This window comes from Paenilisteria portnoyi, from assembly GCF_014322795.1.
In the GTDB taxonomy this organism is placed as follows: Bacteria; Bacillota; Bacilli; order Lactobacillales; family Listeriaceae; genus Listeria_A; species Listeria_A portnoyi.
The window spans coordinates 1-57,671 of sequence record NZ_JAASTT010000011.1; the positions used below are offsets into that span (position 1 = coordinate 1).

Sequence of the window (57,671 nt, forward strand, 5' to 3'; positions counted from 1 at the left end):
CGCCCTGCGATTCTTACCTAGAAACATCACTGTCTCTATTGGTTTTATCTTTGTTTCTGTTCAGTTTTCAAAGGTCATTCAGAAGCACTAAACTCATTTAGCAGCAACTCTTATATCTTACACTTCCTAGCGATGTTTGTCAAGAACTTTTTTCAAAAAAATATTTTTGACTCTTAGTTGCTTTTATCTATTTGCTGGAACGATTACTAATATATCACGTTTTCGAGACCTTGGCAAGCATATTTGACAAAAAAAGTTCACATTTTAAAAAAAAATTTTCAAAAGCTCTTTTTATAGTGGAAAATCGCGTTTTTGAAAGCTCTCAAAAACGCGATTTCTCTGCTTAATCTCTTGATTTCATCGTCGGGAATAATAGGACGTCTCTAATAGATGGTGCGTTGGTTAATAGCATGACTAATCTGTCCATACCTATGCCTAGTCCTCCGGTTGGTGGGAGACCGTATTCTAACGCTTCTAGGAATTCTTCATCCATACTATGCGCTTCATCATTGCCATGCTCGCGTTCTGATACCTGAGCCTCAAAGCGTTGACGCTGATCAATTGGGTCATTAAGTTCTGAGAAGGCGTTACCGTGCTCGCGCCCTACTATGAATACTTCGAAGCGATCCGTAAACCTTGCATCATCTTTATTTGTTTTGGCTAATGGGGATATTTCTATTGGATGTCCATAGATGAATGTTGGCTGAATAAGTTTTTCTTCGACGAATACTTCAAAAAACTCGTTAAGAATGTGGCCGTATGTCATGTGTTTTGTGATCGGTACGTTGTGTTCTTTAGCTAGGGCTTGGGCTTCTTCTGTTGTTTGAACGTTCCAGAAGTCTACACCTGTATATTGCTTTACCGCATCTACCATATGCAGACGTGTCCAATTTGGTGTTAGGTCAATTTGTTCTTCACCGTATGTGATGATCGTCGTACCATGTAGTTTTTGGCATACTGTTGAGATTAGACCTTCTACTAACTCCATGATATCTTCAAAATTCTCGAAGGCTGCGTAAGTTTCTAGCATGGTGAACTCTGGATTATGCCTAGTGGATACGCCTTCGTTACGGAATACGCGTCCGATTTCATATACTTTATCCATTCCACCTACTATAAGGCGTTTTAGATGCAGTTCTAGAGCAATACGGAGATATAGTTGCATATCTAGCGCGTTGTGGTGCGTTATGAACGGCTTTGCGGCTGCTCCTCCTGCAATGGTATGCAGAACTGGAGTTTCGACTTCTAGGTAGCCAATGTTGTCTAGGTAGTTACGTGTGTATTGCATGATTTTGCTGCGCATCACGAAACGTTGTTGGCTTTCAGAGTTGGTTATTAAGTCGAGGTAGCGTTGACGGTAGCGCTGTTCTACGTCTTTTAAGCCGTGAAATTTATCTGGTAATGGGCGCAATGATTTGCTTAACATCGTGAATTCCGTTGCTTTTACGGATAGTTCGCCTGTATTAGTTAGGAAAATCGTTCCTTTAACACCTACAATGTCGCCTAAATCTGCTAGTTTGAAAATATCATAGGTTTCTTCTCCAACGCCATCTTTGCGAATGTAAATTTGAACTTGATGGAAACGATCTTGAATATGTGTGAAACCTACTTTTCCTTTTACACGTTTGGTCATGATACGTCCAGCAACGGTAACTTCTATCGCTGCTTCTTCTAATTCTTCTTTCGTTTTGCCTTCATATTGGCTTACGATTTCTTCAGGGCTGATCGTACGGACGAATTTTGCGCCGAATGGATCTACGCCTTCTGCTCGTAATGTATCTAGTTTTTCACGACGAACGATTAGCTGGTCGTTTAATTCTTCATGGTTCTCGTTGGACATATTTGACACTCCTATTCTTTTCAAGTTATACAGATAGTTTCATTATACGCTCAATTGGGTTGACTTTTCTAGTTTTATTTAAAAAAAGTTGCCTCAGGACGTGATGAGACAACTTTGGTTTGAAAAATTAGACTGGAATCTCTAGTCATAATGCGTTTTTATTGTTTCGCTAAATTCTTTTCTTCATATTGCGTGACGAACCCTCTTAAAATTGCTTCCATTTGGATATATTCTTCGGCTTGGTTTGCGGCAACCTTTGCTCGAGTGCTTCCGCGCGCGCCTTTTAAGTAGTATGCTGCATGCTGACGGAATTCGCGGACGGCAATTTTTTCACCTTTTATCGCAATGAGACGGCGTAAATGAAGTAAGGCTGTTTCGATTTTTTCGCGTGGTTCTGGTTCCGGGAGTAGTTCGCCGGTTTCTAGATAGTGGACTGTTCGATAAATCATCCATGGGTTGCCAAGTGCAGCACGGCCAATCATCACCCCATCTGCACCCGTTTGATCAAGGATAGCTTTGGCATCTTCTGGTGTTTGAACGTCTCCATTTGCCATGAATGGGATAGAAATGTTCTTTTTGACTTCGGCTAGGATGTTCCAATCTGCTTCGCCTTCGTACATTTGAACGCGGGTTCGGCCGTGCATCGCGATGGCACTAACCCCTGCACGTTCAGCGGCTTGGGCATTTTCGACAGCAAACACGTGCTCATCGTCCCAACCAATACGCATTTTCACGGTGACTGGTTTGTCAACGGCATCTACTACCGCGGCCACCATATCGTATACTTTATCGGGATTTAGAAGCCATTTTGCGCCTGCTTCACATTTGATGATTTTGTTGACTGGACAGCCCATGTTGATGTCGATGATGTCCGCGGTCGTATTTTCTGATACAAATTTCGCAGCTTCTACTAATGTATTTTTTTCACCGCCGGATATTTGTAGGCTTAGTGGCTTTTCTTTTTCGTCGATGTAGAGCATGTCGAGTGTTTTGGCGTTACGCTGCGCGATCCCCTTGTCGCTTATCATCTCACAGCAGACGAGTCCTGCGCCGAATTCTTTGACCGTTAGACGGAACGCGGAATTCGAGATTCCTGCCATCGGTGCGACGACGACTCTATTTTTAATGGGCACATTCCCAATTTTCCACATAAAAATGTTCCTTCTTTCTTGAAATAGAATAACCGCTGGGATACGCGATCCATGATGTCAGCGGTTTGTTTTCTCCTTTTGAAACAATAGTGTTATCGTAACATATCTAGTGAAAAGCGCAAGTGTCTATTTTACCAGTCTAATTGGATGTCTGTTTTGTGGATTCCTTGATCGGCTAATACCTCTTCTTGCAAAAGGGGTTCTGCGATGGCTGGCGCGATTTCTTGTAGCGGAATCATGACAAAGGCGCGTTCTGTCATTCTTGGATGTGGTAATTCAAGGGTTTCCGTTTGTTGCGTGACGCCATCATATAGAAGTAAGTCGATATCAATGAGGCGCGGGCCCCAACGAATAAGGCGCACACGGCCTAGTTCGGACTCGATTGCTAAGCCTTTTTGTAAAAGGGATTCTGGATCCAGTGTTGTTTGGATGGTTACAGCGATGTTCAGGAACGATTCTTGGTCTTCGAAGCCAACTGGGTCGGTTTCGTATACACCGGAAACGCTCTCGATGATTATCCCAGACTCGGCTTGTAACGCTTTTAGGGCATTTTCCAGATTTTCTTGGCGATTTCCGATATTTGTGCCAATCGATAAATAAGCTTTAGGCAATTTCCCCACTCCTCGTACGCGTTATTTCAACCGCTACAGAGTGATAGTGTCCCGGAATTGGCGGGTTCGGCTTGATGACTTTGACGGTGATTTCTTTTAATAGAGGATATCCTGCTAAAACTTTTGTCGCTATCGTTTCTGCGAGTGCCTCGATTAGTTGGAATCGCTGGTTTTCTGTGATTTCTTTTACGGTTTCGTATACTTCTGCATAACTGACAGTGTCGCTTACTTCATCACTTTTTCCCGCTTTTTCAGTAGATAAACCCAGTGTGAGCGAGACGATGAACGTTTGACCTAACGTATTTTCTTCGGGCATAACGCCGTGATATCCGTAAAAAGCTAGTTCGTTTAAATAAATTTTATCCATTTTAAAAGTTCCTCCTTAATTGTTTGGCGCCTCGATATTACCAAGAATCGCGTCGGTCATTGTAATCATGCGCGCAATCGGTTTCACATCGTGCACTCGGAAAATCGTACAGCCTTTGACTTGCCCGTAAACCACTGTTGCACCAGTCCCTTCCATGCGTTCCTCTACAGGTAGGTCGAGAACTAAGCCAATGGTCGATTTGCGGCTCGTTCCTAGTAAAACCTCATGACCTAAAGCAACTATTTCATCGATTCTTCGCAAAACTTCGAGATTTTGTGCTGGCGTTTTGACAAAACCAAAGCCAGGATCTAGCAGGATATGATGCGTTGGAACACCTGCTTGTTTCGCAATATCAATGCTCTCTTGTAAATCTTGTTTCACATTTTCAAAGTAATTATCGTAATCGCGATTCGTTCGGTTATGCATCAGGATGATCGGCGTCCCGAATGCAGCGGCTACTCTGACTATTTCAGGATCTCTTTTCGCGCCCCATTGGTCGTTAATTATATCTGCACCTGCTTCGATTGCAGCGATCGCTACTTCTGACTTCCACGTATCAATTGAGATCCAAACGTCCGACAACGCCTCACGTACAGCTTTGATTGCTGGGATAACACGCTCTATTTCTTCATCAATCGGAATTTCACGGTAACCAGGTCTCGTTGATTCACCACCGATATCGATAATTGCAGCACCGTCCTGTACCATTTGAACTGCTTTGTCTTTCACTTGTTGTTTCGTTATGTAATTCCCACCATCCGAAAACGAATCCGGCGTGACATTCAAGATTCCCATAATCATAGTAGGATGCGTCGTTTGCCATAGCTTACTCAACATAATCACCTCTTTTTTATATTAGTATAGCATGAATACCCACGTTTCGAGGCCACATTGCCTTTAGAACGCAACAAAAAACCAGCGCGGAAAAGGGAGTAACCACGCTGGTCAAAAAGGGAGTGTTAAGCTTTCATTTTAAAAAGGGAAAAAATGAAACTTAATTTTGCTTGTTGTTAGCTTATAAACATATAATACCCGACTAAAGCAAAATTTTAGTGAGGGTTGCGTTAGAATTTGATGAGAAATGACGAAAAGCGGAAACAGCCCGTTTGCCTCGACAGAATTTGTTAGGGGACGCAGTAAAAGTCCTCTTCTGACTGTTGCGGAGGCCACGAAAAATTCGAGGAACCAGTAAAAAGGAAGGCAGCTTCATTTCATTCAACTGCATATTGAGGTTCTAAAAAAGTAAAAAAAAAACGCTTTTCAAGAACCACAACAAAGCTAGATCTGGAAACGATAATACGTCAGAAAACGGAGCGTTCCCGCATGCATGATTGCCCTACTTGGAACCTCCAAGCTTCGAGGGGCCGCGCCTGCTTCGCACGGATTACATGTATATTGTTGCCCAGCTTTATCCAGAGATACGAAGCAGAATCCTATTAATCAATCCACGCTCACAGAATCCTCAGATACCCCACCATCACTATTCACCGAAACCACAACAAACCGCTTCCCTTCTCCCCTTTTGGCCTCAACACTCTTCCTTTCATTAGCTGCCACACTTGCTATCTTCACTTTCTTCTTATCTTCTACTTGATAGACTCGGTAACCTACCACATCCGGCGCTCGATTTGCGTACCATGTAATGGAATCGCCTGACCGCTTCACATTGGTTGGCGCTTTCGGAACTTCTTTTTTTATTGCGCTGTCGTTTGCAAGTTTCGCCGTCACCACTAGTCGGTCGATATGCGTCCGGCGCTCATAGTCGAACGTTCCTGTGCACGTAATCAAATTCAATACGCGACTTGTCGACGAGCCAAATATTTGATTGATCGGTGCTTTTTCAGCTAGATAGCTTTTCTTGCTTTGAACAGTGAATGTTAGTTTTCTACCCGATTTATCTGTTAGCAAAATTTCATCGCCGGCTTGGAGCTCTTTCAGATAGAAAAATACAGCAGCTCCTTTTTTGCTATCTACATGGCCTGCAATAACTGAGTTCCCTAGACTTCCAGGTTTATAGCCTGGATTATACCAACCAGTTTCGATGGTATTGTTTGGCACTTCCATCTGGCCATTGGTTGTTTTTCCAACTTGTATCACTGGCGCATCGACCTGAATTGCTGGAATTTTAATCCGAACTGGGATAATTCCTGTTTGCTCTTTTTGTTTGGCTGTTCGGAGGGTTTCGATTTCCCGTTGTTGCTTGGCGTAGATTGGGAATTCAGCAATTCTGCTTATGATTTTTCCTTTCGCGGGCTGTTGGTCGTGTTTCACCTGAATTGCTGGAGGTTCTTCCGTCGCAAATGGATGCATCGCGAAGGTTAAAACTATAATCGCAACGATCGCAGTGATACTCGTTAGAAAAATTTTCATTGGTTTCACCTCATTTTATTGGCGGTGTTGTTTCTTTTGTTGACGAAAAATGATAAATCCAGCTCCTGCTAAGATGATAGCGCTGAGGCTGATCCAAATAGCTAGGTTATTATTGGCTTGATTGCCATCTCCCATCCCTGTATTAGGCATACTTGTGGGCATTGTATCGCTGAATTTGTCTGGAAATTGGGTAACGATTGCACCACCAAGGTTTTCGCCTATACCTGACATCAACTTATAACCTTCTCGGTAGGATGCATATGAACCAGCATAGTCACCAGAAACATATTTATCGAATGTGTCTGTTACTGTTGTTTCGTGTTGGGTTACTGCTGCGACGGCATCTTTGGCTGGAAGATTTCCGTCTGTTGCTGTTGCTAGAAAATTACCGAAATCGTTGGCAAATGTGTTGGTGAGTCTTGTTTTATCTTTTTGCTCGTTATCGGTATTTTTTGCTGCGGTCGCTGCGGCTAGGTCCGCTTGGGCATTGATATGGTTTGTAGTCCACAGTTTTTCGAATTGATTGCCTGCATCTGCGCCGTAAATCGATGTGAATGCGGCTTTAAATGCGGCTGTGTTCTGATCCTGTGCCCAGTTTACGTAATCGTAGTCTGGATCGCCGTCATAGCCTTTTTCCATGCTTAAAGTTGCTAGCGCGAAATGTTCGCTTCCGAGCATCGTCAGAGTTGAGCGTAAGTCAGCTGCGGCTGTATCTGGTTTTGTGTTATCGAATTTATCTGGATTTTGCGCTACAATTGCTCCTGAAATCGCTTTTCCAGCACCAAAAATTTGTTCGAAACCTGCTAAGTATGTTTTATAGGCGCCTTCGTAATCTTTTGCGACGTATTGATCGAATACCTGTTGAACGTCTGCCTCATGTTCGGCAAGTGCTTGTTTGGCGCCTGCTTCTGGTAATTTACCGCCTGTTGCTGTCGATAGGAAGGCCGCCATATCATTTACGAATTTATCTACTTCTTTTGTTGCTGCGTCTTGTGCGGCTTTATCGCCGTCTTTTACTGCTTGTGCGTAATCGTCTGTTGCTGCGTTATGTGGTGCGAAAATCGCTTCGAACTGTTTGCCGCCTTCTTCACCGTAAATGGATGCAATTGCGGGTTCCATGTCTTTCGCATTTTGATCTAATGCTTTGGCTGCTTCTGGTGCCGCTTTATTGCCATCATATGTTTTAATCATCGTGTCCACTGCTAATGCGTAGTGTTCCGATAGTAAGTAATCGAATGTCGCTCTCAAATCAGATGCAGGTGTTTTGACTGTTGGTGCTGTTTCTGCCGCATATGCCCCCGTCGCTGGCGAAACTATTAATACCAAACCTAATACTGGCGCTAACCATTTTTTCATTTTCATTTTTCCCACTCCTTTTGATTTGTTTTACATACAGCTTACGAATGGGATTTGGAAATGGATCACTTTTTTTAAAATTATTTTATTTTCTGATCTAAAAAGGTTTTTCATTCGTTAGTTTCTATAGAAGGACTTTTTTCCAAAGAATGTGCTATTCTAGTATTACCTTGGAGAAAAGGGGGATGAAAATGTCTGAAAATGATGCTGCCTTATATGAATGTATTGGACAGGGTGATAAATCGGCGCTTGAGAAACTCTATGATCAGTATCACAAATTAGTGTTTTCTTTTGCGTACCGAATGACGGGGAATAAAGAGTTGGCGGAGGAAGTTGTGCAGGAGGTTTTCATGAAGCTATGGGTAAAACCGGGTTTGTATGATCCTTCGAAGGGGAAATTCGCATCGTGGTTGTTGACGGTGACGCGAAATCTTAGCATCGACCTCATGCGTAAACAGAAAGAAGTGCCTTATGAATTGCAAGAGGAGCGGGAAAAATTAGCGGATGATGAGCCGACTCCAGATGAAATATTGGAATGGAAGGAGAAAAAAGATATTTTGAAGCAAGCTATCGGGCATTTGAAGGCAAATCAGCAGGAAATGATTCACTTGTTTTATTTTAACGGCTATTCGCAGCAGAAAATTGCGGACCATTTTGGGATACCGCTCGGGACTGTGAAGGGACGGCTGAGGTTGGCGCTGCAACATTTGCGAAGTGCGCTGGATGCTAATGGGGAGAGGAGGGATTTGGATGAGCGAGCGTGATTATAGTGCGCAGGTTTTGGATTATATTAATGGGGATTTGAGCGCGGATGAGCGTGTGGCTTTTGAGGCGGCGATGGAGCGGTTGCCGGAGCTTAAGGCGGAAGTTCAGGAGCTTGAGGCTTTGATGGTTGACTTGCCTTACTTGTCTGAATCCGTCACTCCTCCTGAGGGCATGAAGGATCGGGTTTTAGGGAATGTTTTTGCGCAAGGTCAGGAGACAGTGGATGAGACGCCGGACGTTGTGAAGATTGCGAATGTGGTGCCTAAGCGGAAACGGCGTTGGGTGATTCCGAGCTTGGTCGCCGCTTTGATTATTTCGCTGGCTGGGAATTTCTACGTTATTGCGACGCGGGATCAGGATACGAAACAGGCGACGGAGGACACGGATATTACGAAAACTTCGAAACCGCTTCAGGCTTCGGATAATGTGACGGCGAGCGCGACGGCTTCCTTAATTCAGAAGGGTTCGCAAAATACGTTGGTGATTCAGGCTCAGGATTTGAGTCGTTTGAATGGCGCTGAGTGTTATCAAGTCTGGTTATTGCTCGATGGGAAACCAACGCGGGCTGGGACTTTTATAGCGAATGATGATGGACATGGGGGCGTGATTCATTCCATACCGAAAAATGCGAAGTACGATACTGTCGCAATCACGATTGAACCTGATAATGATAGTGAAACTCCGAAAGGACCGATTATTTTGAGTACTAGTTTATAGTTAGACAAAAAGACGCTACGGCGTCTTTTTTGTTTGTTTAAAATGAAGTTAAGGTTTTATCAAGTTCTCTAATTCTTATTCCTTACTGATCGTTCTGAGTTTGGTGCCCAAGAGCCTCTGATGGTTTACATGCTCGCTTTACTCTCATGCATATTGCGGCTCTAAATCGGCAGGGACTGCCTCATATGAACCGCAACAAAAACCAACGTGTTGATGGCACGTTGGTTCTTTCTTTCCATCACGAGGAAGTAATGGAAATTGACTTATTTGTTGTGGTCTTACAAGTACTATAATATCGTACCCTCGCGAAATTTTACTGTGTTTCTTGTTAGAAGTCTATGAGATTTATTCGAAATTGTATAAAGCTGTGCTCAGATAACGTTCCCCATTACTCGCAACAATGGCTAATACTTTTTTGCCTGCGCCTAATTCTTTAGCCAAGTTTAGTGCTGCAAAAATGGTCGCGCCTGAGGATATACCTACTAGGATACCTTCTTTTTTAGCAACTTCGCGGGCGGTTTCTAGGGCATCTTCACTTGAAACTTTGAGAATACCATCATATACTTTTGTGTCTAGTGTATCCGGAATAAAGCCAGCCCCGATTCCTTGGATTTTATGCGGGGACGGTGAATCACCTGAAAGTACTGCGGATTCTTCTGGTTCTAGCGCGTATATTTTAATGTCTGGATAGTTTTTCTTAAGTACGTGCCCTGCGCCTGATACTGTTCCGCCTGTTCCTACTCCTGCGATAAATGCGTCTAGCCCGTCTTTACCGAACGCTTCGACAATTTCTGGACCTGTTGTGCGCTCGTGAACGGCTGGATTGGCTGGGTTATGGAATTGTTGTGGTACAAAATAGCCGTGCGCTTTCGCAAGTTCATCTGCTTTGGCAATAGCGCCCTTCATACCATCTGGGCCAGGGGTTAAAACTAGCTCCGCGCCATATGCTTGCAGTAATTTACGACGCTCTAAACTCATCGTTTCTGGCATAACAAAAATCGCGCGGTATCCTTTCGCCGCTGCAACCATCGCAAGTCCGATTCCTGTATTTCCACTTGTTGGTTCAATGATTGTATCGCCTTGTTTCAACGCGCCGGACTCTTCTGCATCTTCAATCATCGCATTGGCAATACGGTCTTTCACACTGCCGCCTGGATTTTGGAATTCTAATTTCACATATACGTCCGCACTTCCCGCTTCTGGTAAACGATTCAATTTCACGATAGGCGTTTTTCCGATTAAGTCTGTAATTGAGTTTGCAATTGTCATTTTCTCAACACTCCTTCTCTATTCTCTCCTCTACTTTAATCAATTCCGACCTACTTTGTCAAATTTAAAAGGCAACCCCTGATAGGCTGCCTCATCTGATACTTATTTCGCTTCTTCGTAAAATGCTTCTAGTTCCGATTCTTCAAAGTGATATTTATTACGGCAAAAATGACATTCTGCTTCTGCGCCGTGATCTTCTTCAATCATTTGGCGAATTTCACTTTTTCCCAATGATACAATCGCGTTACCGAAACGGTCTTTGGAGCAGTTACATTCGAATGTGACCGGCATTTTTTCAAGGATTTGTAGGTTTTCTTCGCCACCTGCAAGTCTAGCCAAAATTTGTTCTGGCGTTTCTCCTGCTTCGATTAAACGAGAAATCGTTGGGCAATTTTTCAGGTTTTTTTCGATTTCGTCAATGATGGCGTCGTCCGCACCTGGCAGTAGTTGAAGCATGAATCCTCCGGCGGCCTCGATGGTATCATCTGGATTCACGAGTACGCCAACGCCAAGTGAGGAATTAATTTGCTCAGATGTGGCTAGGTAGTAAGTGTAGTCCTCGCCAATTTCACCAGAAACGATCGGAACCTGACCTGTAAAATTAGAGCGGAAACCGATATCTTTAACTACAGCTAGCATGCCTTCTGTTCCCACACCGCGACGAACATCTAATTTACCGAACTCGTTTAACTCACTGAAATGAACGTGCGGATTTGTTACGTAGCCGCGAATCTGACCTTGCGTGTTGCTATCTGTGATGATTGGACCAATTGGACCGTTTCCTTCAATTTTGACGGTTACTTTTTGATCCTCTTTTTGCATAGCGCCTAGGAATAGAGTGGCTGTCATAGATCTGCCAAGGGCCGCGGATGAGATGGACCACGTATCATGACGGCGCTGCGCCTCACTCACCGCTTCTGTTGTTCTTGCAGCGTAAGCACGGACATTGCCGCCATACGCTAGTGCTTTTACTAAATAATCACTCACTGTCATTAACTCCTTTATCGTTTGATTGATTTCGTTCATATAAAATTCGCAACCCTTTGAGTGTTAAAAATGGGTCTACGATATCCGTTATATCTGATTTTCCACTGATAAGCCTTGCGAGCCCTCCTGTTGCAACGATGACTGGCTCGGTATTCGTCTGTTCTTTCATTGCTTTAACAATACCTTCAAATTGACCGATGAAGCCGTAGTATATACCTGCTTGCATCGATGTGACGGTACTTTTGCCAATGACTTTAGGTGCTTCGGTGATGTCTACACGTGGAAGTTTGGCCGCGCGATTGTAAAGGGCTTCCGTCGAAATCATGATGCCTGGTGCAATGGCCCCACCGTAATAGCGCGATTTTTCGTCAATGTAGCAAAATGTTGTCGCCGTTCCAAAATCCACGATAATAGCGGGGGTTCCGTATTCTTCAATCGTTGCGACGGCGTTAACAATTCGGTCCGCACCGACTTCGCGCGGGTTATCGATTTGTAGGTTCAGACCAGTTTTAATACCCGGATCGACAACAAGCGGCCTAATTTCGAAATATTTATAACACATCGCTTCCATGGAATGCATAATTGGTGGAACGACCGATGAAATGATGATGCCCTCGATTGCCTTAGAAGAAATGCCACCGTATTGGAAAAAATCTAAGACCATCATGCCGAGTTCGTCCGATGTCCGGTGACGATCCGTTGTCATTCGCCAATGCTTGCGTAACTCTTTGCCTTCATAAACACCAATTGTGATGTTCGTATTCCCAACATCGATAACTAAAATCATACCCGTCACCATCCTTTTTTGTGATTTTTCTAGAGTATCATAACACGGATTCTGTGAAAAGCCGAGTAATTTGTCTTATTTTGACCAATTCGTAAGCGCCTCAACAAAAAGACCAGCACACAACTCACATGTACTGGTCCGCATTCTTACTTATTCACCTTTTTTATCATCATTCGGTGTTTTCTCAGCATCAGGTGCTTCTTCAGTCACGACTTCTTTCGGCGCTTCTGTTTCTGCTTCCTTCTCTGCTTTTTCTTCTTTATCTGCATAATCCCAAATCTTATCGTCTTTCGCTTCTTCAACAAGTTCTTTCTTCTCTTCTTCATAAGATTTTGGTTCGATATCATCTTTTTCAGAAGGGAATTCGGACATTTGTTCGTCTGCGTCCATTTCGGATGGTAAAACGCCATCGTCATATAGGGAACGGATTTGACGTGCATCTAATGTTTCAACTTCAAGCAATGTTTCCGCAATAAGCGTATGTTGCTCTCTGTGTTCTTCAATAATTGTCTTCGCACGGTCGTAACAGAAACGGATTAGGCTCTGTACTTCGGTATCAATTTCGTAGGCAATTTTATCGGAATAGTTCTTGCTATTTCCAAAATCACGACCCATGAATACTTGATCGCCACCTCCTGATGAGAATTGAAGTGGGCCAATCTTGTCGCTCATACCCCATTCCGTTACCATCCGGCGCGCGATTTGTGTCGCACGTTCGAAGTCATTACTTGCGCCTGTTGTTACTTCTCCAAATTCAATTTCTTCAGCTACGCGTCCACCTAGTAAACCAGTGATTCGGTCCATTAACTCGGCTTTCGTCATTAGGAAGCGATCTTCTTTTGGTAACATAACAGCATATCCGCCTGCTTGTCCACGTGGAACAATCGTTACTTTGTGGACTACTTCGGCTTCATCGAGCACCATTCCAACGATTACGTGACCACTTTCATGATACGCAACGGTACGGCGTTCTTTGATCGAAATAACACGGTTTTTCTTGGCCGGGCCGGCGATAACACGATCGCTTGCTTCGTCCAAATCTTTCATATCGATTTGTTTCTTATCAGAACGGGCAGCAACGAGTGCTGCTTCATTCAGTAAGTTTTCTAAATCGGCACCTGAGAATCCTGGTGTACGTTGCGCAATTGCTTTTAAGTCAACACTTTTCGCAAGTGGCTTGTTACGAGCATGTACGCGAAGTACTGCTTCACGGCCTTTAACATCGGGACGATCAACCATGATTTGACGGTCAAAACGGCCTGGACGTAGTAACGCTGGGTCAAGTACGTCGGCACGGTTAGTTGCAGCGATGATAATGATTCCTTCGTTACCGCCGAAACCATCCATTTCTACAAGCAATTGGTTCAATGTTTGCTCGCGTTCGTCATGTCCGCCGCCCATTCCTGCGCCACGTTGACGACCTACTGCATCAATTTCATCGATAAAGATAATACATGGAGCGTTTTTCTTCGCATTTTCGAAAAGGTCACGGACACGGCTTGCACCGACACCGACGAACATCTCAACGAAGTCCGAACCACTGATTGAGAAGAACGGTACGCCTGCTTCACCGGCTACTGCACGGGCAAGTAATGTTTTACCTGTACCTGGAGGACCTACAAGCAGGACCCCTTTAGGAATTCGTGCGCCAAGTTCGGCAAATTTGCGTGGGTCTTTCAGGAAATCTACAACTTCCACTAATTCTTGTTTCTCTTCATCTGCACCAGCTACGTCAGTGAAGCGGACTTTATTCTTGTCGTCATTATAAAGTTTGGCCTTACTTTTACCAAAGTTCATAACTCGACCGCCACCGCCGCCACCTTGAGCTTGACTCATTAGGAAGAAGAACAGGATAAAGATGATAACAAAAGGAATGATAGAAGTGAAGAACGTAATCCAGCCACTATTTTGCTTTGCTGGAACAACATCTACTTTCACATCATTTTCTTTAGCTACTTTCGTGATTTGCGCTGTTAGTTCATCATTGGCAATAGCATACGTCGTAAATTTCGTTGTTGATTGGTCTTTCCCAACTTTGCTGTCCGTTTTCTCAGCTTTCTTCAGCTCCCCATTGATCACATACACACTGCGATCCGGTTGCATAGAGAATGATTTGATTTGATCGTCACCCATTTTCGTGATGAACTCATCATAGCTGATTTCTTTTGCAGACTCACTATTGTTATTAAAAGTGGCTACGATTCCTATGATGACAAGGAAAATGATAACGTAAAATATGGCGTTTCTAAAAAAGCGATTCATTCCTTACCTCCTCCCACGTAAGAGCATGGATTAAGTCTTTACAGTTAGGTTGTTTTGCATTCCCTTTTTGGCTGTAAAAACGGATCCGCCTTGTACTTCTCTCACGAAGACTTTCTATTAAAAAGCATGGTTTATTATTATTCCTCAAATAGGCATATTGAGCTAAAAACTAAGACTAATGATAGCATAACGATCTGCAATTTCCCAATGATTTGCATGCTTCTTCACACGTTTTTTTATCACAGGAAAAATTTAGCGCGGAATAGCTACCTTTGTGCCTTGTTTTCTATATGGTAACAAATTTAATTCATTTTGTGAACTAAATCAATCTGCATAAATTTCTGGTTTCAAAACACCAATGTACGGTAAGTTACGATATTTCTCTGCGAAGTCAAGACCATAGCCAACGACGAATTCATTTGGAACAACAAAACCAACATAATCCGCGTCAATATCTACATTGCGTCCTTCTGGTTTATCAAGTAGCGTTACTAGTTTTACAGATTTAGCTTTGCGGTATTTTAGAAGATCAACTAAATAGCTAAGCGTGCGTCCACTGTCAATAATATCTTCCAGAATTAGTACGTCTCGCCCTTCCACTGATGTGTTCAAATCTTTGATGATTTTTACTTCGCCAGTTGAAACTGTGCCGTTGCCGTAACTCGATACATCCATGAAATCCATTTCTAGATATGTATCTACTCTTTTTAGTAAATCGGTCATGAAAGGCGTCGCACCTTTTAAGACACCAATGACTAGCGGGAAGCGACCGTCGTACTCTGCTGTCAGTTCTTTGCCCAGCTCAGCAATTTTCTCCTGGATTTCATTTTCGCTAATCAACACTTTCTGAATATCGTTGTGCATACTTTTGTTTCCTCCTAAATTACGATGATATCTTATAATATACTGCTTTGTTTCACGGTTTGGCTTCGTTTGGTGGACCGACGCCTGAACGCCCGGAATCCATAAAATTTCACCTGAATAATCTGTCACAATTGGCCACGTATCACGTTCGTGCTTCGGGATTTTGGCATCAATGAAGATAGATTTGAGCTTGCGTGTACCGCCTGTCGTTTTCATCCGATCACCGTTCATACGACCTCGGATAATCAGTGGCAACTGGATCGCATCCTGATTCACAATCATACCATCTAATCCAGCTGTTTGCACAACTGAGCTTTTGGTCTTGATGCGAATTTCTGCGCCATCTGCTAGTGTCACGCGATCACCGTCATATAACTGATGATAAAAATCCTGCACTTTTTTGCCGGACTCACCATAAAAGAAGTCCAGCTGGTCGTACGCGCGCCTCACAATCAGACTATTTGGCAAGTGGATGACGCCTGACGGATTTGCTTCCCGATTCAGTCGCAAAATCTGGTCCACATGTCCTGCCGAAATAAGCGACATCGTGTCTTTATACAGATATTTTAATAATAAATGAATTGTACGACGTTGTAAAGGTTGGGGCAGTTTACGCCACTCATTTAATGAAAGTTTCACGTCCGTTTCGCTATATTCAGTCATGCTTCGTAAAGCCTGTTCTGCCAACTCGTTCAAAAACAGGAAATCCTCGGTAGTCTCCTCCGAAAAACGCCGAAATTGTTCATCGACATTCGTATTTTCTTGTTTTAAAAAGGGTAGTAAAGCTTTGCGGTAACGGTTGCGTGTATAAGTATCTTCCTGATTGGTCGCATCCTCTAAATAAGGAACGTCCTGCGTCTCACATAGATTCACAATCTCACTCTTCGTGAGCGGTAAGAACGGCCGAATTACCATCCCCGTCGCAAAATCGCGTTTTGGCTGCATCCCGAGCCACCCCAAATCGGAACTCCCACGAACAAGCCGCATCAAAATTGTCTCCATCTGATCATCCGCATGGTGCGCTAGAACTAGCTTCTGACAATGATACTTGCGCAAAAGCCCTCTAAAAAAAGTATACCGATACTTACGCGCCGTCTCTTCAATCCCTGTCTTCTCTTGCTCGGCTAAGCGTCTAATATCCAGTTGCGTCGATTCGAATCGAATGCCGTAAGTCTCACAAACATCCGCGACAAGCTGCTCCTCATCTACTGATTCTGCGCGCAAACCATGATTGACGTGCGCTACAACAATCGCCTCTTTTGGCACAATTCTAGTTTGAATCAGAAAATGAAGTAACGCCATCGAATCCGCGCCGCCAGAAACAGCAACGAGCAACTGATCGCTTGGCTTGATAAGTTGGTGCTTCGTTATAAACGCCATTACTTTTTCGCGAGCCATCATGTTTCCAACCTCTTTCTTGCATCAAAATCAGGCAAAAAAAGGAGTTGTACCTAAGCCAAGTAAATCAGACTTTAGTTGACTTTGAACAGCTCCTATAAATTCACTATTTATGATTAGCTACGTTTCGCGCCACGGCCGCCACGTTTAGACTCCGTTTGACGTTTTAAGGTAGATAAACGGTCTTCGCTATCTTTTAAGAATTTGGACATTTTATCTTCAAAATTCTCTGGACGTACTGGCTCTGCAGCCTTTTTGTTGTATTTCGGTTTACGAGGTCCGCTACTATAACTTCTCTCCGGTCTTTCTGGACGTTCCGGTTGGTCAACTGCTTTACGAATTGATAAACCGATTTTGCCGTCATCGCCGACATTCATTACTTTCACAGTGACTTCATCGCCAACTGTTAAAATGTCATTGATATCCTTCACATAGTTATCTGCAACCTCACTAATGTGAACAAGACCTGTCTTGCCACCTTCTAACTCAACAAACGCCCCAAAATTAGTAATCCCGGTAATCTTCCCTTGTAACTTGTTGCCTACTTCAATCGACATAAAACAATGCTTCCTCCTTAGAATTTCACTCTACCCTTAATTATAGCTAATATAAAAAGAGTGTCAATTACACGAAACTTTTTTTCGCAAATTAATTGGACGACTCTTTCTTTTTATCGTTTTCGTCAGGAATATTAAAAATGATTTCCCCCTTCTCAGAAAGGAAATACTCACTCCTAGCCAGTTTCGCGATGTAGTCATCATCATGTAATTTGTTAATCGTGCTCTTTAGTTCCTTCTGTTCTTGCGCTACTGCGAGTGCTTTCTTATCTAATTCTACTTTCTCTGTTTCCTTGGCGTGCAGCAAACTCACTTGTTGTGAATAGACATACACTAAACCACCGCTGACTACCACAATCACTGCGGCAAGCATTAATAGCCTCCGAAATAGCGCGACTCTTCTGCGTGATCGTTGTTTCTTCATGATGGCTTCGTCTTGTACATAACGATTATTCAGTCTTGTAACAGTACGTTGGTCTTTTTTCACACATCATCCCCCATTTCTTCAGTATTAATTAGCCACTAGCCCCAATTTAAAGACTAGCTGTGATCCGCCTTGAAAAAAATTGGTTCTTGTTTAAAATAATAACAATATTTCAGGCTTTTGTCCATTGGTATCCGTTATTTTGCCGATCTTTTTTAAGCACATTTGTTCTATTTAGTTGCATAATTTATTTTTTTATGCTTTATGGTCTGGATATTTGTCCCTAGTCTAGCTTTTTCTTCTTCTTAAAAAGCATCACAACTATCAAAGCAATACCCACAAGAAAGGCTAGTAGAATACCGAATGCAATCACTGTAAATACGACGTCTCCGCCTGAAAAAACCATCGTTTCATCTCCTTTGTTTGAAAAAAGACTTGCAATAATAATTATTACAAGTCCTCGCTACGGTATTACTTTTTCACTGTTTTTTTGAATTCGAATTTTTCCATCCAACCTTTTTTGCGTTTCAGGTTGACGTACCCGATGATTGCAAATACTAAAGCTCCGAGGAAATCGACGAACAGGTCTTCCATCGTATCTGACACCGCTGCGGTTCCAGCAAGCTTCGTGCCGTCTTCTAGCATTGTTTTTTGCATGTTCATGCCTAGCCATTTATCGGATGAGAACTCATAAAATTCCCAGATAACACCTAATGTCACGGCGAAACATACGGCGAACAGGGCTACAAAAGCGGGGCTTAAATTCATCGGTGTGCGTTCATCCTCATTGAGAAGGGATATAACGGAAAATCCGAGCGCGCCGAGCATCGCACCACTAAATGTGTGCAAAATCGTATCCCAATTAGGAATCAAGTAGTAGAAACTTTGAACTTCTCCAAGGTAAATCGAGCAATACAAGAAAATAATAAAGACAAGATACATATTACCTGGAATTTCAAATTTAAATCTGCGTCCAAGAATCGACGGCAAGAACATCGCGACTAGCCCTAAAATACACTGACTAACCATCAAGGAATAATCGCTTCGTGTTGGCTCCCCTGCTGGCACACCGGTTTCTGGTGTCGTCATTACATTGTAGATTGAAAATACTAATGATATTAACAGTGATGCAAAAATAAATATCGCGATGATTTTTGTCCAATTCCACTTTCTGGTTTTCTTCAAATGAATGTCACTCCCTTTTTCAAAACTATTGTCATTTATTCATTATAATGACTTTTTAACGAAAAAGGAAATTTAAACCGAAACTATTTATAGGTCGATGAGATTCTTCTTAATGGCGTATTTGACAATTTCGGCACGGGAAGTCAGGTCCAGCTTATTCATGATGTTGGACTTATGCGTCTCAACCGTTTTCACAGAGATACATAGCTTATTGGCGATTTCTTTGTTGCCGTAGCCGAGCGCGATCAAAGGTAGGACTTCTTGCTCACGATTGGAGAGTTGGACATAGGAATCACTGACTTCTTCACCGTTACTTTGTTGCAAAAATTGGCGTACGAGCGCGGTCGTTACTTTTGGATAAATGTAGGTTTCACCTTGTCGTAAAGCACGGATAGCATCTAGTAGCTCGTCATCTTTGGCATTTTTCAAAATGTAGCCGGATGCACCCAGTTTTAAAGCGCGGAACAAGTATTCTTCATCGTCATGCATCGTCAAAATAAGGACTTGAGTTGTTGGAAAGTTCTCCTTGATTCTTTTTGTGGTGACTAGACCATTTTCGCCAGGTGGCATGCTCAGGTCCATTAAAACCACGTCTGGTGCGTGTCGCTCTGTTTCGAGATAGGCCTCCAAACCGTCTGCGGCATCCGCTACTACAGTCATGTCTTCTTGGGAGTTGATGACGAAGGAAAGTCCGCTTCTGACTACGGCATGGTCGTCTACAACGAGTACTTTGATCATGTTGTTCTGCCTCCTTTTTGCTCGATTGGTATTCTGACAAGCACCTTTGTTCCTTGATTCGGTTCTGAACGAAGCTCGAATTCCCCATGCAAAAGTTCCACGCGTTCTTTCATGTTTAGCAAGCCTAAACCGCTTCCTTCTGCGGTGAAATGGTCTGGCGAAAAGCCGATGCCTTGGTCGTTAATTTCGAGTACGACCGTTTGCTTTGTTTTGAAAAGATAGACTTCGATTTCATCTACATCGGCGTATTTGGCTGCGTTGGTCAGTGCTTCTTGGGTAACGCGGTACAGCATGGTTTCGATGCTTGCTGAAAAACGCGTGCCATATAATTCGGAAACGAAGACGACATGAACGCCGAACAGCTGCTCGTAACGCTTAAAATAGGCTTTTAGAGCTGCAAAAATACCAAGATCATCAAGGGATGATGGGCGTAGTTCTACAGCCATATTGCGAATGTCCTCAAGCGTTGTCGCGAGCATGGAGTCCATTTCGGCAATGCTTGATTCGTAATCTTCTTTTTTAGTCATATATTTGATTTTGCGAAGTTCAATTAACGTGCTGAAAAGGCCCTGCGCCAAGCCATCGTGAAGCTCGCGGGACAGGCGTTTCCGTTCGTTTTCTTGCGCGTTGATGACATATTCGGTCATTGTTTTTTGCTTCAGCACTTGTTCGGTTTGTTGTTGTTTCGTTAGGTTGCGTAAAAGCAGTACGCTGATTCCAGCAGATTCATCGATGAGCGTGTAGCTCGCACTGAACGGTACGTTCTCGCCGTTTTTGACGTTCAGAAAAATTTGGAAGGCTTCGTTGTCGATTCGTTTTCTCAAAGAACAGCCTAGACATGTGCGCTCTTCGAAAATCGAGGTGTAGCCGTTGCAATAAGTGCAGAAGTCATCCAAATTCACCACATAGCGATTGAGCAACTGATTTGCTGCAGGATTCGATGCGATGATTTCACTTCTATCTCGCAACAAAAAAACAGCGTCGCTCATCTGCTCATAGGCTTTCATGAATAGTTCGGATGTTATTTCCATTTCGCATCATTCCTTTACTGCTAGTAAGCTTTGCTGCATCTTGTCAGCAATTATTTGAAAATCAGTCGGCATCGATGTTTTTATTTGTGTGACTTTACGGTAGCCTCCTAGCATGACTCCGATAACCACACCCTCTGACATGATTGGAACCGCGATAATACTAGCTAAATTCTCGGTGAGTGCAATGGGGTATTCTTGAAGTGGCGCATCTCTATCCTGATTTAGATTTTCAGAAATCATTATCCTTGCGGTTCGCCAAACGATTCCTGCGATGCCTTTACCCACTTGGAGAACAATTTTTTGATAGCGGTTATTACGGTTGCCGGCGACGTATTTCCAGCGTATTTCTTTTTGACCGTCTGCTGCAATCGCCGTGGCAATGCCGACAAAGTCCAACCCGAATTGGAGCCTGATATCGATTAGTTCGCTTGCAATATCTTGTTCTTTCATTGGTATGTCATTCCTCCTTAACTACCCTTCTAGAATAACATGTGGCGGTTCGTTTTGGAATATGTGAAAGGTTTCATTTATTCCCAATCGGACTAATTCTTTTTGAAAAATTCGAGCTGGGGTTCCGTCGTGCAAAATGACGCCATCCCATTGTTGTTCAGATAAGACACGGGTGGTGATGTCGTCAAATCGCGCGTCGCCGATTGGGAGTACGTAAACGTGAGCGCCTTGTTCCGTATAGTCGCATATTTGGTCGAATGTAAGGCCTTTATCCGATGCTAGTAGGTAGCGCTTGCCAAATTGCGGCATTTGTTCGAACCATGAGACTTCGCTGCGTTCTTTGACAACATTTCCGATAATGATCATGGCAGGGTTCGCCATGGTCGTTTGCGCTAATTCAGATTCGATGGTCGCAATGGTTCCTGTAAGTACTTGTTGGCGACCAAGCGTGCCCCATTCGATAATAGCGACGGGAAGTTCAGCGAGCTCTGATTGCTTGGTGATTTTTTCGCAAATACGCGGCAGGTTTTCGATTCCCATGTAAAATGCGAGCGTGCCACCTCGCGCAAGAGTTGTCATATCGATTTCCGTGAGTGCGTTGTTTTTCTGATGACCAGTCGCAAAAGTCACATGTCCGTTGTGGTCGCGATGTGTTAGGGGAATTCCCGCATAGATCGCAGCAGCGGAACTGGACGTGATGCCCGGAATGACTTGGTAGGTAAAGCCTGCATCTGATATAGCCTTCATTTCTTCACCAACACGCCCAAAAATGGCTGGGTCGCCACCTTTGAGTCGAACTACTTTCTTGCCTTGCGCGGCGTTCGCGACGATAGCTGCATTGATTTGATCTTGGCGCATAATATGATGGCGTGGTAGTTTGCCACAGTATAAGAATTCGGCGTCTTTTTTCGCTAAATGGAGCAGAATCGGGTTGACGAGCCTGTCATAAATGATGACATCTGCTGTTTCTAGATGGCGCCGGCCTTTTAATGTCAGGAGTCCTGGATCGCCTGGGCCTGCGCCGATAAGGTAGACGTTTGTCATGGATTCGTTACCAAATAGATTTTGCCGTTTTCGACGCTGGTTTCGTAGGTTTTGACACAACCTTCGTCAGGTGCCGCAACTTGTCCTGTTTCTAGCGATATTTTATAATCGTGAAGTGGGCAGAAAACGTCGGTTCCAGACACCGTGCCTTCTGCTAGCGGTCCATTTTTGTGTGGACAGCGGTTTTCGATAGCTTTCACATTATCGTCTGATAGTCGGAATAACGCGATTTTGGCTCCGTCCATCTGGATTTCACGACCAATGAGCGGCGTCAAATTTTCTAAGTCTGCTACATATTTCTTCTCCATCGCGGTCACACTCTTTCTACGTGGTATAGTTTTTGTTTTTCTTCGTCTTGCAAAACTTGTTTCCATGGGTCGTCACGGCCTGCGAGTGCCTCATCTAACGCGGCTTTTAGTTTCGCTTGTTCGACCGGATCAAGAATGATGTCGCGAACGTGTTCCATACCCATTCGTTCAAGCCATGGCGCAGTTCGTTCCATGTAGACGCCGGTTTCGCGGTAATATTGGACGAAGGCGCTGCAAATATCGAGTACTTCTTGTTCGGTTGCGACGGTTGTTAGGAGTTGTGCTTCTTTGACTTCCGTGCCACCGTTTCCGCCAATGTATATTTGGTAGCCGTTCTCGACGCAAATGATACCGTAGTCTTTGATGCCTGATTCGACGCAGCTTCTTGGGCAACCGGAGACGCCCATTTTGAATTTATGTGGTGTATCGACGAATTCGAATTGACGTTCTAAAGCTTCGCCAAGCGCGAGTGCATCTTGGGTGCCAAAACGGCAGAATTTCGAGCCGACGCATGATTTGACGGTACGCAATGTTTTTCCGTACGCAAAACCAGAGCGCATGTCGAGTTCTTTCCAGATTTTCGGCAAGTCTTCTTTTTTGACGCCGTATAAGCCAATTCGCTGTCCGCCGGTTAATTTTAGTAAGGGAACATCATATTTTTCGGCGACTTTGGCGATTTTGATGAGTTGTTGTGGATCGGTTTGACCTGCGTACATCCGTGGAATGACGGAATAGGTGCCATCATTTTGAATGTTGGCGTGTAGCCGTTCATTGACGTAGCGGCTTTCTGGTTCGTCTGCGTGCGTTTGCGGCCAGATCATGTTGAGGTAGTAATTGAGTGCTGGGCGGCATTTTGAGCAGCCTTCTGGGTTGCGGAATGCTAGGACGTGACGCACTTCTTTTGCTGTCTGAAGCTGTTTAGAGCGGATTTGGATGATAAGTTGATCGCGTGTATAGTCGGTACATCCGCAAATCCCTGCTGGTGCCGCGCTCACGAAATCGTCGCCAAGTGTATGTTCTAGGATGTCGCCGATGATTGGTTTACATTTCCCGCAAGATCCGCCAGCTTTCGTATGCGCGGTCACTTCGCCGATCGTTGTGAGGTTTTTGTCCGTGATGGCGCGCGTAATATCGCCTTTTGTGACGCCATTACAGCCACACACGGATTCGTCATCGGGCATTTCGGCGACGCTCGCACTTTCGGATTCGCCTGATTTGTGGAGCAGCGAAACGAGTGTGAAGTCAGTGAGTTCTTCTTCTTTTTTGAGTAGGTTGTAGAGGCGGTTACCTTCTGTTGTGTCACCGTAAAGTACGACTCCGACTAATTTCCCATCACGCATGAAGATTTTTTTATATTTATTTTCGATACTGTTAAAAATGGTGACGCCTTTGATTTCGGCATTTTCCTTGATATCGCCTGCTGAGAAAAGATCGCAACCGGAGACTTTGAGTTGAGTGAACATCTTGCTGCCGCGGTACCCTTTCGTTTCGATGTCGCATAGGTAGTCTGCGAGAACCTTGCCTTGTTCGTAAAGCGGTGCCACCAAACCATATGCGATGCCATTATGTTCCGCACATTCTCCAACGGCAAAAACGGCCGGATCAGCGGTTGTCATGAAATCATCGACTACGATGCCGCGTCCTGTTGGAAGGTTCGCATGTTGCGCGAGCTCAATTTCAGGCTTGATTCCGATTGCCATGACGACAAGATCGGTTTCGATTTGCGTGCCATCTTTGAATGCCAGACCGGTCACGCGTGACTTTCCTAGAATTTTGGAAGTAGCTTTTTGCATGAGGAATTTCATACCCTGCGCTTCAAGATCTGCTTTTAAAAGTTCGCCTGCTTTAGCGTCGAGTTGGGTTTCCATCAGCCAATCTGCGAGGTGGATAACGGTAACATCCATGCCTTGATCGAGGAGCCCGCGCGCTGCTTCCAAGCCCAGTAGACCACCGCCAATGACGGTAGCTCGTTCGTATTTTTTGGAGATTTCGATCATTTTTTCGGTATCTGCGATGGTGCGGAATCCGAGTACACCTTCAAGATCTGCGCCTGGAATTGGCAGGATGAAAGCTCTTGATCCTGTCGCTAAAATGAGACGATCGTATGTGATATTTCGCTTGGTTGTCGTAACGGTGTTGGTGAGCCTGTCGATTAATAGAGCTTGTTCGCTTGTATGTAGCGTGATGTTGTTGGCTGCGTACCATGTTTCGTCGTTTAGGATAATTTCGGGTGATGTCATTTTATTTTGCAGAATATTGGACAGCATGATGCGATTGTAGTTTGGATGCGGTTCGTCGCCGATGATTGTGATGTCGTATTTTTCTGGATCGCGCTCTAGTATTTCTTCGATTGTGCGTACGCCGGCCATCCCGTTGCCGATCATGAGCAGTTTTTGTTTTGGCATGTGTTTTCCCTCCTGTTAATTGTGAATATATGAACAATTAATTATAAAATTAGATAATTTGATTATACAGGATTAGGTGAATTTGGAGTATAAGGGAAAACACTGAAAAAGCGCTTAAATGCCAGCGCTCTGTCGTATTTTTTGAAGAATTTCTTTCGCTCGGGTTGGGTTGTCTCCGTTTGTCGAAATCGCGATGAGGTGGTCTTCTTGTTTTAGCGTCGCCATATTGAAAAAATCGGATCTGGATTTGTCGGTGCAGTCATTGATTAGTTGGCACGGGGAGGCGTCTTGGATGATTTGGGCGTTTACCACGGGATCATTTGTACAACAGAAAATGAGGAAAGCTTTCCTTAGATGTTGTGCTTGGTAGTTTGCTTGGATTCGGTGGACAGGCATTTGTTGTAAGTCTTCTGTGAATGTTGGTGCGACAACTGTGATGTGAGCGCCGGTTGTGAGTAATCCTCGTGCTTTTCTTGTGGCAATTTTGCCGCCGCCAATGATGGTGACGTTTTTGTCGGTTAATTGCAGGAGAATGGGGTAGCTCATGATGTAGCCTCCTCGATTTTTCGTAAGACCCCAGCCGCGAGATTGGAATCTAATTCGAGGCAACTGGTTTCGCGCCAATTTGGGCTGATTTCATTGATTCCTGTGCGGATTTTATCGACGAGTTGGCCTGTGAAAAGGAAATAAGGCATCCAGTAGACGTTTCCGGTTAACTTCGCAGCGACTTGTTTGTAGTTTGGTTCACCGTGGAGCATGCCTAGCGCTACTTTGTGACCTAGTTGGGCGTTTAGTTTCGCGATGACACCTTGCATTTGAATTCTCGGTTCGTCATAGGATGCACTTCCGTGGGCGATGACTAGAATGGTTGCGTCTGATTCAGGTTTAGCGTCACGGATTCGAGCTGTTGCCGTGGTGATTGTTTCAGGTTCAGCGCCAAATGTGTCAGCGATTCGGAAAATCACGTTCGGGTGCGCTGATTGCAAGTTGGCAACGTGTTCAGGGATGTCTTTGGTAGCGTGCATCGCTGGGAATAGGAGCATAGGCACGACTGTAATCTCGGTTGCGCCCTCCTGAATCATTGCCTCACCGACGAGTTGCATGGTTTCGTCTTCTTTTTCTAGAAAAGCGATTTTTTGGCAGGGTTCAGGTCTTTTTTGAATGATTTTTGCTACGAAAGCACGGAATTCGCGATTTTTTTCTGGCAAGCGGCTTCCATGAGCAACGTACATGATGGCTTTCATTGTTTTTCCTCCTCGATATGTGAAAAAAGCTTGAAACCAGTCGTGCATCTCAAGCTCGGATTTTCATTTATTCTTCGTCTTTACGTTCTTCTTTTAAAATCGTGTACATCTCTGTCGCGACTTCTTTGCGCGCATTTTCTTCTAAACGATCGATGCGTGCTGTCACGGTTTTTTGTCCGAATTTGATAACAAGTTCGTCTTCTACTTTGACATTCGTACCAGGTTTTGCGACAACCCCATTCACGGAAATACGGCCTTTTTCAGCGACTTCTTTTGCAACGGTGCGCCGTTTGATCAGTCGGGAAACTTTTAAAAATTTATCTAAACGCATTGTTACTGCCATCATTCATCCATCCTTTGCTTGTAAAATTTATCTTTATCTTCGCATGATTACAACTAAAAAGCAACTATCTTAGAAGAGTTCTCCCAAACACTACCTCTTGTGGATTTTGTTGGCGAGCCACATCAGCTTCGAGCCAAACGGCATGTAGACGAGGTCGCGGGTGGTGAGTAGTCGGAATTTGATGATGCAGTAGAAGAAAATGGTTCCTCCGATTAGGGCGCCAAATAGGGCTTGGAACGCGCTTCCTATGCGACTTGTGAGTGGGCAGAATGCTTCCCACATGACGGGGACGGCGACCATTGCTGCGAACGCGATGAGTGCCCAGCCAATCATGTTTTTACGGATGAACGGGATTGGGATCTGGCGTTTTAGCAGGATGTAACAGACGAGAAGTGTTGCGCCTAGGCCGATGACGGTGCCCCACGAGGCGCCGTATGTGGCGAAACGCGGTACTAAGATAGCGTTCGCGATGAGTTTGATGATGAGTCCGACGCAGACTGCGACGGCGGGGCCTGCCATATTGCCAAATCCTTGTAGTATGCTGCTCGTGGTGACGATGAGCGAGCTTAGGAACAGAGACAGGATGAAGACTTGGAGTACCCCAGTTCCGGCCGCTGTTTCGAATAGCATCTGGTTTGTTGGACGCATGATTGCGATTAATCCGAGTGTTGCTGCGCCTGAAAGTAAGATGGTGAGCTTGATGATGAGCAGGACGGAGCGTCGTAACTCTTTTGTTTCACCGCGTGCTTTTGAGGACGTAATCATTGGCACGATAGCGAGCGCAAGGCCCATGCACAGTACTAAGCCTAACTGCAAAAGTGGCTGTCCGCGATCGTAGACTCCTTTTAGTTCTTTTGCCGCCGTGTCATCGATTCCTGAATCCACCATCAGACTGTAAACTTGGAAGGAATCTAGCAATTGAAACAAAATCAGCATGGCGCTCGTTGTGCAGACCGCAATACTCTGCGCTAGAAAACGTTTGACGAACTTCACGCTGGCCCATTTTTTTGAAAAGGTAATCTGCTCTGGTTTATGACGCCAGTAAAAATAAAGCAGTATGCCAAGTGCACCAAAACCACCAACAACTGCACCGCTCATTGCAACGGCGCCAGTCATGTAAAGGTTCCAACCAAGCGCGACGGAACCTGTTGCTCCAGCGATAATAATAACAACTCGCACTAATTGTTCAATCGTTTGTGAAACCGCAGTCGGAATCATCTGCTCATGTCCTTGGAAAAAGCCACGGAAAATCGCCAGAAACGGCATTAATAAAAAGGCGAAACTGATGACACGAATGAGAATCGTCAAACGGAGATCACCCATGACACCAGCAATCATCTCAGCTCCAAAGAAAATGATGAGAAAGAAAAATATTCCAACACCTATCATGACCTGTAGCGCCGACTGAAAAATATCTTTCCTTTTAGCCTCATCGTTTTCTTCGGCAATCATTCGGGAAACAATGATTGGAAATCCAGACAAAGCTAGCGTCATCGCGATTCCGTAGATTGGATATACTTGTTGAAATATGTAAAGACCAATATCCCCAACCATGTTCTGGAAAGGGATACGGTATACCGCGCTAAGTATTTTAGAAAGCAGTGACGCAAGGGTTAGCCAAACTGCGCCTTTCATTAAATTCTTAAGTGTTGTTTGAGCCATCTGTATGCCACCGCCTCGTCTATAAATTTAGATAGGAATTTATTCTGCTTTTGATTCTGCGACTTCTTTTTTCGCTTCTGAAAGTTTATCCGTTAATGTTTTCAGTTCGAATAGCCATTCTTGAAGCGGTTTTGCACCAACGTTCACTGTGATTCTAAGTTGCTGACCATCCATGCCAACGCCAATCTGACGACCATATTCACCAATGACTTGCATCACCATATCGCCGCGCATATTCTGCGTACCTTCTTCTGAAAATTGAATCGTAATCTTCGTCGCCTCTTGTTTTATCGACGCAATACCAACTCGCATCGCGTACACTTTCAGCTCCGTAATCGTAAATAAATATTCCACTTGCTCCGGATATTCACCGAACCGATCCATCATGTCCGAACGCAATTCCTCCAAGTCATCCATATCGAGAATCGTCCGGAAACGTTTGTACATCTCGATTTTTTGGCGACCATCCTGAATATAATGCTCCGGAATATACGCATCTACCGTGATATCAATCTCCACTGGCACGATTTTTTCATGACCCTCTTTAGGCTGACGCGCCGCAATCGCTTCTTGCAACATTTGCGAATACAAATCAAAGCCGACCGAGTCAATAAAGCCATGTTGTTGCGACCCTAAAATATTACCCGCGCCACGAATCGACAAATCACGCATCGCAATTTTGAATCCAGAACCAAGCTCCGTAAATTCTTTAATCGCCTGGAGTCTTTTCTCGGCTTCTTCCCGCAAAATTTTATCCTTCTGGTACATGAAATAGGCATAGGCAATCCGATTCCAACGACCAACACGACCGCGCAATTGATACAGCTGTGAAAGTCCCATGTGATCCGCATTTTGCACGAATAACGTATTCACATTCGGGATATCGACACCCGTTTCAATAATCGTCGTTGTCACCAAGACATCGTATTCCCCTTCAAGGAAGCTCAAAATCACAGACTCAAGCTCTGTTTCCGTCATCTGACCGTGCGCCACAGCAACACGCGCGTCAGGAACGAGCATCTTAATCTCATCCGCCTTTTGCAAAATCGAGTCCACCCGGTTATGCAGGAAGAAAACTTGCCCATCACGCGCTAGCTCACGCTCAATCGCTTCCCGAATCAACACATTATTCTGCTCCACCACATAGGTTTGCACTGGAAAACGGTTCGCAGGAGGCGTCTCAATAACCGACAAATCACGCACACCGAGCATCGACATATGCAGCGTCCGCGGAATCGGCGTCGCGGTCAGCGTCAACACATCAATTTTCGACCGGATATGCTTAATCTTCTCCTTATGTGTCACGCCAAACCGTTGCTCCTCATCGATGACAAGGAAGCCTAAATCATGGTATTCCACATCCTTCGAAAGCAGGCGATGCGTCCCGACCACGATATCCACATGACCCGACTTCAACCCTTTTAGCGTCTCATTCTGCTGTTTACGCGTCCGGAATCGGCTCAACAATCCGACCTCAATCGGGAATCCTTGGAACCGCTCCTTCATCGTTTCATAATGCTGCTGCGCCAGAATCGTTGTTGGCACTAGGAACGCTACCTGTTTTCCGTCCATCATCGCCTTAAACGCGGCACGCAACGCGACCTCCGTTTTCCCATAACCAACGTCCCCGACAAGCAAGCGATCCATTGGCCGTTCGCGTTCCATATCCTTCTTGATTTCCATAATTGAACGCAGCTGATCCTCCGTCGCCTGGTATGGAAACGCATCTTCAAATTCACGCATCATTTCGCCGTCAGGACTATAGCCATAACCCCGCTCCGCCTCACGTTCCGCGTACAATTTAATCAAATCATCCGCAATATCCTGCACAGAAGCCTGAACCCGCGTCTTCACACGTTTCCACTCCGCGCCGCCAAGCTTATTCAACTTCGGCGCTTTGCCTTCCGAGCCAACATATTTTTGCACGAGCTCCAGCTGCTCCACCGGGATAAACAACTTATCATCGCCCTGATACATCAACAATAAGTAATCCTTATGCACCCCGTTAATATCCAGCGTTTCCATCCCAACATAGCGCGCAATCCCGTGATTCACGTGAACCACATAATCGCCAACCTTCAGCTCCGAATAACTCTGAATCCGCTCCGCATTCGACAACTTCTGCCTTTTTTTAGGTTTCTGCTGTTTCTTACTATTAAAAAGTTCCGTCTCACTAATAAAAACAACCTTGGCAAGAGGCAACTCAAATCCATTCTGAAAACTACCAAGCACAAATTGCGTCTGGCCAAACTTCGGAACCTCCGACTCGTCTTTTAAAATCACGCTTTCCATTTCATAATCCGCAAGCGTCTGCTTCATTTTCTCCGCACGCTCAATTGTCGGCGCCAAAATCACGACCGCATAATTATTCTTCGACCAACTGTCCATCTCCGTTTTCAGAACATTCATCTGACCGTGGAACTGCTGCATTTGCTTATACACAATGTTCGTCATCTTCGCAATCCGCACACTGCTCGGCGTCTTTTGGAACAACGACAAATAAATCCGCGACAAGCGATCCGTTTCCAAAAGTGCTCGGAAGTTGTGACTCATCTTCGTATCACGAACCGTCTCCAACCGTTCCAACGTCTCCGTTTGCCACTCCGCTTCCTCTTTTTCTAACCGCTCATCCGTCTCCTGAATCCGCGCAAATTCATCAAATAACAAAATCGAGTTTTGCGGCACATAATCCAGTAACGAAGCCGGATCCGGATAGCACATCCCAATATATTTGAAAAACATATCCGGTTTTTGGCCGTCACGAAGCAACTCCAAATCCTCTTCCAAGTTTTCCACCAATTGTTGCTTATCCTTCTCGCCCGCCATCTGTTTCAGCGTCTGCGCTAACTTCTTCTCAATCCGCGTCACCAAATCCGGGAAAAACGCCGGCTCTAGCAAAATCTCCGTCGCAGGCACCAAGCGGAATTCCTCCACCGTCTCAATCGACCGCTGCGAATCCACATCAAAGAAGCGTAACGACTCCACTTCCGTATCGAATAACTCCATCCGAATCGGATGCTCCTCCGTAATCGGGTAAATATCGATAATCCCGCCCCGAATACTAAACTCCCCTGGCGTATTGACCATATCACTTCTCGAATAACCCATCCTTACAAGCTGACTCTGCAACACCTCAGGCTCAATTTCCGCACCTTGAATCAGCGAAATATTATACTTCTCCCAAATCGAAACCGGCGGCAAAATTTTGCGCATTCCAGACACTGGCACAATCACAATTCCCGGTTTTCTAGACAGCAAAAATTGTAGTACCTCCACACGCTGCCCCCGAAGTTCTGGGCTTGAAATACTAAGTTCCGACGAAATCAACTCATCGGCAGGATATAAGTAAAGACGATCACTGTCAACCAACGCCGACAAATCATCATATAGTTTCTGAGCATGATATAAATTATGTGTCACAAAAATAACCGGTCGCTGCGTCCCGCCCTCAATGACACTAGCAAATAACGCACGACTAGAACCCGAAAGCCCCGTTACTAATTGCGATTTCCCCTTTTCATCCAATTCCTTAATAACGCCACGAATATCTTTTTGTTCATAGACAAGCTGCTGCAATCCCTTCACACTAAAAGGCCTCCTTTATTTGAATATTCCATCTAAATTTCTCGCCGAAATAATCCGGCAACTAATCACTAGTTAAATTGATTCATAACCTCTGCAAACCCCTTATTTGACCAGGCTTCCACGGCATCCGCGCTCTTCTTAATCGCGTCGATAATATCCGCTTGCTCCGATTTCGGAAAATCACCAAGCACATAATTAATAATATCGCCGTTCGCAGGCCGATCCACGCCAACACGAATCCGATTAAACTCCTGCGTTTTCAAATGCTGAATCAGTGACTTCATCCCATTATGACCACCCGCGCTACCCTTTTGTCTAAGTCTAATTTTCCCAGTAGGCAAGTCCAAATCATCATACACAATCATCACATCATCGACTGAAATATCATAATAATCCATTAATGGACGCACACATTCCCCTGAAAGATTCATAAAAGTTAACGGTTTCACGAGTAACATTTTCTCGCCATTCACAACGATACTACTCGTCATCCCATTAAATTTCGACTTCTTCCAAGGCGTTTGATATCTAAAACTAAGCTCATCAACGACCATAAAGCCGACATTATGCCTAGTACGCTCATATTTTTTACCCGGATTTCCGAGTCCAACAATCATTTTCATAACGACTCTCCTCAATGAATTAAACCACTTCACTAATGAAATGGTTGTTTACGGCTATATGTTTCGTTTGATTATACCATGATTTGACGCTGTAAGAAAGGGATGTCTTTTGGTAAAAATAAAAAACTGGCAAGAAGATGAATTAACTATCCCTACCAGTTCTGCGTTTTTTTCTACTACCTTAAAACAAGAAAAACCGCTTTTGCGATGGCATCGAATAATCCTCCGCGATAATCACATCATTTTTAAGTACTTTCGCGCCATTTTCTTTTAAGTAATTCACATACCGCGAACCAATTTTCTTCACTAATCGCTGCTCAATCTCCTTATGCAAAAGCGGTCTACGAACCGTATCATGCGCATCTGTCGCCAAAAAATGCACCAGCTGATTCTCCAACAAAACCTCACTCGATTTCTTGGACTTTTTCCCAAACTTCCCGTCTAAGCTCGACCAAGTAAGCTGCGCCAAAGCCCCGTGCGATACAAAATCATATAGCCGTTCTGGGTTTTCCATAATCTCGAAGTTCCGCTCTGGATGCGCAATCACAGGCACGTAGCCCGCCATCTGTAAATCATAAAACAACTGCTCTGTGAACACTGGAATGCTCTGCGTTGGAAACTCAATCAACACATAACGGCTACCTGCAAGCGACGCCAAGTCCCCATTTTTCAAGCCTTCAATAATTTCGCCGTGCAAGCGCACTTCCTGTCCAACGTGCACTTGCAGCTCCATTCCGTTATCCTTAATCGCCTCGTTTAGCTCCACCACATGCTCTGCCACAGAAGGCCGCAGATTAAAATAATCGCCTTTCAAATGATGCGGTGTTGCAATGATATCCGTGAAACCCTCGGCTATTGCTTGTTGTGCCATGGCAAGACTGCCCGTTTCCGTTTTTGGTCCGTCATCCAACTGGTTCAAGATGTGGCAATGTATATCAATCATACTTCTCATTCCTTCTATTGGCTTATTTTTGTAGGCTTACGCTATCTATTTCCGCATATTCCCTGAAGAAGTCTTGCAATATCGCCTTGATTTTATCGACGCCGCCCACTTCATCACTCTCTAAGTTTACTGGCATAACTGGCTCGTGTAAACTCATACGTAACAAGAACCAGCCATTTCCGAATGCGCCGCTCGTGTTGACCCTTACACCCTCTTGGTTTACAGGCTCCAATTCCAAGCCATCCGTTTTAGCCACAAACCCTTTAAAATCTTCCAAAGCAGCCAACCCATACGCCTTAAAATTACTTGCCAAAATCGATAGGCGAATCTCATCATTGCCCGCCGGAACCTTCAAATCGCGCGTTAAATCCGCCAAATCCTTCCCGTCCTTGCGTAATTTTGCATAGCGCATCAAGATTTTCGCAATCAAATACGCGCCATCATCCAAGAAATAATTCTCCTTCAAAGCCGCATGACCACTAACCTCAATCGCAATCTCACTCTGTGTCCCAGCCTCATTCAAGCGAATCGCCTCGTTGATTACGTTACGATATCCGCGTTTAAAACGATGCTGCTTCCCGCCTAGATTCTCAATGAAATCCTGCAAATGCGTCGAAGTTGTCGAGTCCGTCACGATCGTCGTTCCCGGATGCTCCTCCAAAATAATCGCCGAAATCACAGCAATCAGCGGATTCCGATTTAAACTCTCGCCGTCACGATTCACAATCGCCGCCCGATCGACATCCGTATCAAAAATAACGCCCAAATCAGCCTTATTCGCAAGTACAGCTTCCTTCAAGCTCGCCATCGCCTCATTATTATCAGGATTCGGAATATGATTCGGGAAATTCCCATCAGGATCAAGGAATTGGCTACCCGTAATATCCGCGCCTAGTTTTGCCAACACTTCCGTCGCAAAAAAGCCACCCGCACCATTTCCCGCATCCACCACGATATGGCTTCCACCAAGCGGTTTCGCGTAACCCGCCGTGTCATTAATCCCAACGCGAATTTTGCCGACCAAATCCGCCGCATAATGTTGCAATAAAGGTTTGTGCGTCACCGTTCCCGCATCTTTTGACACAACAACCGCGCCCGCATGCTCCACGATATAATCAATATCCTCATGCTCCGCACCGCCGTCACGCGTGAACAATTTCAGCCCATTGTAGAAATAAGGAAGATGGCTCGCCGTAATCATAATTGCCGCATCACATTGGTAATCCTCATATTGCGTCGCCATAAACATCGCCGGCGTCGTCGCCAAACCAACATCCACGACATCGATCCCAGACCGCGTCAAGCTCGCCACAAGCACGTCCTTCACACGATCCGCAGACAAGCGACTATCATGCCCAATCGCTACCGACGGCCGTTCGCCAGTGTTCTTCACATCCCGCAACCAAGCCGCAAAACCAATCGCAATCGCGCTTACATGTTCATCCGTCAATGTCACATCGTGTTTCTCCGTTTCAATCGCAATCCCTCTAATATCCGAGCCATTCTGCAAGTCCTTCAAAGCCATAATCCCATTCCTCCAATTTCTATGTATATTCTCTCGTTCATTGTACCAAAAATCCGCCCCGATAGCGACGCATGTTCCTTCTCAATTTTGTTTTACATCTCAAAGATAAAAGATAGTTAAAAATTTGCAAATAAGCTATACTTATAACATAGAAGTAACAACATGTTGAAAATCCTCAGTTAAGATTTGCAAAAAGGCTATTCATAAACCAGCACTTGTAAATATATCCAGAAAGGACGATTGATTTGGAATCTACAAAGAAAACTTCACTGTACACAGTATGGGAGAACTTCGGATTGAAAAATAATATTTGTCACCCCGATGAAATTTTTTTATTTTTAGAAAAGGCTATTGAAGCCACGAATGGACGTCTGAATGTTGATTTTTATGGTGGAAGCTACGCAGACGAATTATGTTCAGTTAAGCGTAGAGGCGATTTTTTTATTTATATTCGAAAGATTTTGAAGATTACTTTTTGAGGGCTCATGAATTAAACGAATCAGAAAAAATGGATTTCTACATTTGGGGTAATAACACTTATATTTACAAAGTTATGAATATCGATAATTTAGAAATTTTTAAGTATAAAGATGAAGTTTACATTGTAGTAAAGTCTTACTACACTACAAAAAAAGAATTGTACTCAAATCTTTCTAAGACTTTTGATATTTCTAAAAAAACATAACAGAAATTGAAACTGGTCATTATATTGAATTTTTATTTACAGATTCAAATGGACGTAATCACAGCTGTCAACTCGTACCTTTCCCTATTAATTCAATAATGATTCAAGAGAAAAATAATCCTTTAGACGAAAGTTTCTCTAAAGTCATAATGGATATGATTCTAATTAATGACTTCAAAAAGTTATATAATATTTGGTTACTGGAATTAGATCCTTTAGAAGATTATATCAATAGCCGCCAGCTAAAAAATTTAGGCAGTGAAATCCGATTAGAATCTGAAAGATTACTGAAATATTATATCCTCTATAAACATTACGAGATGGATTACAATGAATTCGAGAAAATTTCAAGCGAAATATTATCAAAATATAGCTATCTGACATTGGGTGATTTAAAAAAGAAAATATCAACAATAGATATTCCAAACGATTTCATAGTTATTCTAAACAAATTAGCACATGATAACGGCAAACCTCCGCTAAAAAAGGACCTTAAATTTGCCCTCAAAAATTTCATAAATCTTTTAGAAGAAAATTTTCAAATCTAGAGAATACGAGTTTATATTTTTCAATTTAAATATGATCACATAAGTGGCAACAATCACTTTATCGAATTCAGAAACGGCGAACTCGGCATCATTCCAGGCGCGATGGGCGCAACAAGCTATCTCGTTCGCGGCCTAGGCAATCCCGAAAGCTTCCACTCCTCCTCGCACGGCGCCGGCCGAAACTTCTCCAGAACCCGCGCCAAAAGCAATTTCCCAATGGAGGAAGTATTGCAAGACCTGAATGAACACAACATCGCAATCGGCAAGAAAAACCTCCAAGACGTCGCCGAAGAAAGCCGTTTCGCCTACAAAAATATCGATGAAGTTATGAACAACCAAACCGATCTCGTCGAAACCATTAAAACCCTCTCAACACTTGGCGTCGTTAAAGGCTAGCAAAAAAATACGAAGCACAGAAGCTAAACCATCATCCAGGTTTCATCTTCTACGCTTCGTATTTTAATTCTGCCTCAATACTTTCTCCATCGCTTTCCCCTTCGCCAATTCATCGACTAACTTATCCAAATACCGAATTTGCTGCATCAATGGATCTTCAATTTCCTCCACCCGATACCCGCAAATAACCCCCGTAATCAGCGAAACATTCGGATTCATCGACGGCGCCTCCTCAAAAAATGTTTCAAAATCCACTTTCTGATCCAGCACACGTTCCAAACCCGCCTCATCATAACCCGTCAGCCAAAAAATAACCTCATCGACTTCCGCCTGCGTACGCCCTTTTTTCTCGACTTTTTGTATGTAGAGCGGGTACACACTGCCAAACGACATCCCAAAAATTCTCGGTTTCTTCATCATGTTCTCCTCCTCTAACTTCACGCTACTTTCTATTTTACATAGATAAGGCCCTTTCCTCAATGATTAACGCTTATATCTCCACAACAAAAAGCACCTCACTCAATATTACGAGGGAAGCACTTTTAGGTCTCACTATGCATAAAAAGTCGCTCATTTCTTCTTTTTCGGTTTCTTCTTGAACATCGATTGAAACGCGTTTTTCAGTACGTCGAAGAAACTTAGCGAGGTCACCATGTTGGCTGGATCTACATATACACGAATCGCTCGGAGTACATCTTTCGGTTTTTTAGAAGCAAAGGTAAAGGTTCCGTTGCGCTTTGTTTTAATCGCATAACGCGGAATCCACTTTCCTTTAAGCATAACGGAAACGATCACTTGATCTACTTCTTCCCAAGGAATCTGGATAAACTTACGGACATCACGCGAGTTGAAAAATTCAAAACCTTTGTCGCCAATCATGATTTCACCATAATCGGTAAGCCCTGTAAACGCGGTCGCATCTATTTTAAAGTCTACTTTTGTATTAATCGATTGAACCAACTACATTCGCTCCATTTCTTTTCGCTTGTTTTCCTCATTATACGTTTTTTCTTGCTATATAATCAATAAAAAGAGGCTAGCGACATTGCCAAACCTCTTTTTATCGACTTGAATTTTATAGAAGTCCGATTACGTGACCAACAACACCAACTACGAATAGCCCTAAAATGATGATGATTGGACTGACTTTCTTTCTAAGCAGCCACATACATAGGAATGTTAATAGTAATGCTGCCAGACCTGGAATTAAGCTATCCAAGTTATTTTGTAAAGTCGTTACTTTAATTTCTGAAAGTGCTAAACCTGCTTGTTGTTGCTCTAAGGCTTCCTTGATACCAGCGGCGCCACTTGAAAGTTTATCCCAATCAATAAACGCACCGTTATCTAATTTAACCTCAGAAATGACGGGTTTAAATACGATAGATACCCACCTCTGAACCAGGGCCGCGAGCACGAACATCCCGAGGATAGACGCACCTTTTGTAATATCTTGTAATAGACCACCTGAAAGATCGTCTGTAACTTTAGAACCAGCTTTGTAACCAAATTCTTGTGTATACCACATGAAGCTCCAACGAATAACGTTCCATGCTACGAAGAAAATAATAGGTCCAAGGATATTCCCACTAATTGCAAGTGAAGCCCCAAGTGCACCTAACATTGGACGAATTGTGAACCAGAATACCGGATCCCCGATACCAGCTAGTGGCCCCATCATCCCAACTTTAACCCCTTGAATTGCTACGTCATCAACTGGCGCTCCATTTGCACGTTCTTCTTCCAGTGCAAGCGTTACTCCAAGGATTGGTGATGCAACATATGGATGTGTATTAAAGAACTCTAAGTGACGTTTCATCGCCGCTGAACGATCTTCTTTTGTTTTATATAATTTTTTGATTGCAGGAATCATTGAGAATGCCCAGCCACCATTTTGCATACGTTCATAGTTCCATGAACCTTGAATGAACGTGGAGCGCCATGCTACACTTAGGCGATCTTTTTTTGTTAACTCGATTTTTTCAGCCATTTCATGTATCCTCCTTTTTTAGGTTTTAATAGTCGTTTAGGATGTCGCCAAGCGGATCTTTGGAATTACCGCCTCCGCCACCGTTTGAATTACCGCCACCCATTTTAGAAAGGTTAAGGTAAATAAGAGCTAATGCTACACCTAGAGCACCAATCGCAATAAGCGTTAATTGAGAAAGTGCTGCTACTACGAAACCGATGATGAAAAATGGCCATACTTCTTTTGTTGCCATCATGTTAATAACAAGCGCATAACCTACCGCTACTACCATTCCCCCACCAATTGCCATACCTTCAGTCAACCAAGATGGCATTGCTTCTAGGAAATTTTGAACGCTGTCTGCTGGAATGAATAAAAGTGCTGCTGCTGGAATCGCGATACGAAGTCCTTGCATACAGATTGCACCGATATGCAACCATTCAACCTCTCTGAAACTTCCTTTTTCCGCGGCTCTATCCATTAAATGCACGATAGGAACTGCCAATGTACGAACGATCATAGTTAAGAAAAGACCTGCTACTGCAAGTGGAATCGCAATCGCAATCGCTGAAGGAATACCTGCGACACCTTGTCCACCTAATACTAAAATAATTGCTGATGCTACAGATGCTAAAGCTGCATCTGGTGCTACGGCCGCTCCAATGTTTGCCCAACCAAGTGCGATCATTTGAAGTGTCCCACCAAGGATAATACATGCCGTTAAGTTACCTGTTACTAAACCGATTAATGTACACGCTACTAGTGGCTGATGGAATTGAAATTCATCCAAAATTCCTTCTATACCAGCTAGGAAGGCAATGAAAACTACTAAAATTATTGCTATTACAGACATAACTATACCTCCTATTTTGAATTTGTTACTGAGCTTTTAACTCCGCTTTTGCTTTTTTGATAATGTCGTCCATGTTTGCGCTCGAATCGTTAGGAACTTTACGAACATCAAACTTAATGCCTTTTTCTTTTAGTTTATCGAAAGCTTCTACATCTTCTTGTCCCATTGCAAGTACTTTACTTACAACGACTTTCCCTACAGAGTGAGCCATAGAACCGACATTTACTTGTTCGATTTCTACGCCGCCTTCTACAACGCGGAGAACGTCTTGCGGATTCTCGAATAAAAGAAGTGCTTTTGTATTCCCAAAACGAGTATCTTTTGCAATCTCAATCATTTTATCCACTGGGATAACATTGGCTTTAACGCCCGGTGGTGCTGCTTGTTCGATCAATTTTTTACGTAAGTCATCTTTGGAAACCGCGTCAGATACAACGATTATACGACTTGGGTTTGTTGATTTTGTCCATGCCGTAGCTACTTGACCGTGTAACAATCTGGAGTCAACGCGTGCTAAGACAAATTTAATTTTGCCATCACCAACAACTGTTCCTGGAGCAAGATCCGCTTTCGGTTGTTCAGCAACTGCTGCTTCTTGCGGTTTCGGTTGTAATTCTTCTGGCTTGATACGCACGCCTTCTTGACCTGGTGCCAAGATACTTGTAGCGATTTCTTGCGCAGAATTCATCGAGAAGCGTGAGGCAAAAGCTTCAATTAACATTGGTAAGTTAAGTCCAGCTACAATTGCCCATTTATCTTTATGTTCTTCATACAAACCGTTTGCTTGGTTGAACGGGGTGCCTCCCCAAAGATCAACTAAGAATAGTACTTCATCTTGGCTATCAAATGATGCGATTGCAGCTTCCATCTTGGCTTTGATATCTTCTGGACCTTCGCTTGGCATCAATGTGATTGCTTTAACGTTTTCTTGTTCTCCGAAAATCATCGTTCCGGACTGCAAGATACCTTCAGCAAATTCGCCGTGAGTTGCGAGGATAATTCCTACCATCTTTTTCCCTCCTAAGTATAACTTTGCTTTCTTAACATTTAGAGACGTCTAACGTAAGCTCTAGCTAGTTTGTTTATTATGTCTCTTCCCTAAGCCCGAAATCCCTCTCCCCCTTTCAAGTCGTCAGAGCCTCCATCAAACCCTGCGCACGTTTATAAGCCCAATCCCCTGGCTATTAAAAATTTTGAGAAGCTACAGGTTTAGTATTATCTACCGCGCCTGCCTTGGATATCAATAAATACCCAATATTTGCTTCTTTCAATCCTGTTAGTTTTCATTATCTATTACCGGTTTAATATAAAGCAATTTTCATGCCAACTTTAGTGTATCGTTAAGCAAACGTCTATGTACCAGTAATATAAGCATGATAATAGGCAAAATAACAGTCAGTGTATTATGTATCAATACGCTATTTCGATTTCTAATATAGTATATTATTTCAGGATTGATACTGTAGGACATTATACCATACTCTAGGAAGCCCCTCTACCATAAAGTTACGTTTTTATGCATATTGATCAAAAAAAGGATAGTTTCCGCGAATTAAATTTGTAATAAGAGCATTAATCTCACCTCCAGATATTGCTTTTATTTTGTGACGATGTATACTTACATATATAGGGAGGAAGATAAAAATGATAGAATTAGCTTTAATTTGTGTTTTTATTGGTGTATTAGCGATTTTTGCTAAAAAGAAAAGCTTCAAAAAAGGGATGTCACTATTTTTAGCTATTGGTATGGTTGGGATTATTTTAGCAGGGTGTGGTGCTGCAAGTGACGAATTAACGAAGAAAGATGAACCGACTACGGCGCAGCAAGAAAAAACGAAGCAACTGGCCCTGAAATCCGAAAGCGCTTTTAAATCAGATGAAAATGGAACCGTCACCATCACAGGGGAAACAGCGCCTGACGCGGAATTAACTCTCGTGGCAAGCGGTCAGCCAGATCAAACAGCAACTTCGGATTCTGATGGGAACTTCTCATTTGAGATTACAGCAGTGCCTAATGATGGTACCGCAGTAATTACTACCAACTGGAAGGGCCAAAACAAGTCCAAAGATATTACATATCAGGTCAATCCGACGTATAAAGCAAAACTCGTTAAAATCGAGCAAGAAAAACAAATTGCTGAGGCAAAACGTGTGGAAGCGGAACAAAAAGAACAAGCACGTATCGCGGAAGCTCAGCGTGTAGAAGCTGCTCGAATTGCGGAAGAAAATAAGAAAGCAGAAGAAAAACGTGTGGCTGACCAGGAAGCCGCAGCTGAGAAAGCTCGTATCGCAGCCGAACAAAAAGAACGGGCTGCCGCAGATCAACGACAAGCAGAAGAGCGTAGACAAGCGGAGGAACAACAGCCAGCAGATAATCAAGGCGAAATGGTTTATATCACAGCAACAGGTAAACGCTATCACTTCGATCAAAACTGTCGTGGCCTCAATAATTCTAATGGTGAAACACAAGTTACTTTAGCCGAGGCGCAGTCACGCGGCCTCACAAAATGTAAATTTGAATAAAACGAAACGCTAGTTCAGCACTATTCGTGAACTAGCGTTTTTTTCTATACGTTTAATTTCTCTTTCAAACTTTCTTGTAGTGTTTGTGAGAAATTGATATTTTCTTTTTCTGCTAAGCTGTTGAGCCAAGATGGGATTGTCAGTGTCTTTTTTACCGCTTGGTTGCCATTCTTTATTTTGTAAGCCAAGTAGTCGAAGTCAATTAACGCGATAAATGCGCCTTCTTCCTCTACAGAAACATATCCTGGATTCGACACAGTTGGAAGAGACTCCCCATTCTCCTCCAGATCGTACAAATAAATACCTAATGCGTCCTCCGCCATTTCCGTTGCTGTAGCAATATCCTCGCCCCCAGATAGTACTTCTGGAATATCAGGAAACGAGACCCAGTAACCGCCATCTTCTTCTGGATGATAAATCGCTGGATAATATACTTTTTTCGGAAATTCCATCATACACTCCTCCTCTCATTGTTGGATATCTACTACTTTAATCCTGCTTGTTTCAAAATTGCCTGTTCTAACCCTTTTCCTAGTGTCTTGCTGTGGTATGGTACTGTCGTCGCCCTGCCTGATACGGGATTTTTGAAAAACATGTGTGAGCCTTGCGTCCTGATGTGTTTGAAGCCATTCTTTTTCAATATCCTTGCCATTTTCTTAGGAGTTATCGGCATACTCATACCTCCTTTTCTCTGTATCAACATGATAACACGTATTAACACGTATGTAAAGATGTGGTTAAAAAACAGATCGCTCAACACGACCTGCTCTTAAAATTATTTAGATGTTTGTGCTCTTGTTGCATAATTGAATTGCGGATCTTTTAACTGGAATGCGTAATTATCTGTTTCCACAATGCCAAGCACTTTTTCGCTATCGTAGAGGTCGAGTAAAAAGCCTGCCATTTCTTTGCCTGTATGGTATTTGGCTACAGCGCCTTTATACTCGAATGCTTCTTCGTCACGCGCGCGTTTGGCGAATTCCGTTTCCGTCGCAGCTGGCGCTAGAACTTTAGCTTGCATTTTTGCATTGTTGGCTTTTAGTTCGTGTGATAGGCCTTCTGTAAACGCGCTGACGTAGAATTTGGTTGCGCAGTACGTCACGGCATTCGGGACGATTGTGTATCCGCCACCTGATGATATATTGATTAACTGCGTGCCCTCAACATCGGCATAATCTCGGACGAACAGCGAAGAAAGAATCGTTAGCGCTTCGATATTTAAATGTAGCATCGACTCGATTTTAGATAATTTCTGTTCTCCTACTGAGTCAAAATTACCGAATCCAGCATTATTTATCCACGTTTCTAGCTCTAAATCTTTTAAACTCTCGTATAACCTGTAAACATTTTCTGCAACTGTCAAGTCCGCTATTTTAATCTGTACATCCACATCTGCTCGGATTTTTGCAATTTCTGCTTTTAGTTGCGCCAGTTCCGTTTCACGACGAGCCACAACGACCAAATTTTTTCCTCTCGCAGCAAATGCTAGCGCCGTTTCGTAACCAATTCCTGAACTTGCTCCCGTAATGACTGTATATTTCATCTTCATTCCTCCATTGGCTTTCGCCGGATATTTATGGTATAGTCGCAAGTATAGACCTTATAGTAAACTCTAAGTCAAGCATTTAGGAGGGATTCGATGTATTCTATTGGAGAAACTGCAAAAATGGTCGGGTTGAGTACGTATACATTGCGATATTATGAAAAAGAGAAAATTATCACGCCTCATAGAAATGCGAATGACGAGCGGGAATTTGACGAGCAGCATATCGCTTGGCTCCGATTCGTGATTCGACTAAAGGCTACGCAAATGCCCGTGGCTCAGATTCGAGAATATACGGAATTATTTATAGCAGGTGAACACACGGCGCCCCAGCGAATCGAGCTTCTGCAAAACCACCAAGCTTTTATTCAAGAGCAGTTGCAAAATTTGACGAGTGTGGAAAGTGAATTGCAGTATAAAATTGAGAATTATGAAAAACTGATTGCGACTTCGGTGAAATAAAAAAAGTTTGAGATTCTGTTTTGACGCAGAATTTCAAACTTTTTTTGTATTATTTAGCTAGTGGGTCTTCACCAAAACGGTTAGAACCTCTATCTCCTGCTGTACAGTAGAAGACAAGCATGATAATCCAACCAACAAGCGGGATAAGCGCCATTAGAATGAACCAGCCACTTTTATTTGTATCGTGTAAGCGACGCACGCCTAGGCTAATCATCGGAATTAGAACTATTAAACCTAAAATACCGTCCACATAATAAATAAAGTCACTTGCAAAACTTAAAATACCAAGAATAAAGAACATCAACCAAACTGCTAACCATGCAAACCAATATTCTGAACGGCTTGCTCTCCCACTAAAATTAGCGTAATTTCCCCAAAATGCCTTGAATGCTTCTGAAAATCCCATTTTTTAAAACTCTCCTTTTTAGTAATTTACTTAACATTCATTCTACCATAGTTTGCTTCCTATTTGGGCGAATATTGCTATTTTTTCATCTGGAAGTGCCAACTTACTGTTTGGAAGTCGCCGATAAAATCTCAATTCCATGATCCCAAGCACGATTCTCCGATAGAATCGGGCCAACTAAATCATTTCAAATCGTCGAGTTCGCGGTAAGCTTCCATGTACTTCCCGCTATCCGCAACTTCCGCATGATACAAGGCTTTCAAAGCAAAACTCTTTTCCAAATCATGTTCCTCCATCAACTGTTTCAGCTTCTGTTGCAAGCGCACATCTTCTCGCACTAACTGCTTCATCTGTGATTTAATATATCTCATTTTCTATTCCCTTCATAAATCAAAGTTTCTTAACAAACTCCGATTTCAGTTTCATTGGTCCAAAACCATCAATTTTGCAGTCGATATCGTGATCGCCGTCTACTAAACGAATGTTTTTTACTTTGGTTCCGATTTTGACCACGGATGAACTTCCTTTTACTTTCAAGTCCTTAATCACCGTGATAGAATCGCCATCTGTTAAAACATTACCATTAGAATCGCGGACAACCTTCACGTCATCACTTGCTTCGGCCGCGTCAAGAGACCATTCGTGACCACATTCTGGACAAATAAATAGACCTCTATCTTCGTACGTGTATTCTGAATTACATTCTGGGCATTTTGGCAAATCAGCCATATTTTAGTTCCTCCATTCGATTTAATACTTCTATTATAGTACATTATCGCGAGGAACTCCATGCCGCGGCGATTTCTTTCTTTAACTCATTCAAGGCCATCTGAAAAACGACATCATCTTCCCGCTTCGCCATCGTTAGAATCGTAATCACAATCCGCCCCTGATCAATCGTGTAAATGAGACGCAGACCGTCCGCGCGAAACTTCAACTCACGACATCCCGCAAGCTCTCCGCCCAGCGGTTTTCCAATCGTATCCCCACGTTCCGCCAATCGCTTAATACCTTTTAAAAGCATTTGTTTCACCGAACCATCCATTTTCTTCAGCTGTTTCGCCGCCAAGTTGGTTAATTCAATGTCGTAACTCATTCAAAAAGCTCCGCATCCGGCGTTCCATCATCCTCTATTCCAGATAAATCTAGCGCCACCGTTTCACTCGCCCCATTTCGGATTGCTTGTAGCTCGACTTCTGCCTGTTTATAATATTCCATTTCTTGTGCCTCCAATGCTAAGTTATACATCGCTAAATAATCATCATAACTTAAAATCACCGTGTCAATTTGATTCTTATTCGATACAAAAATGGGATTGTTTCGCGCTTGTTTCTTAATCTTACTAAATTCTTTGTTGACCTCACTCGTACTAACCAGCTGGCTTGGTTTTAATGACGGTTCTACAAACATCATTTGAATCACCCTCCTCATTTAGATTATACCACGATACACTTTGGAATCATATTATTAATTGATTTTATAATTGATTAATACATCTATTCTGCGTAAAAAGACCGCATATTGTCTAATTATGCGGTCTTACTTTTATTTTTTTAATCTTAACCATCCAGCTAATAAGAATGCGCCCATCATGACAAATATAATTGACTCCGTATTATTATCGCCTGTCGCTGGTAGTTGCGTTACCTCTTTATCATTGATGCTTGAGACTGAAATTCTGTCTGCTGTTTCACCTGGGTTTATCTCTGGATTTTTATCTGGAACTGGCTCCACTGGTGGTAATTTTGTTGGTGTTTTCTGATTCTCAAACTGTAGTTGGACGGGTGCAGGTTTATCTTTTGCGTTCGCCTCAATTTGGAATGAAATCAGGGTTTCACTTTTTTCATAGCCAACTGGTGCCTTGGTTTCCACGAAATAGTAACTTCCAGGTGCCAACTTATCGACGCTTATTTCGCCGTTTTCGTCCGAGACCAGACTGTCCGCGATGACCTCATTTTTGTCATTCACTAGTTTGAACTCTGCTCCAGCCAATGGATTCATGCCGCTATCTATTTTTGTTAACGTGACCTCGCCTTGATAGTTGACGAAATCTGCTAACTGAATCGCTTCTGGTTTTCCTAATAAATCAGCATGCACGGTGAAATTAATCGGTGCAGTATTTAAAATGTAGTTTTGCGGCGCTTTTGTCTCGATAAGTCGGTAATCGCCTGGACGCAGGTCAGTCAATTTTATTTTCCCGTCTGCATCAGTTACGATATCCGTCTGCAAAACTTCGCCTGTTTTCTGGTTTAACAAATTGAAATGTGCGTCTGCAAGGGCTTGATGCTCCTCGTTTGTCTTCGTTAGCTCCACTTCACCTTGATAATTCACGATTCGACCAACATCTATCAAATCGGGATTCCCTGGATATTTGTCCAAAATTGTGAAATAAGTTGGATTCGTGTTGATAATATACCCATCTGGTGCTTTTGTCTCCACAATTTTGTAGTATCCTGGCGCTAAATCTCCGTACTCAATTCGGCCGTCAGATGCCGCAACTGGTTCGCCAACTACTTTTCCTTTGATATCGTAAATGGTGAAAACCGCTCCAGCCAATGCTTCTTCATTTGCGCCTTGTTTCACTAATGCCACTTTTCCTTTGAAGTTGGTGAATACGCCTAGATCTACAGAAATCGGCTCGCCCTCTGCTGTTTCAGGGATTTCTAGCTCGATTGGATAGCTATTCAAAATGTATCCCGCCGGTGCTTTTACCTCAACTAATGTGTATTTCCCTGGCGCAATACCCGATCCCGCCACGATTCCATTTTCAGTTGATGTTATCGTTTCAATAACGTTGTCGTCCGCGTCCCTTAGCTCAAAAACCGCTCCTTGTAAAGGTTCGTTGCTGCTATTTTCTTTTAATAATTCAAAACTACCTTGATAATCGGTAAATGTTGTTTGAATTTCTTGTGGTTTGCCGTCCGATGTATCCACAATCGTGAATTCCACTGGCGTCGTGTTTACCAAATAGCCTTGTGGTGCGGTAACTTCGATAAATTTATACGTGCCCGGCGCTAGGTCGGTTACGCTGATTCGCCCTTCCTCATTCGTCTCTAAGTTTTCACGAACAGTCGCGCCATCTTGATCGACAACTTTGAAAATAGCTCCTGCTAGTAAATCACCATTTTCGTCTTTTTTCACAAGCGAAGCGCTACCTTGATAGTTAATAATATTATCTAAAATCTGCGTTTTCGGTTTACCCTCACCTTGACCCGCAATTGTAAAATGAAGCGGATTCGTGTTGATAATATAACCATTTGGTGCCTTCGTTTCGACGATTGTGTACTCTCCTGGAGCAAGTCCATCCGCGTTTACGATGCCATCCGCGTTTGTCGCGAGTGTTCCAATCGTTTCCCCCGCCTCATTTTGCAATGCGAATTCAGCCCCAGCGAGCCCTTTACCACTCTCATCTTTTTTCATGAATTGAATACTACCTTGATAATTCACAAAAGTCGGCACAGTGACATCTGGAATTTGACCAGCGTCATTTTTCGTAACCGTGAACGGAATAGCTTCTGTGTTCATAATAAAGCCTTGCGGTGCCTGCGTTTCGATCAGTCGATAATTCGCTGGCAAAAGACCTTCAATCACTAAACTGCCGTCTGCATCCGTTTGAAACGTTTCATCTGCGCGAATATCTAGCCAATCCTCACCTACCTGCCACTGCAATTTAAACACGGCTCCTGCCAACGCTTGGCCTTGCTCATCGTGTTTGATAAGCGTTACTTTATTTTGGGCGTTTACGATTTTTTCGACGACGTTCGCTGTACTGCTCGACTTGGAAATCGTAATTGCCTTCCCATTTAGCAACTCATCGGAAATTGTGTACCCAGACGGTGCCTTCACTTCTTTCAAAATATACGTGCCATAAGGTAAATTTCCAAATGTGATTTTGCCGTCTTCGTTAATTTTACCTTCACGCATAATCATCCGCTTGCTTTTATCCCAAAGCTGGAACTGAGCGTCGTGAAGAATGTCACCGCTTGGATTCACTTTTTGGAAGGAAATACTGCCTTTCGTTCCAACGCCAGTTCCGCCGCCATCAGAAACGATAACGTCAATCGTACTGCTATCTCCGCCAGTCACTTCCTGATCGTGATTCCCCGTGATTTTAACATTATTTGAAACTTTATCCTCGGCGCCAGTCATAAGAACCATCGTGCGGTACTTAATCACATACGCTTCATTTATCTCCTTCACAAAACTAACTTTCAGCTCTTGCTGGCCAGTCACGTTATCCGTCGTCAATTCAGCCGTATAATCTACGCCTTCAACAAGCCCCACACTCGTATTCGTCGTCAACGTCCCGTCCGCACTCACCGATGTTGAGTGAACGACTAGCGATTCCAAATCAATCGTCTGGTTCGTCGATGGGCGATCAGTCACAATAACATCACTCATTTGCGAAAGACTCGGGTTCACAGTAATCGACCAATTTACAAAACCATCATCATCTTGCATCCCCGATTTCATCGCTAACTTACCACCATATTTCACGGTCACGTCCGCGCTAAGCGTATGATCTGGATACGTGTCATTCGTGAAAACTGCATCGTTTTTATAATTTTCTGTAACAATTTGACCTTTCACACTCGTCTCGAATTCAACGAGATACATCCCAACTTTTCCATCAGGGAAATCAACCGTCAACGTCTCGTTATTGCTTTCCGACGGTTCACTGATCGTAAATCCTGATTTATTAGTGATTTCCTCGCCTTTTGCAACCGAGCCGTCCGGATTTACCGAGTATTTGTAGATTTTTACAGAGTCCTTCACAAACCGCTGATTTCCAAGAATCGGATCGACAATTTTAGCATTACTCAAGTTCGTTCCTTCATAGTTAACGCCAATTGACCACGTAATCACTTTCGTTTTGGCGTTGTACGTCCCTTCTTTAAAACCATTATATTTCGAAGGCTTATTTGGATTGAAAATGACCTCATCACCGCTGCTATGCGAGTTATCATATTGATCTAACCACGTAGACTTGGCTGTATTTTTAAAATTCATATCCGGATTACTCGACCAAACTTGGCTCATATCAAACGCTGTATCATACGAAATTCGGAACTGATTCTCCGTTTCGGTTTTATACTTGCCTAAAAATTCAATCGTGAATATATTCGTCCCCTCATCGTACACCAATTCATAATCCGTGCCTTCGACTAGATTACGTTTGCCGTCCACATCTCGTACTTTTAATGTCGCCACGTCAATCTTCAATCCTGGGCTCAGCGTATCCGTCAATTTCCAGTTTTTCATGATGTAATTGTTTTCATTCACATCGATTACCCAAGACGCAATTCCCGTTTCGTAATTCACAGCGCTAAGTTGCTTCTTCAAATTCTGCTGATACACCGTGCCTGATGAGCCGCTACTCTGCCCCGAATCGATATTTACACGATTAGAAATATCCAAGTTGCCATCGACAGTTCCCGTAACGCCAGTTTTGTATTGTATTTTCACAGCACTATCCACGTCATGCAGGAAATGAACCTCAAAGCCAGCCGCTGTTTTAACAAGCTCATAATCCACACCTTCTACCAACTGCGCGCCTTGAATTTCTGTCCCACTCGCATCAAAAGTCATCGCGTAAAGTTTGGCAGAACCGTCCACAAGCACCATTCTGTCCGAGCCGAACGTATCTTTAATAACCGCATCCGCTTTATCAATATGTTTTGCGCCGTAATTATATTTGACCGTCCATTCAAATGTTTGATTTTTTGGGTCATAATTCGTCGCATCCTTCGTAAGTATTTTGCCATACTCTGCGTCCACCGTCGCCGATGTCGATAAGCCCTCCGAATTTTCATCACTCGTTAGCACGGCGTTATTCGTAAATTTAACCGCCCCGCCTTCAAATGGCTTTACATCATCGTTTATCGACGTTTGATACACCAAGCGATACGCCCCATTAATTGGATTCGTAAACTGTACATTCCCAGCCTGATCCACCGTATATCCAGTCGTCACAAGCTTTTCGCTACCCGAAATCACTTTCCCGTGCAAATCAATCGCCACTTCATAAACCTGCACCGATTCATAGGTCAAACCAGCCGGCAAATTCTCCGTAACCTTCGCATTTTCAAGCCTATCGAGCCCTTTATTGATCTCCACATTCCAAATCACATTATCCGGATTCTGCTTCTTATCAAAATGCCCATTCTTATCAATCATCGCGCCTTCCGTCGGCTTGATGTTCACTTCCGTACTTGGCAAATTCTCCTCATCCGGAACTTGAATAATCAAATTACCCGAACCATCAATTTGATTTTCGTTAAAACCAGCCGTAAAATGAAGCGTCCCATGTACCTCCGAACTTCCCTTCACTTCATCGGTAAACACAATCTTCACCGTACCATCCTTGCCCACTATCGCCGACGCATATTCATCCAAAGGCAGTGTCATATTTTTCTGTATTTTAATGTTATCAGGCAGTTTAAACGAATAATAATCCCCCGCATTCACCAAAGCTGAGACTTCATCAGGTAGTTTCCAATCAAACGCAAAATGAATCGTATCATTCACAGTTGGCTCCGTCATAACATTTCCGTTCTTATCCGTATACGTCACAACCATATCCGACAGAATCGACTGCTCTTTCGGTCCATAACCGAGCGAACTCAAAATGTCCTTCACATCTTTCGGTGCATCACTCTCTTTAATTGTATGCGCTCCGGGTTCTTCTCCCACCCTAGGAGAAATCACTCGCTTCCCATCCGAAAAAGTCACAATACCATCTTGAGATTCCCCATTTACATGAAAATTAAAAACAGTATCCGTTTTAGCCGGAATTAAAAAATTAATTGTATTATTTTTTACACTATAACTAGTCCATACCTCATGATTATCATCAAAAATAGAAGTATCATCTAGTGCTTTCAGTTGCATATCCCCAGAAACTGTAATTGTCCCCGTCATCTCATTTTCTGTTTGATTCACCACACGGCCACTAAGCCCATAAACATCTACACCATCTGTTCCCTTTTTCGCACTCACGTCCAATAATTGAACGACATCTTCCTCTTTTGTATCATCCGTTGTTTGTGCAGTAACCAATTGCGGTAAAATCATTTGTAGTACCAAAAGAAGAGCAGCGAAAAGGCTAAAAAACCTCTTCATCAATTATTCTCCTCCTACTCTCCAAAGTAACTCATCCTGAAAATTGACATGTCAAACCAATAACATGAACAAAAAGGAAATATTACTTATTAACAATAGCCTCAGTCTACACGTAAACTTCTTTAAAAACTAGAGCTAAATCGAAAAATGATAGTATAGTAACATTAATTACACATAGATAACTAGATTTTATTTTTAGACACATTTTCGCCACATTAGACGCCTTTCTATGTCGAAAATATTTCAAAAGTATAATTTATTGCTATTGACGTTCTTGAAAAAGGGGTATTTAGACCCAGTTTAAAATACAACATCTTTTATTTAGAAATCATTTTTTCCGATTAATTTCGCGTCACACTTAACAAATCCTCCTAATACATTTATAATGAAACAGAGTAAACGAAACTCCTAATCAGAAAGAGAGTGGTAATATGGGCCGTAAATGGGCAAATATTAAAGAAAAGAAAGCATCAAAAGACGCAAATAATAGTCGTATCTACGCAAAATTCGGGGTTGAAATCTATGTAGCCGCAAAACAAGGCGATCCAGATCCCCATTCCAATCAAAAACTGCGCTTCGTTATTGAACGCGCCAAAACATACAACGTTCCTAAACACATCATCGACCGCGCCATCGAAAAAGCAAAAGGAACAGGCGATGAAAACTACTCCGAGCTACGTTACGAAGGCTTTGGTCCAAACGGTTCGATGGTCATTGTAGATGCCTTAACAAACAACGTAAACCGCACAGCATCTGATGTCCGTGCCGCTTACAGTAAAAATGGCGGAAACATGGGCGTGAGTGGTTCTGTTGCTTATATGTTTGATAATGCCGCGATTTTTGGAATTCCAGATAAAGACGCAGATGAATTATTGGAGTCATTGATGGAAGCCGATATCGATGTCCGTGACGTGGTCGATGAAGACGGTCAAGCGATTGTTTACGCTGAACCCGAAGATTTCCATAGCGTGCAAGAAGCGCTGAAAGCCACTGGAATTGAAGAATTTACGGTTGCTGAAATCGAAATGATCGCGCAAAATGAAGTAACGCTCGAAGAAGAAGATTTGGTGAAATTCGAGAAGATGCTAGATGCGTTGGAAGATTTAGAAGACGTGCAGAAGGTATATCATAATGTGGATTTGGGAGAGTAATCTCTGAAATTGTAATAAACGCTATGTCTCATATCCGAGACATAGCGTTTATCCTTCACAAAAACAACTCTTTTCGAGTTGTTTTTGCGTAGGATATAATGTAGAATAGAGTCTAACAAGTAAATGTTATGAGTAGTTGGCTAAATCCTAGTGCGATTGCGGGGTGATGCCTATGATTGTTTGTACCTTCATTCGATTCGAAATGAGTGGAGGTGATAAAGTGGACGTTGGTACGGCAATAGAGTTGATGCTATTTTTTGTTGGGGCTGTTCGAATTGTAAATGAGTTACAGCTCCAATATAAGCGCGAACAAAGTGAGCTGTTAGTCCTTCGTGTACAGCCTTGTTAACCTACATGAAAAATGATCGAAAAAAATGAACTACTCTTTAGCGTGAAAGGCTGAATAGTTCATCAGTTTAAAAAATGGCCAATCATTTCTAATATGACCTTGTTAGGGAGCTATGTTCGCACCATAGCTTTCTTTTCAATTTCATTATACCAATTCACCATTCTTTTTGCAACACTAAAACATATTCCATTCAAATTGAATCTCTCTATCCCTCCTGCAATTCCAGTCCCTTACGATCAATCTGAATCCAATACTCCACAATCTTTCTATTTTCTACTAAATAAACCACGCTGGCAATCTCAATAATCTGCTTACCCTTCTGATTCTCTCCAATTTGCCGCCACCTCGCATACACCTTCGCCCCATCAGCCAGCAACTCTTGAACCTCCAACGAAAAATCACCGTACTCATCCAACATTTCCTGCACATGATCCGAGTAATCTTGCGGTGAACGCGTTACACTATATTCCTTCTCAGCCTGAACTTGGTGTGCAATGACCGTCTCTGCCATAAACTCCGATGCACGCTCAATTTCTTTCCCAGACCGCACAATCTTGAAAAATTCGCTTACAATCTCTTTTTCACTTTTTATCATGTCGAAATTCCTCTCTCAGATTGGATTTTGTATCGATTATAGCATATACTTTCGAATAGGCGTTTAGAATTTGGCTTGGGGGAAATAGACTAATTAAACGAGGGGGTTCGAAAATGGAGAAAACAGATAGACGAAAAACGTTGGCACTGGTTTCTATCATGCTGGGTGCTTTTATATCATTGCTCGATACAACGATTGTCAATGTTGCGCTACCTGACATCACGACCGCGCTTCATGCAACGAGTGAATCGATTGAGTGGATTATTTCGGGATATGCATTGGCGTTTGGGGTCGTCCTTATTTTAGCTGGACGGCTAGGCGATCGCTTCGGTCGGAAAAATATTTATATCTTTGGGATTTTGCTATTTTTAATTATGAGTATCACGGCTGGGTTCGCGCAAACTGAAGAAAGCTTGATTATTTCCCGGGTAATACAGGGGCTTGCGGCGGGATTATTCTTTCCACAAATCAATGCCGTTATTATGGATATGTATCACGGCAAACAACTCGGAAAAATCTTCGGGATACTTGGCTCGGTAATAGGTGTCGCAACGGCTATTGGGCCACTTGCAGGCGGATTGTTGATCGAGTTATTTGGCCCCGATAACGGTTGGCGCGCGGTGTTTTTCGTCAATGTACCGATTGTTTTGGTGACGCTGATTCTGGCGATGCTTTACTTGCCGAAACATCAAGCGCCGAAAGAGAAGGTGCGATTCGATATTCCTGGTGTGCTGGGATTGACGCTTGCTTTGATGTTACTGCTATATCCTGTTATTTCACGAGGTTCTAATGGGTTCCGGGCGGTTGATTACATGTGGATGGCGTCCTCGATACCATTCTTCTTGTTATTATATTGGTGGAGTGTACGGCAGGCAAAACGCGGAAATCAGCCTTTAATTTCACCTAACTTGCTTAAAAATCAACCATTTGTATCAGGAATGTTGCTTTCGTTAGTTTATTTTGCGGCATTTACGAGTATTTTCTTCATTTTATCGGTTACATGGCAAACTGGTTTTGGTCAGTCGGCGATTTCGTCTGGGCTTGCTATTACGCCTTTCGCGATTGGGAGTGTGGTTGCAGCAGCGAACAGTAATCGGTTTATTATGAAGATTGGACGGAAGCTTCTGCATATTGGGGTTGCTTTGGTGATAATCGGATTATCTGCGGTTTCTGTGGTTTTTCAGATGCATGATGGTGTTTTTTCGGCATGGTGGATTGCGTTGCCGTTGTTGATCGCAGGACTTGGCAGTGGTTTGATTATTGCGCCACTGAACAGTTTTACGCTTTCGACGGTAGTTGGGCCTGAGCGCGGTGGTGCAAGCGGGATGTTTAATACGGCGCAACGTGTTGGTTCCTCTTTTGGGATTGCAGTTGTTGGTTCGGTATTTTTCAGAACGCTTGGAGACGCTACTGGGGTTTCACAAGCACAGGCATTTTCAGATGGGCTTCAGACGAGTATGTATGTGAATATCGCGCTGTTGCTGGTTTGTTTTGTGTTGGTGTTTAGATTGCCGAAGAAGATATGAACAAAGTGCTGAGAACTCGGTTTTGAGGAGTTCTCAGCACTTTTTATTGTTTAAATTAATTTTAAAAAACTATCTAACTGCAATACATTTGACATAGTGCAAAAAACTCACTAGCCCTTTATGGTAGACAATCATAATACAAATGCTGGCTCTGTATTATCCGCCATTTTCATTTCATCTTCACTAATTATATAATTTAAAAAAGCTACTTCTTTTGACACCAATTTTTTTCGCGGGTTTACACTTCTGATTATGTCACAAACACATATTTTGTTAAGCTCCCAGATATTATATAACTCATCGGTTTTATGTGAATCCGACATTGAAATCATAAATGTTAAATCATAATAACTTTCCCACCATTCCAACATATGCAGAATAAAATCAGAATGTTCAAACCTATTTTTAGTATATAAAACTTGATTTTCCATAGATTTGGTTTCAGGAATATAAGGTGGGTCACAATAAAAAAAAGCTTTAGATAGATCAATTTTTTCTGAGAGCTCACTTATAAACTCTTGATATCCCAGACAATAGAATTGGACCGGTTGAATCAGAACAGATATGTATTCAGCCTTCTCCTGATCAAATATAATAGTCTTTTTCTTTCCGAAAGGAACATTAAATTTCCCGTTCAAATTAACCCTATAAACACCATTGTAGCCAGTCCTCATTAAGAACCAAAAAATAGATGATCGAGTATATGCTTTGATACGATTACCGTTGTATCTTTTTCTCATATCATAAAAATATGTCGCTTTCTCGTCTATTGTATCTAGCTCGTTATACTCCTTGCATATCTTAGAAATCATTTTGGATAATCTTTCATGGTTCTCCTTCAAAGTTCGATAAAAATCAATTAAACTTCGATTAACATCGTTAACATAGTAATTACTATAGTAGCCTTTTTCTAAAACATTAATAAGAACTGTCCCTGAACCTAAAAATGGCTCTATGTAAATCTCTTTTTCCCTATCGAAAGTATATAGCATCTCATTTAGCAATTTTTTCTTAGAACCAGTCCATCTAATCGGTGAAGATATAACTTTCTCCATGCACATTCTCTCCTATAAAGTCCCTTTTTTTAGTTACTAATATCCATCTTACATGTCTATCATTATATATCTTTATTTTTAACTTTACAAATATATGTAAAGTTTTATTGTAATTTAAAATCCTTCATGTTAAAATTTAGGTAGTTACATAGTTGGAAGTTAATAATACGTTTATGCTTTTAATGGGAGGATTCATCATGGATATAAAAGAAAATTTAGTTGTTGGAAAAGATTTAATGAGTATCAAACGCGAAAAGAACAAATCAGAGACCTATCTAAATATTCCCTATGAGTCAAGAGAAAAATATGAATTAGATGGTTGGATTGTAGAAAAAGAGCTTAGGCACGCTCTTAAAATGAAAAAAACAAAAAGTTTTGACGAACAATTTGAAAATAAAGTTTGGCTCACATTCTGTAGTCTTGGTTTCCAACAAATGAACAGAGACAGAAATTTCAAAATGCCTTACAGCCCTGATCACTTATTGACTCAACAAATCGATGTTTTTGCAGCAGATGATGAAACCGCTATTTTTATTGAGTGCAAAGCCACAGAAACAGAAAATAAAAAAAGTAATTTTAAAGAAGCTATAGAAGCTATAAACGGTAAAATGAATGGGATTCGCTCCGAACTAAACAAAGCTTATCCTGATAAAAAATTAAAAATAAAATTTATTTTTGCAACAAAAAATTACAACTTATCTGAGCAGGATAAAGAGCGTTTAAAATCCTTTCATATTGAGCATTTTGATGAAAACATGCTTGAATATTACACTGAACTCGCGAAACATTTAGGGGCCGCCTCTAGATATCAGCTTTTAGGAACACTTTTTGAGAATAAAAAAATTGATGAAATTGAAAACGTTATTCCTGCTATACGTGGCTCAATGGGAGGGCACACATACTATTCATTCTCAATAGAGCCAGAGAAGCTTTTAAAATTAGGTTATGTGCTACATAGAAATAGTGCTAATAAAGGTTCTATGCCCGCCTATCAAAGAATTATAAAAAAACAAAGGCTCAACCAAGTACAAGAATTTGTAAATAACGGAGGCTTTTTCCCAAACTCCATAGTTATAAACATAGATAGCGGAAAAGATGATTTAAAATTCGAACTAGCTCCTAAGCAACCCAAGAACTCCATTAGTAAATTAGGTATGCTCCACCTACCACAGAAATATAAATCAGTCTATATAATTGATGGTCAGCATAGACTATACGGCTATTCAGATTCGCACTTTAAAGAAACAAACTCAATCCCTGTTGTGGCATTTCTTAATTTAGAACAAGAACAACAAGTTAAGTTATTCATGGAGATTAATGAAAATCAAAAAGCTGTATCTAAAAACTTGCGTAATACTCTAAATTCGGACTTGCTATGGGCTTCACCTAGCTTTTCAGAACAACGGCGTGCGCTGAGCCTTAGAATTGCACAATCATTAGGCGAAGATAGAAACTCTCCACTGTATAATAGAGTTATCATTGGTGAGAACAGCAAAACATCCGCATGTTGTATTACAATAGATACAATAAAAACTGCTCTTGACTCTGGAAATTTTATGACTAAATTTGATAAAAAAAATGAAATTGAAAGTCATGGTTCATTTGATAAAGGAACCAATGACTCCACCTATCCTCTTCTGTATGGATTTCTAATGCAAGCAATGAACTATATTTCTGCTA

At 42.7% G+C, this 57,671-nt stretch carries 57 protein-coding genes (1 of these 57 running past the window's edge); 11 read left to right on the top strand and 46 right to left on the bottom strand.

Translation table 11 applies throughout. From position 1 onward, the window contains the following. Nucleotides 1–343: 343 nt before the first annotated feature. From lysS to HCJ66_RS08760, 7 genes are all read right to left on the bottom strand, one after another. Nucleotides 344–1,840, bottom strand: a complete 1,497-nt coding sequence (gene lysS / locus HCJ66_RS08730; protein WP_187132787.1) for a lysine--tRNA ligase — start codon at nt 1,838–1,840, stop codon at nt 344–346. Between the two features lie 158 nt (nt 1,841–1,998). Next, the gene (dusB, locus tag HCJ66_RS08735) at nt 1,999–2,991 is read right to left on the bottom strand and encodes a tRNA dihydrouridine synthase DusB (protein ID WP_187132788.1); all 993 of its coding nucleotides are present in this window, start codon (nt 2,989–2,991) and stop codon (nt 1,999–2,001) included. Nucleotides 2,992–3,122: 131 nt separating this feature from the next. Beyond that, nucleotides 3,123–3,602 carry a 2-amino-4-hydroxy-6-hydroxymethyldihydropteridine diphosphokinase gene (gene folK / locus HCJ66_RS08740; RefSeq protein ID WP_187132789.1) on the bottom strand — a complete coding sequence of 160 codons (480 nt, stop codon included), beginning with the start codon at nt 3,600–3,602 and terminating at the stop codon, nt 3,123–3,125. Continuing rightward, entirely contained in the window at nt 3,595–3,969 is a 375-nt protein-coding gene (gene folB / locus HCJ66_RS08745; RefSeq protein WP_187132790.1) for a dihydroneopterin aldolase, read from the bottom strand. The genes folK and folB overlap by 8 nt, the downstream gene beginning before the upstream one ends. Before the next feature lie 15 nt (nt 3,970–3,984). Then, complete coding sequence (folP, locus tag HCJ66_RS08750; protein ID WP_425489638.1) at nt 3,985–4,806, bottom strand: dihydropteroate synthase; 822 nt, start codon at nt 4,804–4,806, stop codon at nt 3,985–3,987. 603 nt (nt 4,807–5,409) lie between these two features. Next, nucleotides 5,410–6,339, bottom strand: a complete 930-nt coding sequence (locus tag HCJ66_RS08755) for a class F sortase (RefSeq protein ID WP_187132791.1) — start codon at nt 6,337–6,339, stop codon at nt 5,410–5,412. A gap of 15 nt (nt 6,340–6,354) precedes the next feature. Next, nucleotides 6,355–7,701, bottom strand: coding sequence for a DUF2059 domain-containing protein (locus HCJ66_RS08760; RefSeq protein ID WP_187132792.1), 1,347 nt, complete (start codon nt 7,699–7,701; stop codon nt 6,355–6,357). A 185-nt stretch (nt 7,702–7,886) separates the two neighbouring features. On the opposite strand from HCJ66_RS08760, the gene HCJ66_RS08765 reads away from it, so the two are divergent. Further along, nucleotides 7,887–8,459 (top strand): RNA polymerase sigma factor, encoded by a 573-nt coding sequence (locus HCJ66_RS08765; protein WP_187132793.1) that lies wholly within the window; start codon nt 7,887–7,889, stop codon nt 8,457–8,459. Continuing rightward, the gene (locus tag HCJ66_RS08770) at nt 8,446–9,177 is read left to right on the top strand and encodes an anti-sigma factor (protein WP_187132794.1); all 732 of its coding nucleotides are present in this window, start codon (nt 8,446–8,448) and stop codon (nt 9,175–9,177) included. Before HCJ66_RS08765 ends, HCJ66_RS08770 begins: the two co-directional genes overlap by 14 nt. A gap of 345 nt (nt 9,178–9,522) precedes the next feature. Here HCJ66_RS08770 and cysK read toward each other — a convergent pair whose 3' ends face one another. From cysK to HCJ66_RS08880, 23 genes are all read right to left on the bottom strand, one after another. Continuing rightward, a complete protein-coding gene (gene cysK, locus HCJ66_RS08775; RefSeq protein ID WP_187132795.1) occupies nt 9,523–10,446 on the bottom strand; it encodes a cysteine synthase A in 924 nt (307 codons plus the stop codon). 102 nt (nt 10,447–10,548) lie between these two features. After that, nucleotides 10,549–11,433: an Hsp33 family molecular chaperone HslO gene (gene hslO / locus HCJ66_RS08780; RefSeq protein ID WP_187132796.1), complete on the bottom strand. Its 885-nt coding sequence runs from the start codon at nt 11,431–11,433 to the stop codon at nt 10,549–10,551. Continuing rightward, nucleotides 11,426–12,220: a type III pantothenate kinase gene (locus HCJ66_RS08785; protein WP_187132797.1), complete on the bottom strand. Its 795-nt coding sequence runs from the start codon at nt 12,218–12,220 to the stop codon at nt 11,426–11,428. The genes hslO and HCJ66_RS08785 overlap by 8 nt, the downstream gene beginning before the upstream one ends. Before the next feature lie 150 nt (nt 12,221–12,370). Further along, a complete protein-coding gene (gene ftsH / locus HCJ66_RS08790) occupies nt 12,371–14,482 on the bottom strand; it encodes an ATP-dependent zinc metalloprotease FtsH (RefSeq protein ID WP_187132798.1) in 2,112 nt (703 codons plus the stop codon). 324 nt (nt 14,483–14,806) lie between these two features. After that, a complete protein-coding gene (gene hpt, locus HCJ66_RS08795; protein ID WP_187132799.1) occupies nt 14,807–16,747 on the bottom strand; it encodes a hypoxanthine phosphoribosyltransferase in 1,941 nt (646 codons plus the stop codon). A 113-nt stretch (nt 16,748–16,860) separates the two neighbouring features. Continuing rightward, on the bottom strand, nt 16,861–17,301 hold the full coding sequence (locus tag HCJ66_RS08800) for a S1 domain-containing RNA-binding protein (protein WP_187132800.1): 441 nt from the start codon (nt 17,299–17,301) through the stop codon (nt 16,861–16,863). Nucleotides 17,302–17,392: 91 nt separating this feature from the next. Continuing rightward, complete coding sequence (locus tag HCJ66_RS08805) at nt 17,393–17,788, bottom strand: septum formation initiator family protein (RefSeq protein ID WP_187132801.1); 396 nt, start codon at nt 17,786–17,788, stop codon at nt 17,393–17,395. Between the two features lie 220 nt (nt 17,789–18,008). Next, nucleotides 18,009–18,131 carry a hypothetical protein gene (locus tag HCJ66_RS16335; protein ID WP_281384407.1) on the bottom strand — a complete coding sequence of 41 codons (123 nt, stop codon included), beginning with the start codon at nt 18,129–18,131 and terminating at the stop codon, nt 18,009–18,011. Nucleotides 18,132–18,196: 65 nt separating this feature from the next. Beyond that, the gene (locus HCJ66_RS08810) at nt 18,197–18,910 is read right to left on the bottom strand and encodes a DUF2238 domain-containing protein (protein WP_222717457.1); all 714 of its coding nucleotides are present in this window, start codon (nt 18,908–18,910) and stop codon (nt 18,197–18,199) included. 87 nt (nt 18,911–18,997) lie between these two features. Further along, nucleotides 18,998–19,648: a response regulator gene (locus HCJ66_RS08815; RefSeq protein WP_187132802.1), complete on the bottom strand. Its 651-nt coding sequence runs from the start codon at nt 19,646–19,648 to the stop codon at nt 18,998–19,000. Continuing rightward, a complete protein-coding gene (locus HCJ66_RS08820; RefSeq protein ID WP_187132803.1) occupies nt 19,645–20,679 on the bottom strand; it encodes a sensor histidine kinase in 1,035 nt (344 codons plus the stop codon). Before HCJ66_RS08820 ends, HCJ66_RS08815 begins: the two co-directional genes overlap by 4 nt. Before the next feature lie 6 nt (nt 20,680–20,685). After that, on the bottom strand, nt 20,686–21,129 hold the full coding sequence (locus tag HCJ66_RS08825; RefSeq protein WP_187132804.1) for a GAF domain-containing protein: 444 nt from the start codon (nt 21,127–21,129) through the stop codon (nt 20,686–20,688). Nucleotides 21,130–21,150: 21 nt separating this feature from the next. Further along, complete coding sequence (gene cobA, locus HCJ66_RS08830) at nt 21,151–22,173, bottom strand: uroporphyrinogen-III C-methyltransferase (RefSeq protein WP_187132805.1); 1,023 nt, start codon at nt 22,171–22,173, stop codon at nt 21,151–21,153. Next, nucleotides 22,170–22,481, bottom strand: a complete 312-nt coding sequence (nirD, locus tag HCJ66_RS08835; protein WP_187132806.1) for a nitrite reductase small subunit NirD — start codon at nt 22,479–22,481, stop codon at nt 22,170–22,172. The genes cobA and nirD overlap by 4 nt, the downstream gene beginning before the upstream one ends. 5 nt (nt 22,482–22,486) lie before the next feature. Then, nucleotides 22,487–24,886, bottom strand: a complete 2,400-nt coding sequence (nirB, locus tag HCJ66_RS08840; RefSeq protein ID WP_187132807.1) for a nitrite reductase large subunit NirB — start codon at nt 24,884–24,886, stop codon at nt 22,487–22,489. A gap of 114 nt (nt 24,887–25,000) precedes the next feature. Next, nucleotides 25,001–25,432, bottom strand: a complete 432-nt coding sequence (locus HCJ66_RS08845) for a precorrin-2 dehydrogenase/sirohydrochlorin ferrochelatase family protein (RefSeq protein ID WP_187132808.1) — start codon at nt 25,430–25,432, stop codon at nt 25,001–25,003. After that, entirely contained in the window at nt 25,429–26,130 is a 702-nt protein-coding gene (locus HCJ66_RS08850) for a sirohydrochlorin chelatase (RefSeq protein WP_187132809.1), read from the bottom strand. The genes HCJ66_RS08845 and HCJ66_RS08850 overlap by 4 nt, the downstream gene beginning before the upstream one ends. A gap of 67 nt (nt 26,131–26,197) precedes the next feature. Further along, on the bottom strand, nt 26,198–26,461 hold the full coding sequence (locus HCJ66_RS08855; protein WP_277619741.1) for an RNA-binding S4 domain-containing protein: 264 nt from the start codon (nt 26,459–26,461) through the stop codon (nt 26,198–26,200). A 102-nt stretch (nt 26,462–26,563) separates the two neighbouring features. Continuing rightward, nucleotides 26,564–28,135, bottom strand: coding sequence for a putative polysaccharide biosynthesis protein (locus HCJ66_RS08860; protein WP_187132810.1), 1,572 nt, complete (start codon nt 28,133–28,135; stop codon nt 26,564–26,566). A 39-nt stretch (nt 28,136–28,174) separates the two neighbouring features. Further along, entirely contained in the window at nt 28,175–31,720 is a 3,546-nt protein-coding gene (gene mfd, locus HCJ66_RS08865) for a transcription-repair coupling factor (protein ID WP_187132811.1), read from the bottom strand. 68 nt (nt 31,721–31,788) lie between these two features. After that, entirely contained in the window at nt 31,789–32,343 is a 555-nt protein-coding gene (gene pth, locus HCJ66_RS08870) for an aminoacyl-tRNA hydrolase (protein ID WP_187132812.1), read from the bottom strand. Between the two features lie 181 nt (nt 32,344–32,524). After that, nucleotides 32,525–33,286 (bottom strand): tyrosine-protein phosphatase, encoded by a 762-nt coding sequence (locus tag HCJ66_RS08875; RefSeq protein ID WP_187132813.1) that lies wholly within the window; start codon nt 33,284–33,286, stop codon nt 32,525–32,527. 22 nt (nt 33,287–33,308) lie between these two features. Continuing rightward, nucleotides 33,309–34,811, bottom strand: a complete 1,503-nt coding sequence (locus HCJ66_RS08880) for a phosphohexomutase domain-containing protein (RefSeq protein WP_187132814.1) — start codon at nt 34,809–34,811, stop codon at nt 33,309–33,311. Between the two features lie 296 nt (nt 34,812–35,107). Between HCJ66_RS08880 and HCJ66_RS08885 the strand changes: the two genes are divergently transcribed. The 3 genes from HCJ66_RS08885 to HCJ66_RS08895 all read left to right on the top strand — a co-directional run bounded on the left by HCJ66_RS08885 (nt 35,108) and on the right by HCJ66_RS08895 (nt 36,440). Further along, nucleotides 35,108–35,290 (top strand): hypothetical protein, encoded by a 183-nt coding sequence (locus tag HCJ66_RS08885; RefSeq protein WP_187132815.1) that lies wholly within the window; start codon nt 35,108–35,110, stop codon nt 35,288–35,290. 304 nt (nt 35,291–35,594) lie between these two features. Continuing rightward, the gene (locus HCJ66_RS08890) at nt 35,595–36,044 is read left to right on the top strand and encodes a hypothetical protein (protein ID WP_187132816.1); all 450 of its coding nucleotides are present in this window, start codon (nt 35,595–35,597) and stop codon (nt 36,042–36,044) included. A 60-nt stretch (nt 36,045–36,104) separates the two neighbouring features. Next, complete coding sequence (locus tag HCJ66_RS08895) at nt 36,105–36,440, top strand: RtcB family protein (RefSeq protein ID WP_343068985.1); 336 nt, start codon at nt 36,105–36,107, stop codon at nt 36,438–36,440. A gap of 63 nt (nt 36,441–36,503) precedes the next feature. Here HCJ66_RS08895 and HCJ66_RS08900 read toward each other — a convergent pair whose 3' ends face one another. The 5 genes from HCJ66_RS08900 to HCJ66_RS08920 all read right to left on the bottom strand — a co-directional run bounded on the left by HCJ66_RS08900 (nt 36,504) and on the right by HCJ66_RS08920 (nt 40,268). Then, complete coding sequence (locus HCJ66_RS08900; RefSeq protein ID WP_187132880.1) at nt 36,504–36,857, bottom strand: DUF2200 domain-containing protein; 354 nt, start codon at nt 36,855–36,857, stop codon at nt 36,504–36,506. 153 nt (nt 36,858–37,010) lie between these two features. Beyond that, entirely contained in the window at nt 37,011–37,400 is a 390-nt protein-coding gene (locus HCJ66_RS08905) for a DUF956 family protein (RefSeq protein WP_187132818.1), read from the bottom strand. Between the two features lie 115 nt (nt 37,401–37,515). Beyond that, nucleotides 37,516–38,427 carry a PTS system mannose/fructose/sorbose family transporter subunit IID gene (locus HCJ66_RS08910; protein ID WP_187132819.1) on the bottom strand — a complete coding sequence of 304 codons (912 nt, stop codon included), beginning with the start codon at nt 38,425–38,427 and terminating at the stop codon, nt 37,516–37,518. 25 nt (nt 38,428–38,452) lie between these two features. Then, entirely contained in the window at nt 38,453–39,259 is an 807-nt protein-coding gene (locus tag HCJ66_RS08915) for a PTS mannose/fructose/sorbose transporter subunit IIC (RefSeq protein WP_187132820.1), read from the bottom strand. Nucleotides 39,260–39,284: 25 nt separating this feature from the next. Then, entirely contained in the window at nt 39,285–40,268 is a 984-nt protein-coding gene (locus tag HCJ66_RS08920) for a mannose/fructose/sorbose PTS transporter subunit IIA (protein WP_187132821.1), read from the bottom strand. Between the two features lie 635 nt (nt 40,269–40,903). Here HCJ66_RS08920 and HCJ66_RS08925 point away from each other — a divergent pair. Further along, nucleotides 40,904–41,782, top strand: a complete 879-nt coding sequence (locus tag HCJ66_RS08925) for a carboxypeptidase-like regulatory domain-containing protein (protein ID WP_187132822.1) — start codon at nt 40,904–40,906, stop codon at nt 41,780–41,782. A 44-nt stretch (nt 41,783–41,826) separates the two neighbouring features. On the opposite strand, the gene HCJ66_RS08930 is transcribed toward HCJ66_RS08925, so the two are convergent. The 3 genes from HCJ66_RS08930 to HCJ66_RS08940 all read right to left on the bottom strand — a co-directional run bounded on the left by HCJ66_RS08930 (nt 41,827) and on the right by HCJ66_RS08940 (nt 43,325). Continuing rightward, nucleotides 41,827–42,234 carry a type II toxin-antitoxin system HicB family antitoxin gene (locus HCJ66_RS08930; protein WP_187132881.1) on the bottom strand — a complete coding sequence of 136 codons (408 nt, stop codon included), beginning with the start codon at nt 42,232–42,234 and terminating at the stop codon, nt 41,827–41,829. A gap of 32 nt (nt 42,235–42,266) precedes the next feature. Beyond that, nucleotides 42,267–42,455 (bottom strand): type II toxin-antitoxin system HicA family toxin, encoded by a 189-nt coding sequence (locus HCJ66_RS08935; protein WP_187132823.1) that lies wholly within the window; start codon nt 42,453–42,455, stop codon nt 42,267–42,269. A 102-nt stretch (nt 42,456–42,557) separates the two neighbouring features. Beyond that, nucleotides 42,558–43,325, bottom strand: a complete 768-nt coding sequence (locus HCJ66_RS08940) for an SDR family NAD(P)-dependent oxidoreductase (protein ID WP_187132824.1) — start codon at nt 43,323–43,325, stop codon at nt 42,558–42,560. 96 nt (nt 43,326–43,421) lie between these two features. On the opposite strand from HCJ66_RS08940, the gene HCJ66_RS08945 reads away from it, so the two are divergent. Then, on the top strand, nt 43,422–43,787 hold the full coding sequence (locus HCJ66_RS08945) for a MerR family transcriptional regulator (RefSeq protein ID WP_187132825.1): 366 nt from the start codon (nt 43,422–43,424) through the stop codon (nt 43,785–43,787). 49 nt (nt 43,788–43,836) lie between these two features. Here HCJ66_RS08945 and HCJ66_RS08950 read toward each other — a convergent pair whose 3' ends face one another. From HCJ66_RS08950 to HCJ66_RS08975, 6 genes are all read right to left on the bottom strand, one after another. Beyond that, a complete protein-coding gene (locus HCJ66_RS08950) occupies nt 43,837–44,193 on the bottom strand; it encodes a DUF805 domain-containing protein (RefSeq protein WP_187132826.1) in 357 nt (118 codons plus the stop codon). A gap of 182 nt (nt 44,194–44,375) precedes the next feature. Further along, nucleotides 44,376–44,564 (bottom strand): hypothetical protein, encoded by a 189-nt coding sequence (locus tag HCJ66_RS08955; RefSeq protein ID WP_036078023.1) that lies wholly within the window; start codon nt 44,562–44,564, stop codon nt 44,376–44,378. Nucleotides 44,565–44,583: 19 nt separating this feature from the next. After that, nucleotides 44,584–44,922, bottom strand: a complete 339-nt coding sequence (locus HCJ66_RS08960) for a zinc ribbon domain-containing protein YjdM (protein ID WP_036059091.1) — start codon at nt 44,920–44,922, stop codon at nt 44,584–44,586. Nucleotides 44,923–44,965: 43 nt separating this feature from the next. Further along, nucleotides 44,966–45,289 (bottom strand): type II toxin-antitoxin system RelE family toxin, encoded by a 324-nt coding sequence (locus HCJ66_RS08965; protein ID WP_187132827.1) that lies wholly within the window; start codon nt 45,287–45,289, stop codon nt 44,966–44,968. Further along, nucleotides 45,286–45,606: a hypothetical protein gene (locus HCJ66_RS08970; protein WP_187132828.1), complete on the bottom strand. Its 321-nt coding sequence runs from the start codon at nt 45,604–45,606 to the stop codon at nt 45,286–45,288. The genes HCJ66_RS08965 and HCJ66_RS08970 overlap by 4 nt, the downstream gene beginning before the upstream one ends. A gap of 132 nt (nt 45,607–45,738) precedes the next feature. Next, complete coding sequence (locus HCJ66_RS08975) at nt 45,739–51,315, bottom strand: SpaA isopeptide-forming pilin-related protein (RefSeq protein ID WP_187132829.1); 5,577 nt, start codon at nt 51,313–51,315, stop codon at nt 45,739–45,741. A 431-nt stretch (nt 51,316–51,746) separates the two neighbouring features. Here HCJ66_RS08975 and HCJ66_RS08980 point away from each other — a divergent pair, with 431 nt between their 5' ends. Further along, nucleotides 51,747–52,466: a YebC/PmpR family DNA-binding transcriptional regulator gene (locus HCJ66_RS08980; protein ID WP_187132830.1), complete on the top strand. Its 720-nt coding sequence runs from the start codon at nt 51,747–51,749 to the stop codon at nt 52,464–52,466. A gap of 220 nt (nt 52,467–52,686) precedes the next feature. Continuing rightward, nucleotides 52,687–52,815 carry a hypothetical protein gene (locus HCJ66_RS16340; protein ID WP_267879732.1) on the top strand — a complete coding sequence of 43 codons (129 nt, stop codon included), beginning with the start codon at nt 52,687–52,689 and terminating at the stop codon, nt 52,813–52,815. Nucleotides 52,816–53,020: 205 nt separating this feature from the next. On the opposite strand, the gene HCJ66_RS08985 is transcribed toward HCJ66_RS16340, so the two are convergent. After that, the gene (locus HCJ66_RS08985) at nt 53,021–53,410 is read right to left on the bottom strand and encodes an ester cyclase (RefSeq protein ID WP_187132831.1); all 390 of its coding nucleotides are present in this window, start codon (nt 53,408–53,410) and stop codon (nt 53,021–53,023) included. Between the two features lie 113 nt (nt 53,411–53,523). Between HCJ66_RS08985 and HCJ66_RS08990 the strand changes: the two genes are divergently transcribed. After that, entirely contained in the window at nt 53,524–54,936 is a 1,413-nt protein-coding gene (locus tag HCJ66_RS08990) for an MFS transporter (RefSeq protein WP_187132832.1), read from the top strand. A 131-nt stretch (nt 54,937–55,067) separates the two neighbouring features. Here HCJ66_RS08990 and HCJ66_RS08995 read toward each other — a convergent pair whose 3' ends face one another. Beyond that, a complete protein-coding gene (locus HCJ66_RS08995) occupies nt 55,068–55,991 on the bottom strand; it encodes a DNA adenine methylase (RefSeq protein ID WP_222717458.1) in 924 nt (307 codons plus the stop codon). Nucleotides 55,992–56,188: 197 nt separating this feature from the next. On the opposite strand from HCJ66_RS08995, the gene HCJ66_RS09000 reads away from it, so the two are divergent. Further along, nucleotides 56,189–57,671, top strand: the 5' portion of a protein-coding gene (locus HCJ66_RS09000) for a DGQHR domain-containing protein (protein WP_222717459.1). It continues 809 nt past the right edge of the window; only the first 1,483 of its 2,292 coding nucleotides appear in the window; its start codon is at nt 56,189–56,191; its stop codon lies beyond the right edge, outside the window.

Coding starts and splice junctions, on each gene's coding strand:
- lysS (WP_187132787.1), bottom strand. CDS start 1,840: ATGTCCAACGAGAACCATGAAGAATTAAACGACCAGCTAATCGTTCGT.
- dusB (WP_187132788.1), bottom strand. CDS start 2,991: ATGTGGAAAATTGGGAATGTGCCCATTAAAAATAGAGTCGTCGTCGCA.
- folB (WP_187132790.1), bottom strand. CDS start 3,969: ATGGATAAAATTTATTTAAACGAACTAGCTTTTTACGGATATCACGGC.
- folP (WP_425489638.1), bottom strand. CDS start 4,806: ATGTTGAGTAAGCTATGGCAAACGACGCATCCTACTATGATTATGGGA.
- HCJ66_RS08755 (WP_187132791.1), bottom strand. CDS start 6,339: ATGAAAATTTTTCTAACGAGTATCACTGCGATCGTTGCGATTATAGTT.
- HCJ66_RS08760 (WP_187132792.1), bottom strand. CDS start 7,701: ATGAAAATGAAAAAATGGTTAGCGCCAGTATTAGGTTTGGTATTAATA.
- HCJ66_RS08765 (WP_187132793.1), top strand. CDS start 7,887: ATGTCTGAAAATGATGCTGCCTTATATGAATGTATTGGACAGGGTGAT.
- HCJ66_RS08770 (WP_187132794.1), top strand. CDS start 8,446: ATGAGCGAGCGTGATTATAGTGCGCAGGTTTTGGATTATATTAATGGG.
- cysK (WP_187132795.1), bottom strand. CDS start 10,446: ATGACAATTGCAAACTCAATTACAGACTTAATCGGAAAAACGCCTATC.
- HCJ66_RS08785 (WP_187132797.1), bottom strand. CDS start 12,220: ATGATTTTAGTTATCGATGTTGGGAATACGAACATCACAATTGGTGTT.
- ftsH (WP_187132798.1), bottom strand. CDS start 14,482: ATGAATCGCTTTTTTAGAAACGCCATATTTTACGTTATCATTTTCCTT.
- hpt (WP_187132799.1), bottom strand. CDS start 16,747: ATGATGGCTCGCGAAAAAGTAATGGCGTTTATAACGAAGCACCAACTT.
- HCJ66_RS08800 (WP_187132800.1), bottom strand. CDS start 17,301: ATGTCGATTGAAGTAGGCAACAAGTTACAAGGGAAGATTACCGGGATT.
- HCJ66_RS16335 (WP_281384407.1), bottom strand. CDS start 18,131: ATGGTTTTTTCAGGCGGAGACGTCGTATTTACAGTGATTGCATTCGGT.
- HCJ66_RS08815 (WP_187132802.1), bottom strand. CDS start 19,648: ATGATCAAAGTACTCGTTGTAGACGACCATGCCGTAGTCAGAAGCGGA.
- HCJ66_RS08820 (WP_187132803.1), bottom strand. CDS start 20,679: ATGGAAATAACATCCGAACTATTCATGAAAGCCTATGAGCAGATGAGC.
- HCJ66_RS08825 (WP_187132804.1), bottom strand. CDS start 21,129: ATGAAAGAACAAGATATTGCAAGCGAACTAATCGATATCAGGCTCCAA.
- cobA (WP_187132805.1), bottom strand. CDS start 22,173: ATGACAAACGTCTACCTTATCGGCGCAGGCCCAGGCGATCCAGGACTC.
- nirD (WP_187132806.1), bottom strand. CDS start 22,481: ATGGAGAAGAAATATGTAGCAGACTTAGAAAATTTGACGCCGCTCATT.
- nirB (WP_187132807.1), bottom strand. CDS start 24,886: ATGCCAAAACAAAAACTGCTCATGATCGGCAACGGGATGGCCGGCGTA.
- HCJ66_RS08845 (WP_187132808.1), bottom strand. CDS start 25,432: ATGAGCTACCCCATTCTCCTGCAATTAACCGACAAAAACGTCACCATC.
- HCJ66_RS08850 (WP_187132809.1), bottom strand. CDS start 26,130: ATGAAAGCCATCATGTACGTTGCTCATGGAAGCCGCTTGCCAGAAAAA.
- HCJ66_RS08855 (WP_277619741.1), bottom strand. CDS start 26,461: ATGCGTTTAGATAAATTTTTAAAAGTTTCCCGACTGATCAAACGGCGC.
- HCJ66_RS08860 (WP_187132810.1), bottom strand. CDS start 28,135: ATGGCTCAAACAACACTTAAGAATTTAATGAAAGGCGCAGTTTGGCTA.
- pth (WP_187132812.1), bottom strand. CDS start 32,343: ATGAAAATGATTGTTGGACTCGGAAATCCGGGTAAAAAATATGAGCGT.
- HCJ66_RS08875 (WP_187132813.1), bottom strand. CDS start 33,286: ATGATTGATATACATTGCCACATCTTGAACCAGTTGGATGACGGACCA.
- HCJ66_RS08880 (WP_187132814.1), bottom strand. CDS start 34,811: ATGGCTTTGAAGGACTTGCAGAATGGCTCGGATATTAGAGGGATTGCG.
- HCJ66_RS08890 (WP_187132816.1), top strand. CDS start 35,595: ATGATTCAAGAGAAAAATAATCCTTTAGACGAAAGTTTCTCTAAAGTC.
- HCJ66_RS08900 (WP_187132880.1), bottom strand. CDS start 36,857: ATGAAGAAACCGAGAATTTTTGGGATGTCGTTTGGCAGTGTGTACCCG.
- HCJ66_RS08910 (WP_187132819.1), bottom strand. CDS start 38,427: ATGGCTGAAAAAATCGAGTTAACAAAAAAAGATCGCCTAAGTGTAGCA.
- HCJ66_RS08915 (WP_187132820.1), bottom strand. CDS start 39,259: ATGTCTGTAATAGCAATAATTTTAGTAGTTTTCATTGCCTTCCTAGCT.
- HCJ66_RS08920 (WP_187132821.1), bottom strand. CDS start 40,268: ATGGTAGGAATTATCCTCGCAACTCACGGCGAATTTGCTGAAGGTATC.
- HCJ66_RS08925 (WP_187132822.1), top strand. CDS start 40,904: ATGATAGAATTAGCTTTAATTTGTGTTTTTATTGGTGTATTAGCGATT.
- HCJ66_RS08930 (WP_187132881.1), bottom strand. CDS start 42,234: ATGGAATTTCCGAAAAAAGTATATTATCCAGCGATTTATCATCCAGAA.
- HCJ66_RS08935 (WP_187132823.1), bottom strand. CDS start 42,455: ATGCCGATAACTCCTAAGAAAATGGCAAGGATATTGAAAAAGAATGGC.
- HCJ66_RS08940 (WP_187132824.1), bottom strand. CDS start 43,325: ATGAAATATACAGTCATTACGGGAGCAAGTTCAGGAATTGGTTACGAA.
- HCJ66_RS08945 (WP_187132825.1), top strand. CDS start 43,422: ATGTATTCTATTGGAGAAACTGCAAAAATGGTCGGGTTGAGTACGTAT.
- HCJ66_RS08950 (WP_187132826.1), bottom strand. CDS start 44,193: ATGGGATTTTCAGAAGCATTCAAGGCATTTTGGGGAAATTACGCTAAT.
- HCJ66_RS08955 (WP_036078023.1), bottom strand. CDS start 44,564: ATGAGATATATTAAATCACAGATGAAGCAGTTAGTGCGAGAAGATGTG.
- HCJ66_RS08960 (WP_036059091.1), bottom strand. CDS start 44,922: ATGGCTGATTTGCCAAAATGCCCAGAATGTAATTCAGAATACACGTAC.
- HCJ66_RS08965 (WP_187132827.1), bottom strand. CDS start 45,289: ATGAGTTACGACATTGAATTAACCAACTTGGCGGCGAAACAGCTGAAG.
- HCJ66_RS08970 (WP_187132828.1), bottom strand. CDS start 45,606: ATGATGTTTGTAGAACCGTCATTAAAACCAAGCCAGCTGGTTAGTACG.
- HCJ66_RS08975 (WP_187132829.1), bottom strand. CDS start 51,315: ATGAAGAGGTTTTTTAGCCTTTTCGCTGCTCTTCTTTTGGTACTACAA.
- HCJ66_RS08980 (WP_187132830.1), top strand. CDS start 51,747: ATGGGCCGTAAATGGGCAAATATTAAAGAAAAGAAAGCATCAAAAGAC.
- HCJ66_RS08985 (WP_187132831.1), bottom strand. CDS start 53,410: ATGATAAAAAGTGAAAAAGAGATTGTAAGCGAATTTTTCAAGATTGTG.
- HCJ66_RS08990 (WP_187132832.1), top strand. CDS start 53,524: ATGGAGAAAACAGATAGACGAAAAACGTTGGCACTGGTTTCTATCATG.
- HCJ66_RS08995 (WP_222717458.1), bottom strand. CDS start 55,991: ATGGAGAAAGTTATATCTTCACCGATTAGATGGACTGGTTCTAAGAAA.